At 58.5% G+C, this 42,753-nt stretch carries 44 protein-coding genes; 26 read left to right on the top strand and 18 right to left on the bottom strand.

Annotation, left to right across the window (positions count from 1 at the left end):
* Positions 1–39: 39 nt before the first annotated feature.
* Positions 40–474: a hotdog fold thioesterase gene (locus tag HMPREF3158_RS11010; protein ID WP_062036661.1), complete on the bottom strand. Its 435-nt coding sequence runs from the start codon at positions 472–474 to the stop codon at positions 40–42.
* Positions 475–573: 99 nt separating this feature from the next.
* Here HMPREF3158_RS11010 and HMPREF3158_RS11005 point away from each other — a divergent pair, with 99 nt between their 5' ends.
* From HMPREF3158_RS11005 to HMPREF3158_RS10995, 3 genes are all read left to right on the top strand, one after another.
* On the top strand, positions 574–1,182 hold the full coding sequence (locus HMPREF3158_RS11005) for a TetR/AcrR family transcriptional regulator (protein WP_062036663.1): 609 nt from the start codon (positions 574–576) through the stop codon (positions 1,180–1,182).
* A gap of 352 nt (positions 1,183–1,534) precedes the next feature.
* A complete protein-coding gene (locus HMPREF3158_RS11000) occupies positions 1,535–2,800 on the top strand; it encodes an AMP-binding protein (RefSeq protein ID WP_371326212.1) in 1,266 nt (421 codons plus the stop codon).
* Positions 2,801–2,845: 45 nt separating this feature from the next.
* The gene (locus tag HMPREF3158_RS10995) at positions 2,846–4,171 is read left to right on the top strand and encodes an MFS transporter (RefSeq protein WP_062036666.1); all 1,326 of its coding nucleotides are present in this window, start codon (positions 2,846–2,848) and stop codon (positions 4,169–4,171) included.
* Between the two features lie 18 nt (positions 4,172–4,189).
* Here HMPREF3158_RS10995 and HMPREF3158_RS12820 read toward each other — a convergent pair whose 3' ends face one another.
* Together HMPREF3158_RS12820 and HMPREF3158_RS10985 are read right to left on the bottom strand one after the other, a co-directional pair.
* Entirely contained in the window at positions 4,190–4,531 is a 342-nt protein-coding gene (locus HMPREF3158_RS12820; RefSeq protein WP_141741045.1) for a hypothetical protein, read from the bottom strand.
* A gap of 589 nt (positions 4,532–5,120) precedes the next feature.
* Positions 5,121–6,089 carry an acrylyl-CoA reductase family protein gene (locus HMPREF3158_RS10985; protein ID WP_062039284.1) on the bottom strand — a complete coding sequence of 323 codons (969 nt, stop codon included), beginning with the start codon at positions 6,087–6,089 and terminating at the stop codon, positions 5,121–5,123.
* Positions 6,090–6,176: 87 nt separating this feature from the next.
* Here HMPREF3158_RS10985 and HMPREF3158_RS10980 point away from each other — a divergent pair, with 87 nt between their 5' ends.
* On the top strand, positions 6,177–6,764 hold the full coding sequence (locus tag HMPREF3158_RS10980) for a VanZ family protein (RefSeq protein WP_049146716.1): 588 nt from the start codon (positions 6,177–6,179) through the stop codon (positions 6,762–6,764).
* 18 nt (positions 6,765–6,782) lie between these two features.
* On the opposite strand, the gene HMPREF3158_RS10975 is transcribed toward HMPREF3158_RS10980, so the two are convergent.
* The gene (locus HMPREF3158_RS10975) at positions 6,783–7,796 is read right to left on the bottom strand and encodes an ABC transporter permease (protein ID WP_070498534.1); all 1,014 of its coding nucleotides are present in this window, start codon (positions 7,794–7,796) and stop codon (positions 6,783–6,785) included.
* A gap of 110 nt (positions 7,797–7,906) precedes the next feature.
* Between HMPREF3158_RS10975 and HMPREF3158_RS10970 the strand changes: the two genes are divergently transcribed.
* Positions 7,907–8,563 (top strand): TetR/AcrR family transcriptional regulator, encoded by a 657-nt coding sequence (locus tag HMPREF3158_RS10970; protein ID WP_070498533.1) that lies wholly within the window; start codon positions 7,907–7,909, stop codon positions 8,561–8,563.
* On the opposite strand, the gene HMPREF3158_RS10965 is transcribed toward HMPREF3158_RS10970, so the two are convergent.
* The 3 genes from HMPREF3158_RS10965 to HMPREF3158_RS10955 are packed head-to-tail and all read right to left on the bottom strand — an operon-like array spanning position 8,560 to position 11,323.
* Positions 8,560–9,558 (bottom strand): FAD-dependent oxidoreductase, encoded by a 999-nt coding sequence (locus tag HMPREF3158_RS10965; protein ID WP_070498531.1) that lies wholly within the window; start codon positions 9,556–9,558, stop codon positions 8,560–8,562. The genes HMPREF3158_RS10970 and HMPREF3158_RS10965 overlap by 4 nt on opposite strands.
* On the bottom strand, positions 9,559–10,176 hold the full coding sequence (locus tag HMPREF3158_RS10960) for a response regulator (RefSeq protein ID WP_062036672.1): 618 nt from the start codon (positions 10,174–10,176) through the stop codon (positions 9,559–9,561).
* A complete protein-coding gene (locus HMPREF3158_RS10955) occupies positions 10,169–11,323 on the bottom strand; it encodes a sensor histidine kinase (RefSeq protein WP_235591347.1) in 1,155 nt (384 codons plus the stop codon). The genes HMPREF3158_RS10960 and HMPREF3158_RS10955 overlap by 8 nt, the downstream gene beginning before the upstream one ends.
* A 121-nt stretch (positions 11,324–11,444) precedes the next feature.
* On the opposite strand from HMPREF3158_RS10955, the gene HMPREF3158_RS10950 reads away from it, so the two are divergent.
* From HMPREF3158_RS10950 to HMPREF3158_RS10940, 3 genes are read left to right on the top strand one after another with little or no spacing between them, the layout of a single operon-like run.
* Positions 11,445–12,440: an ABC transporter permease gene (locus tag HMPREF3158_RS10950; RefSeq protein WP_062036674.1), complete on the top strand. Its 996-nt coding sequence runs from the start codon at positions 11,445–11,447 to the stop codon at positions 12,438–12,440.
* A complete protein-coding gene (locus tag HMPREF3158_RS10945; RefSeq protein ID WP_070498529.1) occupies positions 12,440–13,054 on the top strand; it encodes an ABC transporter ATP-binding protein in 615 nt (204 codons plus the stop codon). Before HMPREF3158_RS10950 ends, HMPREF3158_RS10945 begins: the two co-directional genes overlap by 1 nt.
* Positions 13,055–13,097: 43 nt before the next feature.
* Complete coding sequence (locus HMPREF3158_RS10940; RefSeq protein ID WP_246816210.1) at positions 13,098–13,796, top strand: YwaF family protein; 699 nt, start codon at positions 13,098–13,100, stop codon at positions 13,794–13,796.
* A 97-nt stretch (positions 13,797–13,893) separates the two neighbouring features.
* Here the strand turns inward: HMPREF3158_RS10940 and HMPREF3158_RS10935 are convergent, their stop codons facing one another.
* On the bottom strand, positions 13,894–15,534 hold the full coding sequence (locus HMPREF3158_RS10935) for a bifunctional ADP-dependent NAD(P)H-hydrate dehydratase/NAD(P)H-hydrate epimerase (protein ID WP_070498527.1): 1,641 nt from the start codon (positions 15,532–15,534) through the stop codon (positions 13,894–13,896).
* Positions 15,535–15,556: 22 nt separating this feature from the next.
* Entirely contained in the window at positions 15,557–16,375 is an 819-nt protein-coding gene (locus tag HMPREF3158_RS10930) for an Fpg/Nei family DNA glycosylase (protein ID WP_070432724.1), read from the bottom strand.
* 712 nt (positions 16,376–17,087) lie between these two features.
* Between HMPREF3158_RS10930 and HMPREF3158_RS10925 the strand changes: the two genes are divergently transcribed.
* Both HMPREF3158_RS10925 and HMPREF3158_RS10920 read left to right on the top strand, forming a co-directional pair.
* Positions 17,088–18,584: a DUF1846 domain-containing protein gene (locus tag HMPREF3158_RS10925; protein WP_062036680.1), complete on the top strand. Its 1,497-nt coding sequence runs from the start codon at positions 17,088–17,090 to the stop codon at positions 18,582–18,584.
* Between the two features lie 58 nt (positions 18,585–18,642).
* A complete protein-coding gene (locus tag HMPREF3158_RS10920) occupies positions 18,643–19,581 on the top strand; it encodes an oxygen-dependent tRNA uridine(34) hydroxylase TrhO (protein ID WP_062036682.1) in 939 nt (312 codons plus the stop codon).
* A gap of 49 nt (positions 19,582–19,630) precedes the next feature.
* Here HMPREF3158_RS10920 and HMPREF3158_RS10915 read toward each other — a convergent pair whose 3' ends face one another.
* The 3 genes from HMPREF3158_RS10915 to HMPREF3158_RS10905 all read right to left on the bottom strand — a co-directional run bounded on the left by HMPREF3158_RS10915 (position 19,631) and on the right by HMPREF3158_RS10905 (position 21,744).
* The gene (locus tag HMPREF3158_RS10915) at positions 19,631–20,107 is read right to left on the bottom strand and encodes a hypothetical protein (protein WP_061925241.1); all 477 of its coding nucleotides are present in this window, start codon (positions 20,105–20,107) and stop codon (positions 19,631–19,633) included.
* A gap of 24 nt (positions 20,108–20,131) precedes the next feature.
* Positions 20,132–21,115 (bottom strand): universal stress protein, encoded by a 984-nt coding sequence (locus HMPREF3158_RS10910; RefSeq protein WP_062036684.1) that lies wholly within the window; start codon positions 21,113–21,115, stop codon positions 20,132–20,134.
* Between the two features lie 155 nt (positions 21,116–21,270).
* Positions 21,271–21,744, bottom strand: coding sequence for a MarR family winged helix-turn-helix transcriptional regulator (locus tag HMPREF3158_RS10905; RefSeq protein ID WP_062036686.1), 474 nt, complete (start codon positions 21,742–21,744; stop codon positions 21,271–21,273).
* 183 nt (positions 21,745–21,927) lie between these two features.
* On the opposite strand from HMPREF3158_RS10905, the gene HMPREF3158_RS10900 reads away from it, so the two are divergent.
* The 9 genes from HMPREF3158_RS10900 to HMPREF3158_RS12620 all read left to right on the top strand — a co-directional run bounded on the left by HMPREF3158_RS10900 (position 21,928) and on the right by HMPREF3158_RS12620 (position 30,926).
* Positions 21,928–22,293, top strand: coding sequence for a DUF5318 family protein (locus tag HMPREF3158_RS10900; RefSeq protein ID WP_062036688.1), 366 nt, complete (start codon positions 21,928–21,930; stop codon positions 22,291–22,293).
* A gap of 78 nt (positions 22,294–22,371) precedes the next feature.
* Positions 22,372–24,618, top strand: a complete 2,247-nt coding sequence (locus HMPREF3158_RS10895; RefSeq protein ID WP_070498525.1) for a transglycosylase domain-containing protein — start codon at positions 22,372–22,374, stop codon at positions 24,616–24,618.
* Between the two features lie 9 nt (positions 24,619–24,627).
* Positions 24,628–26,118, top strand: coding sequence for a glycosyltransferase family 87 protein (locus HMPREF3158_RS10890; protein ID WP_062036692.1), 1,491 nt, complete (start codon positions 24,628–24,630; stop codon positions 26,116–26,118).
* Positions 26,119–26,307, top strand: a complete 189-nt coding sequence (locus HMPREF3158_RS10885) for a hypothetical protein (protein WP_062036693.1) — start codon at positions 26,119–26,121, stop codon at positions 26,305–26,307.
* A gap of 200 nt (positions 26,308–26,507) precedes the next feature.
* Positions 26,508–26,798 carry a 30S ribosomal protein S6 gene (rpsF, locus tag HMPREF3158_RS10880; RefSeq protein WP_179294269.1) on the top strand — a complete coding sequence of 97 codons (291 nt, stop codon included), beginning with the start codon at positions 26,508–26,510 and terminating at the stop codon, positions 26,796–26,798.
* A gap of 55 nt (positions 26,799–26,853) precedes the next feature.
* Positions 26,854–27,417, top strand: a complete 564-nt coding sequence (locus tag HMPREF3158_RS10875) for a single-stranded DNA-binding protein (protein WP_062036694.1) — start codon at positions 26,854–26,856, stop codon at positions 27,415–27,417.
* Between the two features lie 48 nt (positions 27,418–27,465).
* On the top strand, positions 27,466–27,918 hold the full coding sequence (gene rplI, locus HMPREF3158_RS10870; RefSeq protein ID WP_062036695.1) for a 50S ribosomal protein L9: 453 nt from the start codon (positions 27,466–27,468) through the stop codon (positions 27,916–27,918).
* A 568-nt stretch (positions 27,919–28,486) separates the two neighbouring features.
* Positions 28,487–29,926 (top strand): replicative DNA helicase, encoded by a 1,440-nt coding sequence (gene dnaB / locus HMPREF3158_RS10865; RefSeq protein WP_070498524.1) that lies wholly within the window; start codon positions 28,487–28,489, stop codon positions 29,924–29,926.
* Between the two features lie 31 nt (positions 29,927–29,957).
* The gene (locus HMPREF3158_RS12620; RefSeq protein ID WP_158510269.1) at positions 29,958–30,926 is read left to right on the top strand and encodes an alpha/beta hydrolase family protein; all 969 of its coding nucleotides are present in this window, start codon (positions 29,958–29,960) and stop codon (positions 30,924–30,926) included.
* Here the strand turns inward: HMPREF3158_RS12620 and HMPREF3158_RS10860 are convergent.
* Genes HMPREF3158_RS10860 through HMPREF3158_RS10845 form a run of 4 tightly spaced genes read right to left on the bottom strand, consistent with a single transcriptional unit; the run spans position 30,850 to position 35,324 of the window.
* Entirely contained in the window at positions 30,850–31,428 is a 579-nt protein-coding gene (locus HMPREF3158_RS10860) for a VanZ family protein (RefSeq protein ID WP_061925209.1), read from the bottom strand. The genes HMPREF3158_RS12620 and HMPREF3158_RS10860 overlap by 77 nt on opposite strands.
* Positions 31,429–31,430: 2 nt before the next feature.
* Positions 31,431–32,768 carry an MFS transporter gene (locus HMPREF3158_RS10855; protein WP_062036700.1) on the bottom strand — a complete coding sequence of 446 codons (1,338 nt, stop codon included), beginning with the start codon at positions 32,766–32,768 and terminating at the stop codon, positions 31,431–31,433.
* A gap of 45 nt (positions 32,769–32,813) precedes the next feature.
* Positions 32,814–35,078, bottom strand: a complete 2,265-nt coding sequence (locus HMPREF3158_RS10850) for a heavy metal translocating P-type ATPase (RefSeq protein ID WP_070498522.1) — start codon at positions 35,076–35,078, stop codon at positions 32,814–32,816.
* Positions 35,079–35,120: 42 nt separating this feature from the next.
* A complete protein-coding gene (locus HMPREF3158_RS10845) occupies positions 35,121–35,324 on the bottom strand; it encodes a heavy-metal-associated domain-containing protein (protein WP_061925201.1) in 204 nt (67 codons plus the stop codon).
* A gap of 129 nt (positions 35,325–35,453) precedes the next feature.
* Between HMPREF3158_RS10845 and trxA the strand changes: the two genes are divergently transcribed.
* Together trxA and HMPREF3158_RS10835 are read left to right on the top strand one after the other, a co-directional pair.
* Positions 35,454–35,828: a thioredoxin gene (gene trxA / locus HMPREF3158_RS10840; RefSeq protein ID WP_061925198.1), complete on the top strand. Its 375-nt coding sequence runs from the start codon at positions 35,454–35,456 to the stop codon at positions 35,826–35,828.
* Between the two features lie 147 nt (positions 35,829–35,975).
* Positions 35,976–36,719: a PspA/IM30 family protein gene (locus HMPREF3158_RS10835; RefSeq protein WP_070498520.1), complete on the top strand. Its 744-nt coding sequence runs from the start codon at positions 35,976–35,978 to the stop codon at positions 36,717–36,719.
* 105 nt (positions 36,720–36,824) lie between these two features.
* Here the strand turns inward: HMPREF3158_RS10835 and HMPREF3158_RS10830 are convergent, their stop codons facing one another.
* Complete coding sequence (locus tag HMPREF3158_RS10830) at positions 36,825–38,003, bottom strand: NYN domain-containing protein (protein ID WP_070498518.1); 1,179 nt, start codon at positions 38,001–38,003, stop codon at positions 36,825–36,827.
* Between the two features lie 214 nt (positions 38,004–38,217).
* Between HMPREF3158_RS10830 and HMPREF3158_RS10825 the strand changes: the two genes are divergently transcribed.
* Genes HMPREF3158_RS10825 through HMPREF3158_RS10805 form a run of 5 tightly spaced genes read left to right on the top strand, consistent with a single transcriptional unit; the run spans position 38,218 to position 42,220 of the window.
* Positions 38,218–38,592 (top strand): GntR family transcriptional regulator, encoded by a 375-nt coding sequence (locus tag HMPREF3158_RS10825; RefSeq protein WP_070498516.1) that lies wholly within the window; start codon positions 38,218–38,220, stop codon positions 38,590–38,592.
* Positions 38,589–39,470 carry an ATP-binding cassette domain-containing protein gene (locus tag HMPREF3158_RS10820; RefSeq protein WP_070498514.1) on the top strand — a complete coding sequence of 294 codons (882 nt, stop codon included), beginning with the start codon at positions 38,589–38,591 and terminating at the stop codon, positions 39,468–39,470. The genes HMPREF3158_RS10825 and HMPREF3158_RS10820 overlap by 4 nt, the downstream gene beginning before the upstream one ends.
* On the top strand, positions 39,451–40,389 hold the full coding sequence (locus tag HMPREF3158_RS10815; RefSeq protein WP_141741043.1) for a hypothetical protein: 939 nt from the start codon (positions 39,451–39,453) through the stop codon (positions 40,387–40,389). The genes HMPREF3158_RS10820 and HMPREF3158_RS10815 overlap by 20 nt, the downstream gene beginning before the upstream one ends.
* On the top strand, positions 40,386–41,222 hold the full coding sequence (locus tag HMPREF3158_RS10810; protein ID WP_210386651.1) for an AAA family ATPase: 837 nt from the start codon (positions 40,386–40,388) through the stop codon (positions 41,220–41,222). The genes HMPREF3158_RS10815 and HMPREF3158_RS10810 overlap by 4 nt, the downstream gene beginning before the upstream one ends.
* Complete coding sequence (locus tag HMPREF3158_RS10805; RefSeq protein ID WP_062036723.1) at positions 41,219–42,220, top strand: hypothetical protein; 1,002 nt, start codon at positions 41,219–41,221, stop codon at positions 42,218–42,220. The genes HMPREF3158_RS10810 and HMPREF3158_RS10805 overlap by 4 nt, the downstream gene beginning before the upstream one ends.
* A gap of 335 nt (positions 42,221–42,555) precedes the next feature.
* Here the strand turns inward: HMPREF3158_RS10805 and HMPREF3158_RS13055 are convergent.
* A partial coding sequence (locus HMPREF3158_RS13055; RefSeq protein WP_210386650.1) for a hypothetical protein occupies positions 42,556–42,753 on the bottom strand: 198 nt, incomplete at its 5' end.

Raw genomic sequence — 42,753 nt, 5'->3', positions numbered from 1 at the left:
GCCCTGGGGTGGAACTGCTAACAACGTAATGGGACTTCGTTACTTCTTGGCTGGCAGGACGCGGAAGGTTCCGCGGAACTCCGCGATGGGTTTGCCGTGGATGTTCAGCGAAACGTCGACGATTCCGTTGCGTCCCCAAGTCTCGCGCGTGATGGCTACGCCACTGACGACGTCGCCCTCGAAAGCGGGGGCGATGTAGTGAATGGAGTTGTGGGCAGCGACGGCGACTTCGCCGGGGGAGTTGCACGCGCCGGCAAAAAGTGAATCGGCAAAGGTGTAGAGAAAACCGCCCTGTGCTGTGCCGTGGCCGTTGCACATCTCTGGGCGGATGGTGAATTGGCCTTCGCAGTGTCCAAGTTCGAGCTTGGTAATCTCCGCGCCGATGTGCGCGGTGGCTTTATCGCTTTCAAACATGGCGCGGACGTGGGCGAATTCTTCAGATTCGGCCACGCCGGGGCGCAGGATCTGGCTCATGGATGCTCCTAGTTAGCTGGAGATCTAGAGCAAGCACTCGATGAGAAATGGGGGTGTGGTGATTGGAGAGTCTAACCATTTTTTGGCCGTTCTGCTTGAATGGGGACCGTGGTTGAAGCAAATGTTGGTGCCGGGCGGGGTCGCCCGGGCTATTCCCGTGATGATGTAATTAGCGCGGCTGTGCGCGCTTTTAATGCCCGTGGATATGACGCGACATCGATGGGGCATGTTGCGCACGAGCTGGGAATTACAAAGTCGGCGCTCTATCACCACATCTCTTCAAAAGAGGAGATTTTGGAGCTGACGGTTGCCCGCGCGCTCAGCGAGCTTGAGGCCGTGGTTGCCGAGGTTAAAGATTCGGACTTGGCTTCCGGGGAGCGTGTGCGCTGCCTGGTGGAGGGGTCCATTCATGTGCTGTGTGTAGACCCGCAGTCGGTGTCCTTGCTGCTGCGGCTGCGTGGCAACTCGGAGGTTGAGTCCCGCGCTTTGGAGCGACGTCGTAAGCTAACCCGCTCAGTTATCCCGCTCGTGCGCGATGCTCAGGAGGATGGCGCAATCAGGTCTGACCTGGACGCTGCGATCTTGACTCGCATGGTCTTTGGCATGGTCAACTCAGTGGCGGAGTGGTACAACCCGGGCGGCAAGCTGGAGGCGGAGGAAGTCGCCGATGTTGTGGTGGGCTTGTTGTTTGGTGGCCTGAGGGGCTAGAAGTTTTGGGGTGCTGCGGGGGTAGCTCGACTGGGGAGAATCTGTGAGAGAAAAATTCTAGGCCTTAGCTGCGTTTTCCCAACGGGAAATGTGCCCTGGGTCATGAAACTTTTTTAATTGTGTTGTAACTCACGTACAGGCCTTGTATTGTACCTCACATGATTTACCTGAACGAACGGTAGGTCATGAATTCGCCGAGGTTAATATTCCTCGGCTTAACCCAAGCAAGACAGTTAAATATCTCGAGCAGCGCTTTCGAGGGAATGCGGGTGTGGACCTCAATTCTCCCGAGTCGAAAGGCAACAACGTGACCGCAACGTTTGACATCTTTTCTGATCACCACGGCCCGCAGATGGGCATTGAGTATGCTTCCCGCGACGAAATCATCGCGTTACAGACGCAGCGCGCAAAGAACGAGCTGCGCCACGCGTACTACAACGTCCCTCACTACCGTCGTGCGTTTGATGAATTGGGCGTCCACCCCGATGACTTCAAGGAGCTGGCAGACTTTGCCAAGTTCCCGTTCACTGACAAAGAAACGCTGCGCTCCGAGTATCCGTTCGGAATGTTTGCTGTAAACCAGAGCCAGATCTCCCGTATCCACGCGTCCTCCGGCACTACCGGCCGCCCAACCGTGGTGGGGTATACCCAAAATGACGTGAAGATCTGGGCTGAACTCGTGGCTCGTTCCCTGCGTGCCGGTGGCCTGCGCCCAAGCGATAAGGTGCAGATCACCTTCGGCTACGGCCTATTCACCGGTGGTCTTGGCGCTCACTACGGCGTCGAGGAGCTGGGCGCGACCGCAATCCCAACCTCTGGTGGTCAAACCGAGCGCCAGATTCAGATCATGCAGGACTTCCAGCCGGATGCCATCCTTGGCACCCCGTCCTACATGCTTAACCTTTTGGATCGTATGCGTAAAGACGGCATCGACCCGCGTGAAACCTCGCTTCGAGCTGGCGTCTTCGGCGCCGAGCCGTGGACTGAGGGCATGCGTCGCGAGCTCGAAGAAGGCTTTGGCATCACGGCCACCGATATTTATGGCCTCTCTGAGGTCATGGGTCCTGGTGTTGCGCAAGAATGCGTGGAAACCAAGGACGGTCTGACCGTCTGGGAGGATCACTTCTACCCAGAGATCATTGACCCAGAAACCCTGCAGCCGGTGCCTGATGGAGAATACGGCGAGCTCGTGATTTCTTCCTTGACCAAGGAAGCATTCCCGATCATCCGTTACCGTACGCACGACATCACTCGCCTGCTGCCGGGAACAGCGCGTTCCATGCGCCGCATCGACCGAATTTCGGCTCGAAACGACGACATGATCATTCTGCGCGGCGTGAACTGTTTCCCATCCCAGTTTGAGGAAATCATCACTGAGGATTCCAACCTGCGCCCGCGCTACCAATGCATCCTGTCGAAGAAGGGGCGCATGGATCACCTGACGCTGGTTGTTGAACATGCGACAGACGTTGCCCAGTCTGATATCGAAGCATCGGGTGATTGGCTCAAGAAGCAGATCAAGAACCGCATCGGTATCTCCGTCGGCGTCGATGTGGTTGACCACGTTGACTGCGGTGAGGGCAAGGCAAAGCGCATCGTCGATAACCGCGATAAGTAATCGACCTTATCCATCTGCTTTTGCACCCATAGAGAGAGTCACCCTATGTCTGCACCTGTAATTGAACGTAGCCAACCGGCAACTGGAATCACTCGGGAGCACAAGCGCGTGCTCGCCGGCTCCATGGTCGGAACCACCATCGAATGGTTCGACTTCTTTATCTATGCCCAAGCTGCGGGTCTTATTTTCGCCACGCAGTACTTTGACCCAGTCTCGAATGAAAACGCCTCGCTCGCGCAGATCATTTCCTGGGCTTCATTGGGTATCTCATTCCTGTTCCGCCCGTTGGGTGCTATCATCGCAGGTCACTTGGGTGACCGGCTGGGCCGCAAGCCAGTTCTTGTCATCACTCTGATTGGCATGGGGCTAGCCACCATGCTCATGGGTGTCTTGCCCAACTATTCTGCAATCGGCATGGCCGCCCCAATCCTGTTGGTGGCGCTGCGCGTGCTGCAGGGGCTTTCTGCTGGCGGCGAGTGGGGCGGTGCGGCAATGCTCGCCGTGGAACACGCGCCACGCGGCCGCCGCGGCCTCTTCGGCGCCTTCCCACAGGTGGGAGTTCCGCTCGGAATGTTCCTGGCCACCATCTTCATGCTTTTGCTTTCCGCGGTCTTGACGCAGGAGCAGTTCTTGGCATGGGGCTGGCGTATCCCCTTCCTGTCCTCTGTTGTCCTGATTCTTCTGGGCTACTTTATCCGCCGCGCGGTGGAAGAGTCTCCAGCATTCGCTGAGCTGCAGGATCTTCAGAAGAAGGAATCTGCCCCCTTGGCGGTCCTGTTCAAGAGCCACACCGGCACCGTCATTAAGTGCGCGCTCATCTTCGCCGCTAACAACGCTGTAGGCTACTTTGTCATCGCCTACTTCACCTCTTATGGCACCAAGGTGGTGGGTTACTCGCGTACCGACGCCCTGCTAATCGCGCTCATTGCATCCATCGGCTGGTTCGCTGGCACCCTCTACTTCGGCCACCTGTCGGACAAGGTGGGCCGCAAGCGCACCTTCATCGTGGGCTACATTGCGTTGGCTGCGTGGTCCATTCCGTCCTGGATGGCTGTTGACTCCGGCAATCTTGCCCTCTTCGGTGGTGCGGTTCTCATCCTGGCGACCATGCTGGGTGCCACCTATGGTCCCCAGTCCGCGCTCTACGCGGAGATGTTCCCAGTGAAGGTGCGCCTCTCGGGTGTTTCAATCGGCTACGCGTTTGGCTCCATCATCGGTGGTGCTTTCGCCCCGATGATCGCGGAGATGCTCTTCACTGAGTTCAAGACCTCCATGGCTATCGCTACCTACGCGATTGTCATCTCCGCCATCTCCCTCATCGGCGTTCTCATGGTGCCAAAGGGCATTCAGGACCGCGACCTGCACGTTTAGAAGTATCTGACTTCTAAACTAGGCGCATAAGTGCGAAGAGCCTGCCTGGGCGGCCAAGGCGCAGAACTGTAGCTGGGCGTTGGTCACTGAATCTTCGGCACCGCGGATTGCCTGGCGGGCTGGGTCGTGGAACTGCACCGGCACGAAGTTGAGGATTTGCTGCTCCAGCGGGGAAGGCTGGCGGCCCGAATTGCGGATGCCGTCAGCGGTGATGCGAACAGCACCCAAGATGTCGCCGGTGAGCTGGGAGGCCGCGCCATAAGTATTCGCGGCGATGGTAAAGCCATTGCCAAAGGAGGCGGTGGCATGGACGTTGCGGTTATCGTCCCAGCCGAACTTCGTGCCCACAACACCCGGCACGCGTGAGGTGCCAAAGTCTTGCTTATAGCCGTCAGCGGCAACGGGGAAGCGGTGCGCATGCCATTGATAATTGGCGTGGCTAGTGGGTCGCCCACAATCGCGGAGGTAAAGCGCGCAAGGTCCTCAGTAGAGGTAGTGGTGTTGCCCCAGAATCCTGGGTAGTGGGTCTCATGCAGGCCAAACTGGCCGATGATCTCAGGGATTGCCTGCGGGTAGCGGCGGTCCAAGTCTGTGGCCGTGCCGTCCTCGCTGAAACGAATCATGTTCTCCACGCGGGCTTTATCCGCCGGAGCGCCGTGCTGCAGCACCCAATAGCCCAAGTAGAGCTTGACCAAGGAAAGCGCCGGGCGAGATTCGTGGGAATTAGCAGTAGAGACTACTGCGCCATTGCTGTAGCGCAGCGTGACCTGAGTACGCCCGGGCACAGCGTTAGGGTCGATGGTGATGCCAGCCTGGGCAACGGGCGTGACGAGGCCGGCGGCGAGGGTGCCAACCAGCGCGGCAGCAGAGATAGAGAGACGGGAACGCATAGGAAAATAGTAACAGCGCTGGGAAAACTAATCGTCCCCAGCGCTGTTAAATAGTTTGTCTAGATTTCTACGATGGTGCGGCCATGGCGGGTGCCGGCGAGTAGCTCCTTGGCGGCGTCTGCGACATCGTCGAGCGCAACGGTGCTGGAAATAGAGTGCAGCATCTCAAGATCGAGGTGCTCGTCCAGCAGCTTCCAGGCATCCTCGCGGACCTTGAGCGGTGCGTCAACGGAGTTGCCGCCTGCCAGGACGATGCCGCGCAGGATGAATGGCAGTACCGAAGCCGGGAGGTCAGGACCAGCGGCCATGCCGGTTGCTGCTACGACGCCGCCCCACTTGATCTGCGCCAAGACGTTGGCCAGGACGGTGGAGCCAGCGGTGTCTACCGCGCCGTCGTAAAGCGCCTTCTGCAGCGGACGGCCGGTCTCCGAGAGCTCGGAACGATCAATGATGTGGTCTGCGCCCAGGGCCTGCAAGTACTCGCTTTCGCTATCAACGCGGCCGGTAACGGCGGTGACCTCGAAGCCCAGGGACTTGAGCAATTGGACGGCGATGGAGCCCACGCCGCCCGTGGCGCCAGTGACCAGCACATGGCCCTCGCGCGTGCCGTGGGTGAGCAGCTGGTTGACGCAGATGGCGGCGGTGTAGCCCGCGGTGCCGATTGCGGCGGCGTCGGCAGCAGTGAAGCGCTCCGGAACCACGAGGGTGGCATTGGCATTCGCACGCTGCTTAGTGGTGTAGCCGCCGTGGCGGAATTCTCCCAGGCCGTCGCCGAAAGCGGCCACCAGGGCGCCCTCAGGTAGACGTTCATCGTTTGACTCCGCAACGGTGCCCACGACGTCGATGCCCGGCACCAGCGGGTTGATGCGCATGACGCCCTTGTTACCGTCGAGTGCCATTGCATCCTTGTAGTTCAACGAAGAATGGGAAACGTTAACCAGTACGTCGCCCTCGGCCAGAATCGGCTCATCCTCGAAAGCGTGAGAGATGGAACCGTCTTCGTTTCGCGTGACTTTGAGTGTGCTCATGCCCACGATGGTACGCCCATTATGAATCAGTGTTTTGCCAGCGAAGTACACGGCAAAAGTACAGCTTTTGTTGTTAGATTCTCGGACATGCTCGTTACCGAACAAACCACTCATTCGCGCAGCCGTATTCCGGCGGCCCCGCGCCGCCACCAAACGCTGCGCCGTGACTCACTTCTAGTCACGGCGCTCGTGCTGCTCGTTGTTGGTGTGGCGACGTTGGGTAAATCCTTCATTGAGATCCCCGGCGTGGTCAATGCCTCCGCGCATGCGGTGCGAAGCTTAGATCTGCAAATGTTCAACGGTTTTGATCATCCGACTATCTGGTACGGGCCTTGGACCAACACCATCGGCAATTTCTTGTTGTTTATGCCACTCGGCGCAAGCCTTATCGTGATGGGCCAGAATCTGCGCCGCGTGCGCTTTGGCCTCGGCGGAACCATCCTGGCCGGCTTGGCGCTGAGCTTGAGCATCGAAACCCTCCAGTACCTCTTCGCCCTCGGCTTCAGCGACGTTGATGACCTTGTGTTCAACACCTTGGGCACCGCCGTGGGCGCATTCTTTTTGGCCCGGATAAGCAAAGAGCTGCAGTCCAAAGTCCTACACCGTATGGGATTCATTGCAGCGACCGCGCTAACCGTTTTGGGCTGCGCGCTAGTCACGGGGTTTGTTGCTTAATCTTCTGCTCTGAGTTTTCTACGCGGCCTTCTTTGCGGAGCGCGACTCTCGCACAATTCCACTGCCGAGAAGGACTAGTCCGAAGGCTACCCATGCGAGCAGAGTCCATACCTGGGTGGCGATACTTGCTGCAGGGAAGTAGTTAACCAGGCGCAGCAGCGTAGCTGTGGCGCCGTTAGGCAGGAACTGGCCGAAGTATCCCCAGCTGCCGGACACGAATTCCTTGGGGGCCATGGTACCGGCCAGTGGGTTGCCCACCAGCATGATGGTCAGTGCGCCGAGACCAAAGCCGGGGGCGCCAAGCAGCGCCCTTAGGCCTAGGATGAAGCTGGAGACTGCGGCGATGCCTAGTGTGAATACGCCGGTCGATGCCCAGAAACTATCTGGCAGTAATCCGAATACTCCGCCGATTACTGCGGTGGTGAGCAGTCCGGCAATGGGGGCAAAGATTGCTAGGGCGAGGAGACGCTGCGAGTTTCGCTTCAGGAGGAAGGAAGGAATCGCTGCACCGAGCATGCCGCCGATGGCAACGGGGATAATAGCCATATTCATGGCGAGGCCCTGCGGGTCTTCGCTGCTGGTGGGCACAACGTCGGTGGTCTTGACGGTGACGTTAGGGAGTGCGTCAGCCGGGATGCCCTTCGCGGCAGCCATCGCCTGAGCTTGCTGGTTTGCCATTGCCTCTACTGGTTGCGCGAGGTTCTTCACGATGTTGCCTTGTGCGGCGCCGGCAGCGCTTGCGGTGAGGACCTCTGGTTCTTGGCCCAGCACGATGGCGCCGTAAGCCTCGTGTTCTTCGATGAGGGATACCGCGGCTGCGCGGTCTTCTACAGGTGTTATCTCGAAGAGTCTGGGTTGCTTCTGCTCAAAGGCTTCAGAAACCTTGCTCACTTGTTCTTGGGTTCCAACTACTGCGAGTGGGAGGTCTTTGGGGGTCATCGTGGCCATGGGCCACAAGAAGGCAAGTACGAAGAGGCACACTGCGAGAGGTGCCAAGAATCCAACGGCGATTGCCTTGGTCCAGTCTTTCATGTCGTTCCTTTGCTTGATTTTCAACGCTTGTTGAATAAGATATTTCAACAGTTGTTGAAAGTCAACACGTGATGAATTCTTCGAGGGTTCGAGGAAGTAAGGTTGAAGCCATGGCAGCTAAAGGCAAGGTCGAAGAACCCGGTGACGGTGCTCAGCCAGGGGCTGAGCATAAAAAGGCAGAGCGCAAGAAAGCTGGACGTCGTCCAGGCGCCCCAGAAGCGCGCGAGAAAATTCTGGAAGCCGCCTGCATGAGGTTTAGCGAGGTGGGCTTCGAAGCCACCACCATCCGCGCGGTCGCCAAAGAAGCCGACGTCGATCCCGCTCTCGTCATGCATTACTTCAAGAACAAGGACGGCTTGTTCGATGCGGTAATCGCGGACCTAAAAATGCTTCCGGCTCAGTTGGGGGCGTCTACTGACCTTCGAGGATTCATCGCGAACTATCTGCGCCTGTGGGAAAGCGAGGGCATGGGTCCGCGTTTGCGTGCTGTGGTTCGCGGCGGCATTGGCTCTTCACATGCATCAGCTATCCTCCGTGAATCGATCATGGACAGCTTCGTAACGGCCCTTTTAGAAACAGAGTTCGCCCAAAGTACGATTAGCGAAGGTAATCTCCTGGGCAAGATCGCGTATTTGGGTCCTATTCTCATTGGAACGGCGATTGCTCGCTACGTCGTGGAGGTTCCGCTGATGACGGAGAAGAGCATCGACGACATAGTGGAGGACATGTATCCCGCTATCGAGACGCTCCTATCTAACCAAGGCTAAGGCTTGAGGTTTTTCACGAACTCCGCGACATCGGTAGCCGCCTGCTTGGCAAAGGGGCTAACACCCGTGATGGTGGCTGAGCCCGGGCCAGTCCAGGTGCCGTATCCCACGAGGAAGAGCCCAGGGACGGTGGGCTGGCGGTCTACCAGTAGGCGGGAGATGGGGCGAAGTGCGGGCCGGAAGCCGGTGGCCCAAATCAGGTGATCCGCGTCGATGTCATCGAGGGAATCCGGCATCGGGGTGGCGCGCAGGAGCCCTTCATCACGCGCCTTGAGCACCGGCGGGACCATGACGATATCGCCCAGGTTCGTATCCGCGCCGGGGTCAGGCTCGCCGCGATTGATGGCGTTGAGACGCTCGCGGTTGCGCCGGAAGAGCACACGTCCGTCGACGTCGTCAGGCATCCAGCGCGGCTCGCCCCTCGTTAGCCAGGTCGTGGAAATGCCTACAAGCAACAGATCCGCTGCAATCTGTGCGCCGGAATTGGCCGCGCCCACCACTGCCACGCGGGAGCCGCTGAACTCCGCGACGCCGGGATAAATGGCCGAATGCCATTGTGTCCCCGCGAACTTACCGGGGTAGTACGGGATGAAGGGCGCGCGCCAGGTACCCGTGGCCGCCACCACGGTGCGGGCCATCAAGCGTTCCGTGCTCGAGTAGACGTGAAAGAACTCGCCATCGTGCTCCACGGACTCAACCATGAAGGGGCGTCGCACCGGCAGCTCATAGCGCTCCTCGTAGCGAGTTAGATAATCCACCACGTGGCTCGCTGGCGGGAAACCTTCATAAAAAGGCATGGGCCAGCCCGGTAGGTTGGAGGCGCTCGTGGTGCTAAACAATGTCAGCGAGGGCCAGGTGTGCAGCCACGCACCACCGGGGCGCGATTCCGCATCCAAGATGGCGAAGTTCAAGCCTTTTCTGCGCAGGTAGTAGGCCGTGGCCAGCCCTGCTTGGCCGCCGCCTAAAACGAGGCAATCATAAACCTGCGCGGACACTTAAATGAGCTTCCTTTCCCGGGCCACGGTGACAGCCGCTGTGCGGGTATCCACGCCCAGCTTCTGATAGATGTGAATCAAGTGCGTCTTCACTGTAGCTTCCGAGATGAACAGGCGCTGGGCAAGCTCCTTATTCGATTTGCCCGTGGCCAGGGCTTCTAGGATCTCCAGCTCGCGGCCGGAAAGTGCCACCTCGGGGCGGGTGATGCGCTCGACCAAAAGCGCTGCCACCTCGGGTGCCAGGGTGCGTTTGCCGGCGGCCGTGGCCAGGACGGCGTCGTGAAGCGCCTGCTCCGGCGCATCCTTTAGGAGATAGCCCAGGGCGCCTGCCTCCACGGCGGAAACAATGTCGGATTGGGTGTCATAGGTGGTGAGGATGAGCACCGGCGGGCCGCCAGCCTGGGCGAGCTGGGAAGTTGCCGCAATGCCATCGGTGCCGGGCATCTGGATATCGCAAATGACCACGTCAACATGCGGAGCATCGGGAGCCTCCAGCTTGGCGACGTCCGCCCCATCCGCGCCTTCTAGCACCACATCGATGTCAGGGAAAGCGTTCAAAATGGCTCGCAGGCCTGCGCGCACCACGGGATGATCATCGATGAGCATGACGTTAAGCATCCTGGTCCTCCACTTTTTGCGGCATACGGATAGCAAGGGCGGTTCCCTCGCCTGGGGAAGATTCCACCGTGAGCGTACCGCCGTGGCTTTCCACGCGCTGGCGCAGGCCCCGCAGCCCGAAGCCACCCTGCGAAGGTGAAGTAGGATCCATGCCTTCTCCGTCGTCGACGATGTCGAGCGTGGTCTCGCCTTCAAAACAGCCTAAAGTCACCACCGCGCGCCGGGCGCCAGAATGCTTGAGCATGTTGTTGAGCCCCTCTTGCGCAGCACGCAACAGGTCCTGGCGGTGGGCCTCGGGAACGGTGCTTTCGCCGGAAACAACTAGCTCGATGTCGGTGTCCTTCCCCAGCGCAGCGGCTTGCGCGGTAGCTGAATCCACCACCTGCTGGAGGGCCTCCTCCAAGGATGCGGCGGGAGATGCTAGCTCGCTGACGAAGCGGCGTGCCTCGCTTAAGTTCTCGCTAGCCACTTTTTCAATCAGCGCCAGTGTCTCTGGGGAAGGATCTTTTTGAGCCGCGCGCGAGAGCAGAACGATGGAGGAAAGGCCCTGGGCCACGGTGTCGTGGATTTCCCGGGAGAGCCGTTCGCGCTCTTCCAGGCGGCCTGCTTGGTGCTCGCTCGCGGCAAGTTCGGCCTGGGTGGCGCGCAGCTGCCGGGCAACCTCTGCATGGTGCGCCGCCTCAGCCTGCACCATGCGCCCGGCATGGAAGGTGCCGATGGCAAAGGCCGTGCCGATGAAGGGGCCGATGGCCGCCGCGATGGTCCATTCCGCCGGATGCTGCCAGGCGGGCAGGAAGGCGGCCAGCGCCCATAACAATCCGCTGCAGGCGATGCCCGGCCAGCGGGGAAGCGAGCTTAGAAAAGCAAAGACCAGCGGGAATTCCAGCCACATGAAGTCCTGGGCATGCACCATGAGCCCGCACCACAGCACGCACAAGCCCACCAGCCACAGGGCGCGGGGGAGTGCGCGCCGCAGTGCGTAGACCACGGCCAATGCGACTGCCAGACCAAGGGCGCGGGCATCGAGGCGCCCGTCGAGCCCGGCGCGCAGCAGGCCGAATAGCAACAAAAACGCGAACATCACGTGTAGCCCGGCGCGCCAGGGGCTAAGGCGCTTATGGAAGGTCTGCAGGGAGCGCTGTTTCACGTCATTCACAGCCTTTTACCCTAACCCGCAGGTGGGACACGGGGAATCAACCAGTTGGTTGACTCGAAGTTCAACTAGCGGCCCGATTACTAATCTGCGAGTGGGGGCGATGCTTGAAACTATGTTTCTTGCACTTAGAGAATTGCGCGCAGCCCGCGGGCGCTTTGCGCTAATTGGGACCGTGGTCGCGCTCATTACCTTGCTTTTGGTCATGCTCTCTGGGCTCACGGAGGGCCTTAGCAAACAAAACACCTCGGCTTTGGAGGCCTTGGGGCATGAGTATGAGCAGGCGAGCTTTAGCACGCAGAAGCCAACTTTTACGGAGTCAGAGATTTACGCGGACGACGTGGTGCCTGGCAGCGCGCCTTTGGGTACCTCGCAGACCAAGGTGGAGGGCTTCGGTGGCGTGGCCGTACTGGGCCTGCCGGCGGGCGAGCCTATTCCGGGTACCAAGCAGCAGGTGCCGGCCACGGGAGTGGTGGCCTCGCAAGCGATTACACAGGGAAATTCCGTGGTGATTGGGGATGAGACCTATGCCGTTCGCGCCACCGTGCCGGATCTGTACTATTCCCACTCGCCGGTGCTGTGGGTTTCCACGCAGACCTGGGCGCAGTTGAGCCACGCGCCTTCCGACGTCGTGGGCACCGCCCTGCTGCACGCGAACAGCGTTGCCACCGGGCTTCCCACGTCCGTCAGCATGCGCGAGGCCTTAAGCGGCCTGCCCTCCTACAACTCGGAGCGCGGCTCGCTTTTGACCATGCAGGGCTTCCTGTATGCAATTTCGGCGCTCGTGATGGTGGCTTTCTTGAGCATCTGGACCATGCAGCGCACCCGCGATCTTTCGATTCTGCGTGCGCTGGGGGCGCGGACGCGCTACCTGCTTGGCGACGCCCTGGCACAATCCGCGCTCATCCTCGCCCTCGGAGTTGGTGTGGGTGCCGCAGTGGGCTGGGGCCTGGGCGCGCTCGCGCAATCGACGGTGCCTTTTGTGCTCTCGGCGCGCACGATTGCTGCCCCGGCCGCTGGCATGTGGGTACTCGGCATGCTGGGCGCGGTGCTGGCCACCCGCCGAATCAGCAAAATCAACCCTTTGGATGCGTTGGGAGGACAAGGCTAATGCTAGAGATTGAAAACGTGACGGTTACCTTCCCCGATGGCCGCGATCGCGTGGTGGCGCTGGATGACGTCAGCCTGGCCATCAAGCCGGGCCAGCTCATGGCCGTCGTCGGCGAATCCGGCTCCGGTAAGTCCACCTTGCTCTCCGTGGCCGCGGGGCTAATCGAGCCCGATAGTGGTCGCGTGCGGGTAAGCGGTGAGCGCGGCATCATCTTCCAGCAATCCAACTTGGTCAGCTCGCTCAATGCCCTGGATCAACTGCTCATTGTGGACCACATGGCAGGCCGAAAACCTCGCCGTGAAAAGGCGCGGGAGCTGCTTGAGTATGTAGGCCTGCCTGGGATGGAGGCTCGCCGCATCACCCAGCTTTCTGGCGGTCAGCGCCAGCGCATCAATATCGCGCGCGCCTTGATGGCTGATCCCGAGGTGCTGCTCGCGGATGAGCCGACGGCGGCGCTGGATTCTGCGCTCTCGCGCGACGTCGCCAAGCTGCTGCGTGACATCACCGATGAACAACAGACCGCAACGATGTTTGTGACCCATGACCGCAGCCTGCTGGATTTTGCGGACAATGTGGTCACCGTCAAGGACGGAAAGTTGGCGGCCGGTACCTAAAGTCCTGCAAGCGGGCGCAAACGGAGTATTCTGTTTTCCCGTTATGCCGAAAAAGAATCCGCGAGTGCGCGTCACGCCCACCACCTATCCCCGCATGGCGCAATGGACCGGAGTGCATTACACGATGCTTTCTGTGACCATTGCCGCATGCGGTGTATTCATCGTGGCCGCCCGACGCATCCGGGGTACTACCAAGGAGACCTTCTACCGGCAGATGACTGGCTGGGTGATGCTGGTGCTCGGTACGGCATGGACCATCGTCTCCCTGGACCCTTCGCAATTCGACATCCGTGAATCTCTGCCGCTGCACCTGTGCGATATTCTGCGCCCAGTATTGGCGCTCGGTCTGATTACGGGCAATGAGCATGCGCTGACGCTGACCTATTACTGGGGCATCATCTTGAACCCGCAGGCGATTATCACCCCAGATGTTATTTATTACTTCGATCCGCGCTGGCTGCGTTTTGCCACCTACTGGTTCTTCCACATCACCGCACTGGCCATTCCGTTGGCGTTGACCTTCGGCTTGGGCTACCGCCCGACGTGGAAGGGTTACCGCTTTGCGGTGGGAGTAACCCCGGTGTGGATGGCCAGCGTCATGGCGGTCAATGCCCGGACAGATGGTAACTATGGTTTCTTAAACCACGCGCCGGGCAGCCCCTCCATCATCAACCTGCTGGGGCCGTGGCCGTGTACATCCTCGCCGAGATCGGCGCCGTGGCAAGTGCCTGGGCTGCGATGACGTGGCCGTGGGAGACCCGTAGGCTGCGCCGCGGCACGGTGGCTGCCGGTGCCAAAGGGCTGTTGCGCCGCTCCGTGCGCGCCGTGGCAAATAGGCTTTAGCGAGCCATACGCAAAAGCTTGGCGACGGCCCGCGGGATCGCCGCGGCAATCTGCGAAGCCGAGCAGATGGCATAGCCCTCCGGCGTTTGCGCCGCGATGGCTGCCGCATGGGCATGGATGGCCCCGGCATGCAGGACCTCGGTGATTAGCGCTTCCTGCAGATCGAAGTCAGCCTTCTTCTCCTCCTGCATCCGCTCATCGAGATGCATCTGTGCGAGGACTGCGCCGAGGATGCCGGATAACACGTCTCCGGAACCAGGCGTTGCGGAATAAGAGTGGCCGGCGTTGAAGGCATAGATCGGCTGGCCCGGCGCAGTAACGCGAGTGAGTCTGCCCTTGAGCAAGAGGATGCAGCCTAGCTCGCGGGAAAGAGCCTCCATGGCTACCGCGTAGCCATGAGCCGGGTCTAGGGCTTTGCCGAAGGTTGCTTCATAAAGGCGCGCGAATTCTCCCTCGTGGGGCGTGAGTACGGCAAGGGGATGGCCGCGCAGGAGCTCGCGAAGATGTTCATGGGTGGCGAGCAACGTGATGGCATCGGCGTCTATCACCAAAGGCAGCGGCTGGCGCAGCAGTGCTTCCAGCTCTGCCTGCGCTGCGGCATCGGTGCCACGGCCGGGGCCTACGACGTAGCACTGGGTGCGTCCTGCCGATTCGAGGTCGCGGTGGAGCACTACTTCTGGCAGGCAAGCAATGATGTGGCCTGCGATGGCAGGGTCAGCGATGCAGCGCACCATCGCCGGGGTAGCGCGCAACGCCGCCGTGGTGGCAAGGATGCCAGCGCCGGGATAGGTGTCGCTGCCTGCGGCAATAGTGACCACGCCACCGGAATATTTATCGGAGGAAATTCCTGGGGTGGGATCAACGATTGGTCCGGTACAGCCAACCGGGCGCGGGTGCGTGGCGATGCCGTGGGCGGTCTCGATGTTGCCGGGGCGCCACGCATATGCGGATTCCAGTGTGGGCTCGTTGGCGATGTGCCCGGCCGGTTGCGCGAGCGATTCGAGCATCGCGCTAAACGACGTCGCGCCGGGCAGCGTTAAGTCCGCCAGCACTACTTGGCCGCATTCGGCCGCAAGCACATGACCCATGCGTGCCCAACCGAAAGTTACGGTGACGTCAGCATGCACTGCGCCTTTGCGGGCGGCTACGCCGGTGTCCGCATTAATGCCAGTGGGCATATCGACCGCGAGCACCGGAATTCCTGCTGCCTGCTCGTAGACCTCCAGCGCCTGGCCGCTGAGCCCGCGTCCGGAACCGAGGCCAGCCACGGCGTCGATAAGCAAGCCCGTGTCATCGGGCAGGGAAGCGGTGGAATTAGGAGTGGACCCACTTTTTAGAACCTCGCCGCCGGCTTCCTCGAACGCAGCAAGAGCGGTTGTGTGGCAGGTCTCGGGTACGAGGGCTGTGACGGCGTGTCCCTGCTGGGCGAGGAGTGCACCGGCGAAAAGGCCGTCGCCGCCGTTGCCACCGCTGCCTGCCAGAATCATCATGCGGCCTGGGTGCGCGGCGAGCATCACCGCGGCGGCATCGGCCACCGCGTGGGCGGCCAATTGCATGAGCTGGTCTGGATAGCTCTGCTGGGCAAGTAGGCGCTCCTCGGCAGCGCGGACGGCGTCGACGTGAAAGGCATATCGCATGCCGCCCAAAATACCCGCCTGCTTAGGCTGGAGCGTTCTGGCAGGTAGGGCACCAGAACAGGTTCCTGCCTTCGAGCTTCTTTTCTGCGATGGGCTCGCCGCAGATATAACAAGGCATGCCGGCGCGGCGATAGACATAAACCTCGCCGCCATGGTCATCCTTGCGTGGCGTGCGACCCATGGCCTCAGGCGTGTGCTCCGGGCGGACTGTGTCGATACGGGCGGTGGGCACGCCGGCGCGCATGAGTTCTACTAAGTCTTCCCAGATGACATCGAATTCATGGCGGTCCAGTTCATTGCCGGCAATAAAAGGCGAGATGTTCTGGCGGAATAAAACCTCGGCGCGATAGATGTTGCCGACTCCGGCAAAGAGATGCTGATCCATCAGCAAGGAGCCGATGCTGCGGCTCGACCTGTGCACCCGCGGCCAAAGGTCGGCCGGTGATGCGTCCTCGCGGATGGGGTCCTGGCCAATCTTGGCGAGCGCGACGTCATACTCAGCATCCGTAATGAGCCGGCACCACTGCGGCCCGCGGAGGTTGGCAGCTAGGTCATCGCTTTCGACGCGCAGGCGAATCTGGCCCCAGACATCGTCCAAAGGCTCAAAGCGCAAGCTGCCGATCAACCCGAGGTGAATATAGATGATGTGCTCTGGCGCATCGGCGGAAAAGTGCATAAAGAGGTGCTTGCCGCGCGCTTCGGCGAAATCGAGCTGCGTCCCATCGAGCATGGCTGCTTCCGCCGCAAAGCGGCCCTGCGGACTCGTGACGCGCAGCGGCCCACCCCGGAAATCAAGGTTGAGGCGCTGTGCAAGGTGATGAATGATGTGGCCTTCGGGCATGCGGACAAGTTTATTGCATGTGTCGCGGGGACAACGTGAGGATAAATTGGACATCTTTCCCGTTTGGAATGTGGGATTGAAGTGCGAAGACGAGACTTAAACGTTCATTTTCTGCTTTAAAGGTCTAGGTTAAATAGACGAAAGTTAACATAATAAACATTTATCTAATTTGTTGCTTAGACTATATCGTGACCATATTTGATAAAGATTGACCCGAATGTATAGCGATCCGTTTCACATTTATTTTTCTTCCGGGTTAATTGGACTAGAAAGTGCCAGCACATGGCGCTAAATTTTTATAAAGTTAGGATTGGTTGATGAATTTCTTTATCAGATTTTTGTCCGATTGGCTTTGAAAACGTTGACTTTGAAACCGCCGTTGATATGCTTCGCATGGATGTATCTACTGGTGAGTGATAGATCCAACCGCTGCGCATGTAGGGGTGCGCGGCGGCTATAGTCAGGTGGGTGGGACTGCCTGGCTATAGAGGGTGAGGGCTTGTTCCACACCCTTAGAGAGACAGGTAACGCCTGGGCCCATCCTTTCCAGGGCCCAGGCGTTACTCGTATGTTTTAGCCGGCGTCGTCAGTGCGGTTTCTTGCGGTGTGATGCCGTGGCAGGGCGTATGAGTAAACACAGTTCTTTCGAGTAAAATCCAATCCAAAAGATCCAGCCCGGTTGCGGGGATTGTCTATGGCGGAAGGCCTTTAAATGACGCGTTTGCTTGGTTTTGACCGTGAGAAGTACATCGAGATGCAGTCGGAGCACATTCATGCACGGCGCGGAGAAATCGGTGGCAAACTCTACTTGGAGATGGGCGGCAAGCTCTTTGATGACATGCACGCCTCCCGCGTGCTGCCGGGCTTTACTCCAGACAACAAGATCGCCATGCTTGAGCGCATCAAAGACGATGTCGAGATTCTCATCTGCATCAACGCCAAGGACATTGAGCGCCAGAAGATGCGCGCTGACCTCGGAATCCTCTACGAAGATGACGTCTTGCGCTTGGTCGACGTCTTCCGTGGACGTGGCTTCCTAGTAAACAACATCGTTATGACCCAGCTGGAAGATGGCAACAGCCAAGCTGAGGCCTTCATTGACCGCCTGGAGCGCCTTGGCCTGAGCGTTGCACGTCACCGCGTTATCCCGGGATACCCTTCGAATACAGATCTCATCGTTTCTGAGGAAGGCCTTGGCCGGAACGAGTACGCGGAAACCACGCGTGACCTGGTTGTCGTCACTGCGCCGGGTCCAGGCTCAGGCAAGCTGGCGACCGCCCTATCGCAGGTCTACCACGAGCACCAGCGCGGTGTGCAGGCTGGATACGCCAAGTTTGAGACCTTCCCTATCTGGAACCTGCCGCTCGATCACCCAGTGAACCTGGCTTACGAGGCCGCAACCGTTGACCTCAACGACGCAAACGTCATCGACCACTTCCACTTAAGCGCCTACGGCGAGTCCACGGTGAACTACAACCGCGATGTCGAGGCCTTCCCGCTGCTTAAGACCCTCCTGGAGAAGCTGACCGGCAACACCCCGTACCAGTCCCCAACGGATATGGGCGTCAACATGGCTGGCTTCTGCATCACCGATGACGAAGTCTGCCGTGAGGCCTCCAAACAGGAGATTATTCGTCGCTACTTCAAGGCTTTGGTGGAAGAGGCGCGCCTCGGCTTGGATTCCACGCAGTCCGAGCGCGCGGCCGTCGTCATGGCGAAGGCAGGCATTAAGTCTGATGACCGCCCGGTAGTAGTGCCGGCGCGCAAGCGTGCCGCGGAAACTGACGAGCCGGCCTCTGCGCTGCAGCTTGCCGACGGCACCATCATCACCGGCCGCACTTCTGAGCTGCTGGGCTGCTCCGCTGCGATGCTGCTCAATGCACTTAAGCATCTAGCCGGCATCGATGATGAGATCCACCTGCTGAGTCCAGAGGCCATCGAACCGATCCAGAAGCTCAAGACCGAGTATCTGGGTTCGCGTAACCCGCGCCTGCACACCGACGAGGTGCTCATCGCTCTTTCCGCCTCCGCTGCGAAGGACGAGAACGCTCGCCGCGCAATGGCGGAACTAAAGCAGCTGGCAGGTTGTGACGTTCACACCACCACCATCTTGGGCTCGGTGGATGAGGGAATCTTCCGCAATTTGGGCGTGCTCGTGACCTCCGATCCGGTCTTTGCACGTAAGCAGGCGCTTTACCAGAAGCGCTAAACCCAAAGATTTTCGGGAAATTTAGGAAGAGCAACAGCTCACGCCTACAATCGATGGCGTGAGCCTCAGCAAGATTCTCCTTTATTACTGCTTTACCCCAATCAGCGATCCCACTGCCATCATGTTGTGGCAGCGTAACCTGTGCGAAAAGCTCGGGCTGAAGGGCCGCATCCTCATCTCCGAGCACGGAATTAACGGCACCGTCGGTGGTGACATGGATGCTTGTAAGCGCTATGTCCGTGAGACCCGCGAGTACCCGGGCTTTAAAAAGATGGAATTCAAGTGGTCCGAGGGTAGTGCCGATGATTTCCCACGCCTGTCCGTGAAGGTTCGCGACGAAATCGTGGCATTCGGCGCGCCCGGTGAGCTGAAGGTGGATGAGAACGGCGTCGTCGGTGGCGGCGTGCACCTGAAGCCAGAGCAGGTCAACGAGCTGGTTAAGGAGCGCGGCGACGAAGTCGTCTTCTTCGATGGCCGCAACGCCATGGAAGCTGAGATCGGCAAGTTCAAAAACGCTGTCGTCCCAGATGTTAAGACCACCCATGATTTCATCGAGGAAATCGAGTCCGGCAAGTATGACTGGATGAAGGATAAGCCAGTCGTTTCCTATTGCACTGGCGGCATTCGTTGCGAGATTCTTTCTTCCCTGATGAAGAATCGTGGTTTCAAAGAGGTCTATCAGATAGACGGCGGCATCGTCCGCTATGGCGAGAAATTCGGCAACGACGGTCTCTGGGAAGGCTCCCTCTACGTCTTTGACAAGCGCATGCATCACGAATTTGGGCAGGGCCTGCAAGATCCAGGTTTTATCCAGCTTGGTCACTGCGTGCATTGCGGCAATGCCACCAACACCTTCCATAACTGTATCAACGAGGACACCTGCCGCAAGCAGGTGCTTATCTGTGATGACTGCATCCAGAAGGTAGAAACCCAGCACTGTGGGCGTCCAGATTGCGCGGAAGTAGCCGTAGCCGCGGCGCAAGGCGCAGCTCAGTAACCAGCTGGAACCTGCAAGGTTCCAGCCTCTCCTTTCCCTCGGGGAACGGTTAGCCCAGCGGAACCAACAAGATTTGAATGTCGGTGATGCACCACAGCATGAAGTTGCAGGCCATTACCCAGAAAATTGCCATCCAGGAGCGCCAGCGCAGATAGCGTTTGAGCTTGCGCACCATGATGACGGCGGTGCCCACCATTCCCAGGAACGGGATGATGACGGTGGTCAGTGCAAAGAAGCGGCGCTGGCCTTCGGTGCACAGCCAGGTGGCAAGCTGGGCGTCGCAAAGCGCCCCGCCCTGGGAGCGGGTAATTAGTGCCACCACAAATGCGTAGAGGCCGGAAAGCAGCAGCACAGCGACCATGAACCAGATAGCCTGCCGGGAAGAGCGGCGGTTGGCTGCAGCTACCGCTAGGGGATCTGGCTCATCCGCGAGCTCATCGAAAGAGCTTGGCTCCGGGCGCCGCAGGTTGGCGTAGTCGGCATCAGTTGTCAGATCGTTTTCCGGATGCTCAGGCTGGAGATTCATAGGCCAAAGTCTAGTCGCCGTGGATTAGTCCGCAGTTTCGACTGAAGGCGCAGAGTCCGAAGGGCGCACCAGAACCGGGACGCGCACATGCGGAAGCAGCTCGGTGGCCGTGGAGCCAATGAATACGCGTTCGAAGGGGCCCATCGGGGAAGAACCTAGGCACATCAAGTCGCCTTTCTTCCACTTCAGCGAGTCCACCGCGCCAGACCAGCCATGGCCGGTGCCGATTTCGGTAGTAATCGGTAGCTCTGGGAAGCGCTCTGCCACCACATCGTGTGCGCGGTCCAGCATGGACAAAGAATGCTCGTGCCAGCCTTTGGCTAGCTTGGAGGCGACGTCGACGTTGCCGCTGACCTGGGCGTCGAGAAGCCCGTCGGCGGAAAAGGCCACGATACGCAGCGGAACGTTCCATGTATTCGCCAGGCGGGCGGCGCACAGCAAGGCGGGGTCCTCGGAGTCGCTGCGCTCGGTGAAAGCGAAGTTGATGCGGGTCACGCCATGCTTGGAAAGCTTGATATCGCGCGGGGAAAGGCCCAACGGAATAGGGGAGAAGTGCAGCAGGGCGTCGGCAGTCGAGCCTGCGAAGAAACGGCCCTTTGGCGCGGATTGGTTAGCGCCAAGCAGGATTGCATCCGCGCCGAATTCTTCTGCCATCTCGGTCAGCAGCTGCGGGCGGGAGGGGCCGGCCAAAAGAACGGAAGGCTCTTCGTCCAGCTGGGAATCGGAGATACCCGCCGCCTCGAGTGCTTCCAGAACTCGTTCTTTGCACTTGGCCTGTTCCTTGGTGAACCACTTTTTAAATTTATTGCCGTGCTTGTTCAGCGCGGTGGTGGCCAGCGGAACGGAGATCGTGGAAACGACCCTGATGCGAACGTTGGTGGAGCGGGCGAGCCACGCTGCAAAATCGATCGCTTCAGTGCCAGTGGAGGAAGGACTCCACGAAATTAGGATTCGCACAGGGTCTTTAGCGAGAGAAGCAAAAGACTTGTGTTGATGATTTTTATCCATTCAGCAATACATCCCGTGAACTGTCCGGGGGCGTAATTCTTAGCCCATTATTAGTCACGGGAGGGGCGAAAAAGAAATCCGGGCCTGCTCCGCATTACCCCTGGTTGCTTTGGTCTACATGCGGTTTCATGCCCAGTTTCTTTGCTAAGTGGGTTTTAGTTCATTGTCGGGCGATAGACGTCTGCCAATTTGGCAATCAGGGAACTCATCTGACGAGCCGCTTGCAAGTCTTTAGGTTCCATCCACTGCAGGATCTCCGCCAGGGCGGCGGCACGCTGACGGGAGACGATGTTCAGCTCAGATTCACCTAGTTGGGTCAGTGCCACGAGGACGCCGCGGCGGTCTTTGTCATCTCGGTGGCGCTCCACAAAGCCGTGGCGCTCCAATTGGTATAGGGCATTGGACGCGGTGGGCATGCGGATGAGTTCTGCCTGTGCGATGGTGCTCACGCGGGATGGGCCGCGCAGGCGCAGCTGGTTCATGATAGAGACCTGGGAGGTGGTCAGGGAGGAACCTTCGGTGGTGCGCTGGAAGATGAGCATCAGCTTGTTTAGCGCGGGCTGGATGCTGCGGGCTACGTCAAGGGCGTCTTCGTAGGCGGAGGGGGACTCAGCAGCTTGTTCACTCATGGAAAGTAATAGTAGCGCCCGTACACTCACAACGGTAGTTAGGCCACGAAAAATTTAGCTTTTGAGTTAAAAAATACTCTCCGCTCATTCGCACGCGGGAACAGGTGGCGTGGTTAAGCTGTTGTCTAATTAGGTGTCTGGTCAACTTGAGGCCCGGATCTAGGGAAGGAGGATAGGGCTACTGTGGCGGTTTCTTTCAAACACGTGATCTCCCACGAGTGGGAGCGTGCGCAGCACCTGCGCAAATATCGAGCGGGCCTTATAGAAAAGGATGCGCTTTGCGACGCCGACTTTCTCCTCCGCGCTGCAGCCAAGCATCATGGCACCGACATGGAGCGCAAATGTCCTCTCTGCGGGGAGGCGATGCGCCTTACCAAATGGGTTTATGGCGAGGCGCTAGGGCGGCGTGCCGGCAGCGCGCGCAGCGATGAAGAAATCGCAGAATTCGTCGCCGAAGGCCTCGAATTTACGGTTCATAAAGTCGAAGTTTGTACGGCGTGCCGGTGGAATCACCTATTGGCGGCGGCGACGGCTTATGATGAAGGTTAGTTTTTGGCTCGGCCGTTGTGGCCGGTAAGCTGCACTTATTTAAGAAAATCTGCCCATGATTGACGAGGACACGAAGCAGTGACCGAAAAGGAATCCGCCCAAAAGAGAGCTGGGCGTCATAGTAAAAAATCTACGAACCAGCGCAAACGTCGTCGCTGGCCCTGGATTGTTTTGATCGTCGCCTTGGTGCTCGTGGCTGTGCCCGCAGCTCTCTTCGGCTACGCCTACTCTCAGTACACGGTCCCGGAACCAAAGGACCTTCAAGCCAGCCAGGTTTCGACCATCGTTGCTGGTGACGGAAACACCCAGCTAGCTAAGTTGGTGCCGCCGGAAGGCAACCGCACGCAGGTCAAGCTGGAAGAAGTCCCAGATTACGTAGAAGATTCCGTGCTTTCGGCCGAGGACCGCGAGTTCTGGACCAACTCGGGCTTTTCCTTTACCGGCTTAGGCCGCGCAGTCTTGGGAAAGCTCACCGGTGACTCCACCGCGGGTGGTGGCTCCACCATTACCCAGCAGTATGTGAAAAACACTCTGGTGGGTGACGAGTACTCCTATGTCCGTAAGATTCGTGAGCTCATCTACTCCATCAAGATGACCAACGAATGGTCTAAGGAAGACATCCTGCAGGCCTACCTGAATACGGTCTACTTCGGACGTAATGCTTATGGCATCCAGGCTGCTTCGAACGCCTACTTCAACAAGGACGCAAAGGATCTCACCGTGGAAGAGGGCGCCATGTTGGCCGGCCTTATCCAGTCTCCTTCCGTTCTTGATCCGCGCGTTGATGAGGAAAGCTCCAAGGCACGTTGGAACTATGTTCTCGATGGTTTGGTAGAGATGGGCGATCTCAACGCCACCGAGCGTAAGGGAATGCAGTTCCCGCAGACTCGTGATCCTTCCGAGTACTCCGCATACACCGAGGCGCCGGGCGCTTTTGGCCACATCAAGAATCAGGTCATCGCCGAACTCGAGCGCGTCGGCATCACTGAGGATCAGGTGGCAACCGGTGGTCTGAAGATCACCACCACCATCGATATGAACGTGCAGAACGCCTCCACCGATGCGGTGGATGGTCAGCTGGCTTCCCTGCAGGAAGACGCACGTGCTGCTGCCGTCACCATTGACCCGGCAACCGGCGGTATCCGCGGCTACTTCGGCGGCAACGAGGCAACTGGTTGGGACTACGCAAATGCGGGTCTGCAGACCGGCTCCACCTTCAAGATCTTCACTCTTGCGGCAGCACTGCAGCAGGGCATTGGCTTGGATACCTATTACTCCTCGGCTCCTTATCAGCTGCCTGGTTCCCAGGTGGTTACCAATGTTGATGGTGGCTGCGGCAGCTGCTCCATCGCTGAGGCGTTGAAGAAATCCTACAATACCTCCTTCCTCCGTCTGCAGGACGATCTGGAAAACCGTACGCAGGACACCGCAGACATGGCGCATGCTCTGGGTATTGCAAAGTCGCTGCCGGGCATCGATAAGACCCTGAGCGAGAAGGGCGGGACTCCGTTCGAGGGCGTTGTGCTGGGCCAGTACCAGTCCCGTCCGCTGGATATGGCTAGCGCTATGGCCACTTTGACCAACGGTGGCGTTTGGCACCAGCCTCACTTCGTTCAGAAGGTGGAGACCACCGGCGGCGAGGTTCTCTACGAGTTCGATGACAAGGGTGGCGAGCGCCGTGTTTCCGCGAACGTTGCCAACAATGTCTTGAAGGCAATGCTCCCGGTCGCAGGTTGGTCCAACGGTGCTCTGGCCGGCGGCCGTGAGTCCGCTTCCAAGACCGGTACCACGCAGCTGGGCGATACCGGCAACAACAAGGACGCTTGGATGGTTGGCTCCACCCCGCAGCTAGCAACCGCCGTGTGGGTTGGTACCGCTGACAACACCTCTGCCATCTTCAACTCCTATGGCGGAATCATGTACGGCTCCAACTCCCCGACTCAGATTTGGAAGCAGATTCTGGATACCTCGCTGGCTAACGCTGAGTACAAGTCCTTCCCGCAGGCTTACCCTGTCCGTTACGGTAACGGTAACTGGGGTTCGGGTTACACCGGCTCCTACGACTCTTCCTATAACTCCGGTACCGCTGGCAGCGACAGCAACACCGCTCCGGAACAGGACGCTCAGGCACCTACTCCGGCACCAGAGGAACAGGCCCAGCAGCCGGCGCCTTCGCCGGAACAGCAACAGGGCCAGCCGGGCCAGGGACCTGGCCAGGGGCAACCGGGTCGACCGGCACAGCCTAATCAGCCGGCGCAGGATGTCCCGTCGATTGAGGACATCATTAGCGGCCAAGGCGATTTGGCCGATCTGCTTAATCAATAGGAGATCAGCGTGACTGATAGGGCCCTTCGTAAGGTGAAGTCGGTGGCGCAAGCTCGCCCCGCTTCACCTGTTGCCCCCGCATCACCCGCCGCCACGGATAAGGCAGCGGCGGAAAATACTGGACTCGTTCCGCTTTCGTCGGAGCCTTTTGCGCACGATGTCGTCGAGTTCTTCGGAGGGCCGAAGGGTCGTTTCGCATATTCGGGCAAGAAGCAATGGTTTAGCCCCCTGCGCGCCCTCATCGCGGTGGCTTGGATGTTTCTGGTATTCGGCTTTCTCAGCAAGGCCACTTGCGCGGGCAGCCGCACTTCTGCAGAAGGGCTCATTTCGCTGAACTGGGATGGCAACCGTCAGTACACCTCGTTCTGCTACAACGACATCATCCCGCTCTACGGTGGCCGTGGCCTCGACCAGGGCGGCTTCCCTTATGCCTTTTCGTGGCAGGAGGGTGATCTCACCCGCTACATGGAATACCCAGTCTTGGCCGGTATGTTTCAGGGAATCATGGGTTGGCTCTCGCGCACTACCTACCCGGTGGGCCACTGGTTTGGCATCGCCGAATCCGGTTGGTACTTCGGGCTCACCGCACTGGTGATGTCGTGCATCTGGGTCGTTACCGTCTACATGGTCTTCCGCCTGACCGGAAACCGGGCGTGGGACACCGTACTGATGGCGGCCAGCCCACTGGTAGTCATCCATGGATTTACCAACTGGGACATCCCCTCCATCGCTTTCATGGTGGGCGCACTTCTCGCCGTAACCCGTGGCAAGAATTGGCTCGCCGGAATCCTGATTGGTTGCGGTACTGCGTTCAAGCTGTGGCCGCTATTCATCCTGGGCGCGTTCTTGGTGCTGGCAGTGCGAAACAAGAAGTGGGCACCGTTAGGCGCAATGCTCGGCGGCACGGTGATTTCCTGGCTCGTGGTCAACGTCCCTGTGGCAGAAAAGTACCCGGAGGCTTGGCACGAGTTTTTCCGCTTGAACGAGGAACGTGGCGCGGAGTGGACCACCATCTATGCTGTGCTTAACCGCGTGACGGGAATCGAGTTCAGCCCGGAATTCCTCAACGCCTTCACCCTGCCCGCCTTCCTCATCGCATGCGCGGTCATTGGAGTCTTCGGACTGCGGGTGGCACGTACGCCGCGCGTGGCCGAGCTAATCTACCTAATTTTGATGGCTTTCTTGTTGGTGAACAAGGTTTGGTCCCCGCAGTATTCGCTGTGGTTGGTGGTTCCGGCTCTGTTGGCCCTGCCGCGTTGGCGTTTGCTGATGAGCTGGATGCTTGTCGACGCCCTGGTGTGGCCGGTTCTCATGTGGCACATGCTGGGGGAGGAGAACAAGGGCATCGGGCATGAGCTGCTCGACATCATGGTCATCGCCCGCGACGGCTTCATCATCGTCATTGGTGTGCTCGTCGTGCGCCAGATGCTGGGCAAGAGCGTTGATAAAGTCCGCGCGGCACACGCAGGCCGCGATCCGCTAGTAGGGGAGTTTGCCTAAATGGGAATCACAATCGTGGGAATCGTTTCGATCGTCCTCGGGTTCTTCTGCGTCATGGCTGCTTACTATCTCTATCAGCGCAGCGAAGATCGCCGTTGGCCCATCTTGCTTGGCCTACTGGCGCTTTTGTTTCTGACGGTGATTCCAGCCGGCAGTGCGATCTTCTTCGCCACCACCATGCGGAGCTAGGTGCGAGCCACGCGCACGGTCGTTCGTGTGCTTGGTTACAGACTGTAAGTCCTCAGCGGAAATATCCCGTTGGGGATTTCTTTTTGGCCGGTCAATGCGCTATTGTGATGGGGTTGCTTGACGCAACGTACCCTCCTGCCATATCCGCAAAGGTGATATGGCCGAAAACAATTACTAGACCATAGGAGGTGATGAGGTCCGTGCGTCACTACGAAGTCATGATTATTCTGGATCCTAACCAGGATGAGCGCACCGTATCCCCGTCCCTAGACAAGTTCCTGGAAGTTGTCCGTAAGGACGGCGGCAAGGTTGAAAACGTTGATGTATGGGGCAAGCGTCGTCTTGCTTACGCCATCAACAAGAAGGAAGAGGGCATCTACGCCGTCGTTACCCTTGAGTGCGAGTCCGCATCGGTACTCGAGCTTGACCGCCGCCTGAACCTGAACGACACCATCCTGCGTACCAAGGTTCTGCGCACCGACAGCAAATAGTGGATACTGGTTTCAGAGTTTTAAGAATCCACGTAACCGATAAGGAGAACAGACCATGGCACAGGGAGAAACCCCAATCACCGTTGTTGGCAACGTAGTTGCTGACCCGGAGCTTCGCTTCACCCCAGCGGGTGCAGCTGTAGCAAACTTCCGCGTTGCTTCCACCCCTCGTCGCTTCAATTCGCAGACGAATCAGTGGGAGGATGGCGAAGCCATGTTCCTGACTTGCAACGTGTGGCGCCAAGCCGCAGAAAACGTTGCAGAGACTTTGACCAAGGGCATGCGTGTCATTGTTAATGGCCGCCTCCGCCAGCGTTCTTACCAGAACCGCGAGGGCGAAAACCGCACTGTCTTTGAGGTTGAGGTCGATGAAGTTGGCCCATCCCTGCGCTACGCTTCCGCTCAGGTCACCCGCAAGTCCGCCAATGGTGGCAATGGTGGTGGCAACTACGGCGGCCAGCAGCAGAACCAGGGTGGCAACAACTTTGGCGGCGGCAACCAGGGCGGCTTTGGTGGAAACCAGAGCGCTCCGCAGCAGTCAGCTCCTTCTAATGATCCGTGGAATTCTGCACCACAAGCCGGCAGCTTCGGCGGTGCAGACGCTGAACCCCCGTTCTAAACACTGTCAAACGCAATTATTAACTAACTCAATTGAAAGGCAGGGATCATGAAGCTGATCCTCACCGCTGCCGTTGAGAACCTCGGCGCCCCAGGCGAAATTGTTGAGGTTAAGAACGGCTACGGACGTAACTACCTGCTTCCTCGCGGCCTGGCAATCGTTGCCACCCGCGGTGCTGAGAAGCAGATCGAGGGCATCAAGCGCGCCCAGGAAGCTCGCGCAATCCGCGACCTGGATCACGCACGCGAGGTCCGCAACCAGCTCGAACAGCTCTCCGGCGTTCAGGTTGCAATGAAGACTTCTGAGAACGGCAAGCTTTTCGGCTCCGTTTCTGCAGATGACATCGTTTCCGCTATTGAGGCCGCTGGCGGCCCGAAGCTGGACAAGCGCATCGTCGTTCTGCCAAAGGGCCTGGTCAAGAAGACCGGCAACTACCAGGTCGAGCTCAAGCTGCACGCTGATGTTCTCGGCAAGGTGAACTTCTCGGTCGTCGCTGCCTAAAACTGATTTAAGGCGCACGACGGTTTCCATGCCCGAAGCATGGAAACCACAATGACAACAGCAACGCAGTTGGTCCTTGGGGCCTGCCATGTGAGGTGGCAAACCCCAGGGGCCTTTTGCGCGTTTTAGGCACGATTTCCCCCGCCTGTGGACAACTGTGGATAACTTTCCAAATCTGTGGATAACTTTTGTCAAGTGGAGGCTGTTTTTACCGCTCGTTAACCCGCGGGTAAAAGCGTTAATGCGCAGGTAGATGCGGTTGTCCACTGGTTTTGTGTACATTTTCACATTGGCAAAAACATCACCTGACCTGCGCTTATAGTAATCGCAGGTCAGTGGCTTGAAGGAGTTATCCACAGGTCCTAACAGCAGTCTTAGGGCAAAAGTACGCACTCACCTGGGAATTGCACAAGTGCCTGTGGAAAACTTTCGTTTTATACCCAAGCGAAGCGTGTATCGGGGCGAAAATTGTATGTCTATCCGCTGCATTAGACTTAAAGCTCGAAAGAGTAGCCGAGGGGAGATATGCCGCCTAGCGGCCGCAAAAATATCGTGGGATGGATTGTCTATGACTAATGCAAGCTTTGATGACTCTGACTTCGTACCACCAGAGGCACCCGATGTGCCGGAAGTAGGAGAGCGCCCCTACCGCGGCAAGCGCAAGGATGACGTTAAGCGCTATGGCGAGTTCCGCCAGCCGCCTTCAGATAGGGAAGCGGAGCAAGGCGTCTTGGGCGCTATGCTCCTTAGCCCGAATACAGTTATGGAAGTCATTGAGGAGCTCGAACCAGATGACTTTTATTACCCAGCGCATGCGTTGATTTATCAGGCTATGGTCGATCTTTATGCCGCCGGCACTGACATTGATGCGGTCATCGTGGCCTCCCGTCTAGACCGCTATAACAATCTGGAGCGCGTGGGTGGTGCGCCCTACTTGCACACCCTTTTGGCCACCGTTCCTACTGCAGCGAATGCTCGCTACTATGCGGAAATCGTTGCGGAAAAGGCAGTTCTGCGCAAGCTTGTTGACGCAGGTACGCGCGTTGTTCAGCTGGGTTTTGAAGGCGCCGAAGATGCAGAAATCGAGTCTGTCTTGGATCGTGCCCAGCAAGAAGTGTTTGCGGTGGCGCAGAAGAAGACAACCGAGGATTATCAAGTTCTTGGAAAGCTTATCGATCCAACCATTGACGAGCTCGCGATGCTGCAGCAAAACGGTGGCTTGGAGGCCGGCGTACCAACTGGCTTCATTGACTTGGACAAGCTCACCAATGGTCTGCGTGCAGGGCAGATGATCATTGTCGCGGCGCGTCCTGGTGTTGGTAAGTCGACGCTGGCCATGGACTTCATGCGTTCGGCTTCGTTGCAGCATGGCAAGACTTCCGTAATCTTCTCCCTCGAGATGTCTGCCTCTGAGATCGTGATGCGTTTGCTCTCGGCTGAGGCGGAGGTAAAGCTAACCGATATGCGCGGTGGCCGCGTTTCCACTGAAGACTGGGCCAAGATCGACCAGACGCTCAACCGCATCCAAGACGCGGCACTGTTCATCGATGATTCTCCGAACCTCACCATGATGGAGATTCGCTCCAAGGCCCGCCGCCTCAAGCAACAACATGGTTTGGACCTCATCGTGCTTGACTATATGCAGCTGATGTCTTCCGGCAAGAAGGTTGAATCCCGTCAGCAAGAGGTCTCGGAATTCTCCCGACAGCTTAAGCTTTTGGCCAAGGAGCTCGAGGTGCCGCTGATTGCTATTTCCCAGCTGAACCGTGGCCCGGAGTCCCGCACTGACAAGAAGCCGCAGCTTGCTGACCTTCGTGAGTCGGGCTCGCTGGAGCAGGACGCCGATATGGTTATGCTGCTTTACCGCCCAGACTCCCAGGACCGGGATGACCCACGAGCCGGCGAGGCTGACATCATTCTGGCTAAGCACCGTGGTGGTCCTATCGATACAATCCAGGTTGCGCACCAGCTGCACTACTCCAAGTTCGTCAACATGGCACATGGCTAATAGCCTGCCGCACCCTCAGAATAGGCAACCGGTGTCGCATATCCGCGGCTTAGCGATTTCCGGCGCCTTTGCCGCGGCCGTTATGGCATTGAGCCTCAGTGGCGTTGGTTGTTCCGGCACCCCAGCGCCTGAAGGAGGCACGGGGCAGCCCACGTCGGCGCCCGTGATGCCCACTAAACCCTCTCCGCAGGTAAATGCCCAGAAGTTTGTTTATGGCCATCAACACCCGCGACAACATGGATACTTGGTGACGCCCAAGAAGCTTTCACCTGCGAAAAAGATCCCTTTAGTGGTTTTCTTCCATGGTGGTGGATGGCAAGAAAAGTCTACTGCGCGCTCTGCGGCACCCGTGGTCAACGACCTAGCCCAACACGGAGTTGCAGTGTGGAACGTGGAATACCGTGGCGTGACTTTGAACGCGAAGGATGCGCCTGGTGGGTGGCCAATGACGTACAACGACGTTGCGGCGGCTATTGACTTCATTCCGCAGCTCGCGCATGAATCACGCATCCCCCTCGACATCAGCAATGTCGTTGTTGCTGGTTATTCAGCGGGCGGCAACCTTTCGACGTGGGCTTGTTCGCGTCCGGCGCTGCCGGCAAAGGCACCTGGTGCCGCACCAAAGTTCCGCGTAGATAAATGCGTGGGTATTGCCGGTGTTTATGACATGCACCTGGCCTTTAGACAGCACGATAAGTTTGTGCGCACGCTTCTAGGTGGTACGCCGCGCCAGGTGCCGCAGCGTTATTTCGAAGCTTCACCTGCGGACAATGTCAACGACAAAGCCCGCATCGTGGTGCTCCACGGTAAAAATGACAAGACCGTCAACGCCGACGAGGTCAAATACTTCATGGCTCGAGCACGTGCGCATGGACTCAGCATTGAGACGGTGCTCCTCGATGACGCGGAGCATTATTCGTGGTCTAAGCCGGAAGGGCCGCAGTGGAAAGCTGCGCGGAAAGCGATTCTTCAGCAGATCCATACAGAGACAAATCCTTGACCTTTGCAGGATCACCTAGGCGCGGGCCGAGTACTACGAGCACGATAAATACTGCGGTCGTGGCGATGGCCAACCATTGCCAGAAGGCGTGCAATCTTTTTCCGAGCTGTTGCGCGAACCAGGCGCCGAAGAATGCACCCAGGGTGTTGAAGAAGAGATCATCGATGTCGGTGCGCCCTAGCGAAAAGACGTATTGGATGGTCTCGACTAGGGCAGAGAAGACAAGACCCCAGATCGTTGCCTTGAGTTTCGAGCCCACCTGCACGTAGAGCAGTATTCCAAGTGGGACGAAGAATGCGAAGTTACCGCCGTATTCAAACGCGGGCTTGAACCAGCTGCCGGAGAACAGATCATCCAGCGGCATCAGACGCAGCTCCCTGGCGCGTTGATTGTCCGGATTCCAGAGATAGCCGATCTGGAAGAAGGCTTTCAGGGTGGTCAGTGACAAAATGACCGTGCAATATCCACCCAGAGCAACGGCAGCGCGCAAGCGTGCTTTCATCTCTATACCAGGGCCTTTCCCCGTTGTTCCGGAAGTAAGAATGCGGCAATTGTTGCCACGGCGAATGCGGCGGCGAAGATGGCAAAAAGCCAGGGCTTACCGCCGTGCGAGACTACCACTGGCACCATCAATGGAGCGAGAATGGAAGCAAGCCGGCCGAAGCTCGCGGCGGCACCCGTTCCCGCGCCGCGGAGGTGGGTGGGATAGAGCTCTGGGCCGATGGCGTAAAGCGCACCCCAGGCTCCCAAGTTGAAGAAGGACAACAGGCAACCTGCCACGAGAATCAAGGTCGTGGTGGATGCAAAACCATACATTCCTGCTGCACAGGCGGAACCGATTAGGAACGCGGCGAGCGTTGGGCGTCGGCCCCAGGATTCAATAAGCCAGGCTGCAGCGGCGTAGCCGGGCAGCTGGGCAAGCGTGATGATTAACGTGAAGCTGAAGGATTTAACCAGGCTGAACCCATCGGCTACGAGGAGTGAAGGAATCCAGATGAACGCGCCGTAGTAGCTCAAGTTCACACAAAACCAGATGCTCCAGAACGCGGCGGTCCGCCGGCGCAGTGATGCCGACCAAATGCTAGTCGAGGTGATGTCTTCCTCCCCGTAGGTCGGTGGGGTAACGGCAGAAGATTGAGGTTTGCCCTCGGATCTGGCCGCTGCTTCGAAGGAGGCCACCGCCTCTTCTGCCTCCGCGTGCCGGCCTTTGGATTCCAAGAAACGCACCGATTCGGGCAGACGGAGGCGCACGAACAGGGCGTAGATGGCAGGTGCCATTCCCAGCGCCAAGGCCCAGCGCCAGCCGCTAGGCGACGCCCCGACTACAAAGGTGCCAATGAGCGCTGCGAGCACCCAGCCCACTGCCCAGAAAGCCTCAAGTATGACCACCATGCGTCCACGCACTTTAAGCGGGGAGAACTCGGAAATGAGCGTTGATGCCACCGGCAGTTCTGCGCCTAAACCGAGGCCGACGATAAAGCGCAGGATAAGGAGCATCGTCAATCCGGTCGAGAGGGCTGATGCGCCGGTGGCCAAACCGTAGACCAGCAGGGTTAGCGCGAATACTTGGCGGCGCCCAATCTTATCGGCGAGCAATCCTCCAAAGGTCGCGCCGAGTGCCATGCCCACGAAGCCGATTGAAGCCAGCCAAGAGGATTCGGTAGGGCTAATGCCCCAGTGGGTTGCCAAAGCTGCCATGACGAAAGAGATGAGTCCAACATCCATGGCATCGAGTGCCCAGCCGATCCCTGAGCCGGCTAACAGCTTCTTGTGTTTCTTAGTAACAGGCAGGCGGTCGAGACGCTCTGCGCGTGAAATGTAGCCTTGGTTGATTGTCTGCATACCAGGGCACTATAGCCGGGTATAGCTCTGTGTGCTGGGAAAATGCTAGGAAGTTTGGAAGTTGCGCAGACGCAGTGAGTTGCTGACAACGAACACGGAGCTAAAGGCCATAGCGATGCCGGCGAAAAGCGGGTTGAGTAGGCCCAAGGCGGCTACTGGGATGAGCAGTACGTTGTAGGCAAAGGCCCAGAAGAGGTTGCCCTTGATGATGCGCAGCGTGCGCCGCGAGAGCCGGATGGCGTCGGCTGCGGAGCGCAGATCGCTGTTCATCAAGGTGATATCGGATGCTTCAATCGCCACGTCGGTGCCAGCCCCCATGGCTAGGCCGAGGTCTGCCTGGGCAAGGGCTGCTGCGTCGTTGACGCCGTCACCCACCATGGCAACGGTCTTTCCCTCCTCCTGCAAGTGCCTAATTACCGCCACCTTGTCGGACGGCAGCACGCCTGCGGTCACGTCCGCGTCGGCGATGCCCACGGCCTTGGCGACGGCGCGCGCTGCTCCTTCGTTGTCACCGGTCAGAAGATGTGGGTTAAGGCCGAGTTCGCGGAGCTTGGCGACGGCCGTGGCAGACGTCGGCTTCACCGTATCGCGAACATCGATGATTCCAGCGAGCGTATCGTCCACGTAGACGGCGACCGGGGTTGCACCCTCGGCCTCCGCGGCCTGGAAGGTGGCGGCGAGCTCGCCGCGTGCTGCTTGCTCACCCTTTATGCGTCCTACGCGCACGCGGTGTCCGTCTACTGTGCCCTTGACGCCTTGGCCTGCCACGGAATGGAAATCGCTTGCGGGCTCAATGCGGCCTGCCTGCGGCAGATCTTGGGCTGCTGAAACGATGGCCTTGGCAATCGGATGCTCAGAACCTACTTCCACCGCCGCGGCGAGCAGGAGAAGCCTGCCTTCTGCTGTAGAGCCTCCCATTTGCTGTGCGAGATGCACACGTGCGACGGTCATTTTGCCCTCGGTGACGGTGCCGGTCTTGTCCATGACGATGGTGTCTACCTTCTTGGTGGACTCGAGGACCTCAGGGCCTTTGATGAGAAGCCCCAGCTGCGCGCCGCGGCCAGTGCCCACCAAAATGGCAGTCGGAGTTGCAAGGCCCATTGCACAGGGGCAGGCGATGATGAGTACAGCGACCGCAGCGATGAAGGCTGGTGCGACGCCGTCCCCAAAGATCAAGTGCGCGAGCAGCGTTAGGGCGGCAATGATGATGACCACGGGCACGAAGACCTGTGCAATCTTGTCTACCAGGCGCTGGACTGGGGCCTTGGAAGCCTGGGCGTCGGTGACCAGCTTGGCCATTTGCGCGAGCGTGGTATCCGCGCCGACCTTGGTGGCGCGGACTTCTAAGCGGCCGGCGGAGTTTAACGTGGCGCCGGTAACGTGGTCACCCGCCTTGACTTCCACGGGCATTGACTCGCCTGTCAGCATGGACTCGTCTACGGCGGAGACGCCGGCTTCCACGACGCCGTCGGTGGCGATCTTCTCGCCAGGACGAACGACGAATACGTCTCCTACCTGGAGCTGTGTGATGGGCACGCGTTTTTCCGCGCCGTCGACAAGCAGCGTAGCGTCCTTGGCGCCCATCCCCAGAAGCGTGCGCAGCGCCTCCGAGGATTGGCCCTTGGCTTTGACCTCAAACCAACGGCCCAACAGCAAGAATGTGATGACCATGCCCACCGATTCCAGATAGATGTGATCCATCTGTGCGTGGTTGGACATCAGCTCCATGTGCATCTTCATCCCAGGCTGGCCAGCGGTGCCGAAGAACATGGCATACAGCGACCAAAAATAGGCCGCGGTGGTTCCTATGGAAATCAGCGTGTCCATGGTGAAGGAGCCGTGACGAAGGTTTGCCCACGTCGCCTTGTGGAAAGGTGCGCCGCCGAAGATATAGACGATGGTCGCCAGAATTGCGGCCGCCCATTGCCAGTTGTTGAACTGCAGGCTGGGCAGCATGGAAACCAGCATTACCGGCGTGGAAAGCGCGGCTGAGATGAGGGTGCGGCGCAGTAGATCACGGGACTCCTGGGCGCGCGCGACCGCGGCAGGATCTGCGTCATCCGCGGGGCCTTCCGTATTGGAAGAATCATCGCCCATAGTGAAAGCGTCGTAGCCGGCGCCGCGAACTACCTCAATGAGGGATTCGGGGTTTGCAGTGGCCGGGTCGTACTCAATGGCGGCGGTCTCGGTGGCGAAGTTGACATTGGCCGTTACTCCGTCGACCTTGTTGAGCTTGCGCTGCACGCGCGACGAGCACGAGGTGCACGTCATGCCGGAAACGCCAAGATCCAGGTGGGCGAGATTAGTCATGGTTCTAAGAGGGAAGAGTGAATTAGGAAGGGGAAGAGTGAATTAGGCCTTGACCTTGTAGCCTGCCTCTGCAACGGCGGCGACAACCTGCTCGTCGGTGAAGCCCTCGCCCTCGACGGTGACGGCGCCGGTGGTGTGGTCTGCGCTAACGGAGCTGACGCCGGCGATTTCGCCGACCTCTTCACGTACCGACATTTCGCAGTGTCCGCAGGTCATGCCCTCTACGGTGTAGTTCTTTACGCTCATTGTTTTTCCTTTCTTTGGGTACAACCCGACCGTATACCCCCAGGGGGTATATTGCAATAGTGCGCTAAGGAATAACACATAGTCATGTACCGTTGATAGGAAAGACCCCGAAAAACAGGAGAGATTTATATGGCAACTATCGACGTAACCGAAGAGACCTTTGAGCAGACCGTGTCCGGTGAGGGCATTACTCTCGTAGATGCTTGGGCTGATTGGTGCGGCCCGTGCAAGCGCTTCGCGCCGGTATTTGAGAAGGCTTCCGAGGAGCACCCAGACGCGACCTTCGCCAAGCTCGACACCGAGGCAAACCAGGGCCTTTCCGCAGCGCTGCAGATCCAGTCCATTCCTACCCTGATGATCTTCCGTGACGGGATCCTGGTCTTCCGCGAGGCGGGTGCATTGCCACCAGCAGCCCTCGAGGATGTGATCAAGCAGGTTAAGGAGCTCGACATGGAGGACGTTCGCCGTCAGGTTGAAGAGCAGAACGCGCAAAGCGAGAGCTAGGAAGGCAGCGGGTTCGGCGCATAGCGCTTTATCCCCCACCCTCAAGCTCTTTTCTCGGACGCTTTCTAGCTAGTCCGGCTAAACTCGCTAGAAAGCGTCCTTTTTATTGGGACCTTCCCTTATTTCCACACGCAAGGAGTTAGTTCAATGGCGAATCCATTCAGCAAAGGCTGGAAGTACGTAATGGCCTCTTTCGATCAGAAGATCGATGAGAACGCCGACCCTAAGGTGCAAATTCAGCAGGCTGTGGACGGTGCCAAGGAACAACACCGCAAGATCTCCGAGCATGCGGCGGAAATCATCGGTCACAAGAACCAGCTCGAGCTGCAGATCAACCGCCTGCTCAAGCAGCAGGAGGATTACCAAAACCAGACGCGCCGCGCCCTCGAGCTAGCAGATAAGGCGGATGACCCGCAGTCTGCTTCCGAGTACAACCAGGCTGCCGAGGTCGTAGCCTCTCAGTTGGTTGCTGTGGAACATGAGCTGGAGAACGTAAAGACTCAACACGCCGCTGCCGCTCAGGCTGCAGAGCAGGCTAAGGCTCAGCAGCAGCAGTCCGAGGCGCGCCTGAAGGAGCAGCTAGCACAGGTCGACGAGCTCATGGCGCAGGCTGATCAGGCTGCGATGCAGGAGCAAAACGCAAAGGTCGTGCAGTCCATGGACGAACTGCAGCCGGATGACTCCGTGCCTACGCTAGATTCTGTGCGCGCAAAGATTGAAAAGCGCTATACCGATGCACTGGGTGCGCAAGAGCTGCACCAGGCTTCCGGCGGCAGCCGTATTCAGGAAATCACCGCGGCCGGCAATGACATGAAGGCAACCTCCCGTCTGGAGGAGATCCGCGCCGAGATGGCCAAGCAGAAAGAGCTGGGCTCCGGTGAGCAGAAGTAGTCACTAAGGCTTTTAAGGCAGAAATAGAAAAAGAGGCGGCCACCTCCTTCTTTCCTCAACGCTGAGGGAGCTGAAGGGGTGGCCGCCTCCTTTTAGGCGAGGAGGTTAGCTTTCCTCGCGGCGGATGGCGATGAGGACGCCACGAATGCCGGAGTGGAAGCCATCGCGCAGATTGACGCGTTGGGATTCGCTCAGCGTGTACTCGTGCAGAGTTTCACAGGCAAACTGCAGCAGCGGGCGGTCGACCTCCGGCGGCAGGCCGCCGCCCGAGAGTAGGTGTGCTTGGTCGCGTTGCTCGGCGTTGGCGGCATTCTCGAACCACCAGGAGGCGTATTGCTGGCCGACGTCGAATGGCGACTGGAAGCCTGCAGAGGTCCAGACCTCCTCGGGTAGTGGCACGTACTTGGAGCGCAGCTTGCGGCGCGGAGCCATCATGGACGGCTTCGGTGCAGCTGGCTTCGGAGTCTCGGCTGCGCTTTGCGTTTCGTCGGTGGAATCCGTAGCTGGGGGCTGCGGTGCCTGCGTGTTCTCGGCCGCAGGCTTGGCCTCGGCAGTTTCACCCGAGCCCGTTGTGGTGGCCGTCTGTGGCGCGAGGTCGGCAGGGGAGGGGCTGGGCTTCGGTGCTGAGGTAAACGCTGCTTCTGCCTCGGAAGGCTCGCACTCGTCCTCTACTTGAGGCACCTGCGGCAGCTCTTCGTCGCTGTTGTGAGGCTCGCGGATGGTGGGCGGCAGTGGGCCTTCCAGGACCTGGAGCTCCATTGCGTCGGCGAAGTCTTCGCGCGGATCGAGGATGGTCGTGGTGTCACAAGCGTGGCGCAGGGCGGAGGACATGGAGTCCCAGCCAAAGCCATAGAGGTGCACGCGCACGCCCGCGTTTACGGCTTCTTGTACGCCTGGGATCATGTCGGCGTCACCGGAAACCAACACAAAGTCGGTGACTTGCTGCTTCATTGCAGCGAGGATCATGTCGGCAACGAGGCGGGTATCGACTGCCTTTTGGGTGCGGCGCTCGCCCCACTCGATGAGCTGGCCGGTGCGAAGTTGCACGCCATCACAGGTGCGCAGTGCGCGCTGGTAGCGGTGTGGGCCAGTGTCTGGGATTCCGTCGTACCAGTACTGGCGGTGAATGCGGTTTCCGAGCTGATTCTCCACCATGGAACCGAGATTATTTACGACCTCTGGGAGGTCTATTTCTAGTTGCGCGCGAGCTCCGGTTTCCCATGAGTTATAAAAGCTCGCAAGCAGGTAAGACGTGTCAACGAAGACAAGTGTTCGTTCAAGCATGGCTCCTAAGTTCCGTTCCTAATAGTTCTAAATAAATTTTCTTTGGGATCCAGTGTGCCCCATTAGTCACTAAACGTCGATGCCTTGGGGAAAATTGGCAGGTCAGGCGGCCTAGAAAAGTTTTGCTCTTGCGTCAATCTAAAATCCGAGGTACTTGTTTAGTTAGTTAGTTGAGTAACTAACCAGTTGAGCAAGCGAGGAGGTGCAGGCGTACATGGATAACTCAACGCAGCCGTTGTTCAGACAGATCGCCGCGCTAATTGAGGACTCCATCGTGGAAGGTGGCCTGGAAGAAGGAGCGCAGGCGCCTTCGACGAATGAGCTAGCCGCCTTCCACAACATCAACCCCGCCACGGCACGAAAGGGGATTACTTTGTTGACCGAACTCGGAATTCTAGAAAAACGCCGCGGCATCGGCATGTTCGTGGCGGTCGGCGCTACCGAAAGAATCCGCCAGCGGCGACGCAATGACTTCGCCGCCGAATACGTCGCCCCCCTCGTCGATGAGGCCGTCCGCCTTGGGTATACGCGCGAGCAATTACAAGAACTTGTCCACCGTGTCGCAGAAAGCAGAGGACTCTACTCATGACCGCACACACCGCGAACCCCGCAAACGCTGCAATTACTGCAAACACCGTTGCAACCGCGCAGGGTGTTTCCAAGTCTTTCTCCCGCAAGACCGTCCTGGACGGCGTCAATATTCAGCTAGCGGAAGGCCGCATCTACGGGCTCGTTGGCCGCAACGGCACAGGCAAGTCCACGCTGCTTTCGCTGCTAGCCGGGCAGGCGCGTTACAAGGGAAAAATTGAGGTCTTCGGACAAGCGCCTTTCGATAACGCCGAGGTGATGGATCAGGTGGTCTTCGCTGGCGTGGACACCGCCTACCCGAGTTCCTGGAAGTTTGGCGCGATTGTGAAGGTTGCAGCCCAGCGCTACCCCCACTGGCAGCAGGAGGTGGCGGAGCATCTCATCGAGGTCTTCAGCCTCGATCTGAGCACGCGACATGGTTCGGCTTCCCGCGGCCAGCGTTCCATGCTGGCTATTGTCATTGCTCTCGCGGCGCGTGCACCGCTAACTCTGTTGGATGAGCCTTACCTGGGTCTCGATGCCTATAACCATGAGGCCTTCTATCGTGAGCTCCTCGCTGAGCTGGAGGCCCATCCGCGCACGGTGGTGTTGGCGACCCACGATCTGCACGCGACTTCGCAAGTGGTCGACAGCTACCTAGTGCTGCGCGACGGCGTTGTCCGCACTTTTGATGCCGCTCTGCTTGACGACGCCCTCGTTGAAGTCGCAGTTACCGGGTCCCTACCCGCAGAGCTGGAAGAGGCGGCGCTCGTTAAGGAGACCGTAGGTGGCAATACCCGCGTCATCGTGGAGCGCGGCGTCGCCCAAGGCAAGCCGGTCAACTTGGAAGATGCAGTGAAGCTCGCGATGGGAGGGCTCGATGTTAAAACCCATGTTTAGCCTGTTTTGGCACCACATCACCGACTATTGGTGGCGCTGTCTCGCCGCGGTGGTACTGATTGTAGTTTTTTCCTCGGCGCGGTTCTGGACAGACTTCCCCCTATTTTCGCAGGTTATGTACTCGTGCTTGGGTCTCAATTTGGCCGTTGCACTCTTGGTCCCTTTTCCGGCATTCAAGGCCTTTGGCTACCGGCGCGCGGATTTCCTTCGTTTGAATATTCCCCTCGCGGTGCTCGTGGTCGGAGTCATTGCCGTGTTCAATATTGGTGTTATCCCACTGCCGCAAGCGCTGGGAATCACCGGGCTAGTCGCACTTTTCGTCGTTTGGTATTTATACAAGCAAATCCGTGATAAAGATCGTGAGCGCAAGCGCACCGCCGTTAAAGATTCGAAGGGCTCGCGGTGGAAAGTCATACTATCCACTGCCGTCATCGTTGGCGGCCTGCTCTTCGCTTGGCAGAAGTTGCTCCCCGGCGTATTCCCTTCAGTGAGGGATCCATTTATTTGGGCAATTCCCGTCCTCTTTGGCGCCCTTGGTAGCAGCTGGCTCTTTGGCGACGACCTTTACATGTGGCAGGCATTCGGGCGCACGCGCCGCTCCTGGCGCCGCCACAACCTAGGCACGGGCTTGCTCGGTTTGGTGTGCGTGCTTGCACTAAGTGGGCTGCTTGCGCCCGCGGATCTCTTCGTGAATGTAGGACTTTATGTCCTGTTCTTTGTGTTGTGCAATGCGAGTTTGTGGTTGGGCCTCGTTGGAGTGATAGGAGGAATGAGCCTTCTCGGGTTTATTCGGGGCGTGGAAATGTCGCAGCCTACCGGCGCGATCGTATGCGTAGTCTGCATCGTCCTTGTTTTGCCCGTTCATTACTTTTACCCGCTGTACGCAAATACCCAACGTATCCCGGAGTGGTCGAAATGATTAAAGCCGAAAACCTAGCTATGCAAAATGCTCCGGCGCTGTCTTTCGCGCTCGAAGATAACCTGACCCACGGCCTGGTGGGTCCCAATGGAGTGGGCAAGACGACGCTGCTGCGCATGATCGCAGGCCAGCTCAAGTCGGAGGGGTTGAAAGTCTTTGGGGAGCGTCCCTTTGACAACCAGAAGATCATGGATCGCATCATCCTGATGGGCATTGATAACCCCCTTTTCGATGGCTGGAACGTAGACAAGCTCTTCCGCATTGGCAAGGCGCGGTGGAAGACCTGGAACCAGGAGCGGGCTGAAGAGCTTGCCGCGCAATTTGCGCTCCCGAAGAAGAACTACTCCGGCTTGTCCCGCGGCCAGAAGTCCGCGATGGGTTTTATCTTCGCCGTAGCTTCCGGCTGCGAGTTGATGCTGCTGGATGAGCCCTACCTGGGCCTCGACGTCGATAAGCGTCAGCGCTTTCTTGAGGTCCTCCGGGAGGAACAGGGCAAACGCACGATTGTGGTGTCCACCCATCATCTCTATGAGATTGAGGGCTACCTCGACACGGTGCTTTTGCTTGGCGAAGCCCCCTTGTCTGGCCCCATTGAAAGCCTCGTCGACTGCATCGTGGCGGTGACGGGCCCTGCGGAACAAGTAGATAGGGCACTGGGGCGCCTACAGTTGCCGGTATTGGCCCGCCATTCCTCGGTCCACGCAGAGCGTGTGCTTATCGACGCCCGCCCCAACTTCGCCGAGTGCGTCTTCGATCAGGCGGCAGAATTCGGGCTACGCGCGCAGGAAGTCACCCTGGAAGAGGCGGTGTTGGCGCTAGGAGGTGCACAATGAAACTCTTCTTCGGCACGCTGAATTGGGGAAACTCGCTGCTGTCGATTTTCTTGCTTTGTGGGTTCTTCCTGGCGGGAGGCGCCGACAATGCGTTTATTGCGAGTTTCGTGTTCGTCGGTCTGTGGGCCGGTATTTTTACTGCCGGCCCGCAAGGAATCAAAGCGCAGCCATTAGGGCTTAACACAGCCACTAAAACTCGATACGGGCGCATCGCAGCGCTCTTGCCAGCTGTGATTGCTGGCATTTTGGCCATCTATCTGCGTTGGTGGATTGCTCTCGCTATCACGGTGCTAATCCTCGCGTGGAAGCTGATCTGTTGGAAGGCCAAAGCCAAAACCATGACGGTCGAAGACCTTCTAGCGGATACTCCAGGCAATGATAGCTTTGGACGCTTCCCGGCAAGCCTTGAAGGTCAGCTGGTCTACCGCCCGTTGGTTCGCGGTTGGTTCATCGGCTGGGTGGTCCTGTGTATCGCAGCGGTGGCGAACGCCTTCATCAGCAACACATGGCCTGAGAACGGACCGAATATCGGAAACATGCTGATGACAATAGCCGTCTTGGCCATGACGACAACTTTTGTGCAACACCTAGATTCTTTGGCCAACTTCGTCACGCTTGGTGGCAGCCAAAGTACATGGGCGCGACATGTCATCATCGCAAGCTTGGTCAGTCCGGCGGCGAGCCTCCTTGGCGTTGGGCTTAGCTGGCTAATTGTGGGTAAACCTATTTGGCTCATTGCAGTATTCGGCTTCCTGGTGCCCGCACTCGTTGTCTCACTTGAATTGTGTTCGTGGAAGACCGTCTACATGCCGGTGCTGATTGCCGCTGCAACGGCAGCCATCTTCGTGTTGCGAATGAAGGAGATGCTCGACGGGTTGCCAATGATGCTCGCGGCGGCCGTTACGTACGTGCTGTGGGCGTTGCTGCTGCCCGCCAACGTGCGACGGGTGAATCCATACGCCTCAGGCCTTAAAAAATGGCTAGGTATTAAGGCCTAAAAAGTTGGATTTACCAGCAGATTTGTAAAGTTTCAAAGTGATGTGTAACTTTATGTGAGTCAGCGCGACCGACAGCGCCCCACAGTGACACAGTGACTGGCTGAAGCGGCGATAGGAAAACAGGCCCTGACAAAAACAAATTTTTTGCTCATGATGAGCCGCCACCATTCAAATGGTGTCCGTTCGTTGTGTGGCGATGATGTCTGAGAACTCAATAGTGTGCCAATGTACTTTTTTCTGCATTGTGTGGTTGATTGTGATTGTGCTGGTCATTCTGGATGTTTGGCTGGTGTGGTGTGTGCCGGATCGGGCCTTGTGGGCGCGATTGTAAATAATTAAGTTTGTTTGGTATGCATTTTTAAGTCATGTTGGCTGCATTTTTGTGGTTTGACTGCCCCCTTTATTTTTGCCCCGTCGGGTTGGGGGTGGTTGTGATTTTTCTTTGTATAGTAATTTTTTGGATTTGCCAGCCTTATTGAGCATTCATTGTGATGGGTGTTTGGTTGGTTTGTCTTTTTGTTAGGTTTGGGCTT

It is taken from the genome of Corynebacterium sp. HMSC06G04 (assembly GCF_001807365.1).
In the GTDB taxonomy this organism is placed as follows: domain Bacteria; phylum Actinomycetota; class Actinomycetes; order Mycobacteriales; family Mycobacteriaceae; genus Corynebacterium; species Corynebacterium simulans.
Note: the sequence above shows the minus strand (reverse complement) of the source record. Positions and strands in the feature narration are given on the sequence as shown.

Excerpts from the sequence above, each read along its gene's own strand:
- HMPREF3158_RS10995 (WP_062036666.1), top strand. The coding sequence starts at position 2,846 with ATGTCTGCACCTGTAATTGAACGTAGCCAACCGGCAACTGGAATCACT.
- rplI (WP_062036695.1), top strand. The coding sequence starts at position 27,466 with ATGAAGCTGATCCTCACCGCTGCCGTTGAGAACCTCGGCGCCCCAGGC.
- HMPREF3158_RS11000 (WP_371326212.1), top strand. The coding sequence starts at position 1,535 with ATGGGCATTGAGTATGCTTCCCGCGACGAAATCATCGCGTTACAGACG.
- HMPREF3158_RS10855 (WP_062036700.1), bottom strand. The coding sequence starts at position 32,768 with ATGCAGACAATCAACCAAGGCTACATTTCACGCGCAGAGCGTCTCGAC.
- HMPREF3158_RS10830 (WP_070498518.1), bottom strand. The coding sequence starts at position 38,003 with ATGCTTGAACGAACACTTGTCTTCGTTGACACGTCTTACCTGCTTGCG.
- HMPREF3158_RS10805 (WP_062036723.1), top strand. The coding sequence starts at position 41,219 with ATGAAACTCTTCTTCGGCACGCTGAATTGGGGAAACTCGCTGCTGTCG.
- HMPREF3158_RS10815 (WP_141741043.1), top strand. The coding sequence starts at position 39,451 with ATGTTAAAACCCATGTTTAGCCTGTTTTGGCACCACATCACCGACTAT.
- HMPREF3158_RS10935 (WP_070498527.1), bottom strand. The coding sequence starts at position 15,534 with ATGCGATATGCCTTTCACGTCGACGCCGTCCGCGCTGCCGAGGAGCGC.
- HMPREF3158_RS10820 (WP_070498514.1), top strand. The coding sequence starts at position 38,589 with ATGACCGCACACACCGCGAACCCCGCAAACGCTGCAATTACTGCAAAC.
- HMPREF3158_RS10825 (WP_070498516.1), top strand. The coding sequence starts at position 38,218 with ATGGATAACTCAACGCAGCCGTTGTTCAGACAGATCGCCGCGCTAATT.
- dnaB (WP_070498524.1), top strand. The coding sequence starts at position 28,487 with ATGACTAATGCAAGCTTTGATGACTCTGACTTCGTACCACCAGAGGCA.
- HMPREF3158_RS10905 (WP_062036686.1), bottom strand. The coding sequence starts at position 21,744 with ATGAGTGAACAAGCTGCTGAGTCCCCCTCCGCCTACGAAGACGCCCTT.
- HMPREF3158_RS10915 (WP_061925241.1), bottom strand. The coding sequence starts at position 20,107 with ATGAATCTCCAGCCTGAGCATCCGGAAAACGATCTGACAACTGATGCC.
- HMPREF3158_RS10885 (WP_062036693.1), top strand. The coding sequence starts at position 26,119 with ATGGGAATCACAATCGTGGGAATCGTTTCGATCGTCCTCGGGTTCTTC.
- HMPREF3158_RS10985 (WP_062039284.1), bottom strand. The coding sequence starts at position 6,089 with ATGAGCACACTCAAAGTCACGCGAAACGAAGACGGTTCCATCTCTCAC.
- HMPREF3158_RS10835 (WP_070498520.1), top strand. The coding sequence starts at position 35,976 with ATGGCGAATCCATTCAGCAAAGGCTGGAAGTACGTAATGGCCTCTTTC.
- HMPREF3158_RS10980 (WP_049146716.1), top strand. The coding sequence starts at position 6,177 with ATGCTCGTTACCGAACAAACCACTCATTCGCGCAGCCGTATTCCGGCG.
- HMPREF3158_RS10845 (WP_061925201.1), bottom strand. The coding sequence starts at position 35,324 with ATGAGCGTAAAGAACTACACCGTAGAGGGCATGACCTGCGGACACTGC.
- HMPREF3158_RS10850 (WP_070498522.1), bottom strand. The coding sequence starts at position 35,078 with ATGACTAATCTCGCCCACCTGGATCTTGGCGTTTCCGGCATGACGTGC.
- HMPREF3158_RS10910 (WP_062036684.1), bottom strand. The coding sequence starts at position 21,115 with ATGGATAAAAATCATCAACACAAGTCTTTTGCTTCTCTCGCTAAAGAC.
- trxA (WP_061925198.1), top strand. The coding sequence starts at position 35,454 with ATGGCAACTATCGACGTAACCGAAGAGACCTTTGAGCAGACCGTGTCC.
- HMPREF3158_RS11005 (WP_062036663.1), top strand. The coding sequence starts at position 574 with ATGGGGACCGTGGTTGAAGCAAATGTTGGTGCCGGGCGGGGTCGCCCG.
- HMPREF3158_RS10875 (WP_062036694.1), top strand. The coding sequence starts at position 26,854 with ATGGCACAGGGAGAAACCCCAATCACCGTTGTTGGCAACGTAGTTGCT.
- HMPREF3158_RS10860 (WP_061925209.1), bottom strand. The coding sequence starts at position 31,428 with ATGAAAGCACGCTTGCGCGCTGCCGTTGCTCTGGGTGGATATTGCACG.
- HMPREF3158_RS11010 (WP_062036661.1), bottom strand. The coding sequence starts at position 474 with ATGAGCCAGATCCTGCGCCCCGGCGTGGCCGAATCTGAAGAATTCGCC.
- HMPREF3158_RS10945 (WP_070498529.1), top strand. The coding sequence starts at position 12,440 with ATGCTAGAGATTGAAAACGTGACGGTTACCTTCCCCGATGGCCGCGAT.
- HMPREF3158_RS10970 (WP_070498533.1), top strand. The coding sequence starts at position 7,907 with ATGGCAGCTAAAGGCAAGGTCGAAGAACCCGGTGACGGTGCTCAGCCA.
- HMPREF3158_RS10810 (WP_210386651.1), top strand. The coding sequence starts at position 40,386 with ATGATTAAAGCCGAAAACCTAGCTATGCAAAATGCTCCGGCGCTGTCT.
- HMPREF3158_RS10925 (WP_062036680.1), top strand. The coding sequence starts at position 17,088 with ATGACGCGTTTGCTTGGTTTTGACCGTGAGAAGTACATCGAGATGCAG.
- HMPREF3158_RS10975 (WP_070498534.1), bottom strand. The coding sequence starts at position 7,796 with ATGAAAGACTGGACCAAGGCAATCGCCGTTGGATTCTTGGCACCTCTC.
- HMPREF3158_RS10930 (WP_070432724.1), bottom strand. The coding sequence starts at position 16,375 with ATGCCCGAAGGCCACATCATTCATCACCTTGCACAGCGCCTCAACCTT.
- HMPREF3158_RS10950 (WP_062036674.1), top strand. The coding sequence starts at position 11,445 with ATGTTTCTTGCACTTAGAGAATTGCGCGCAGCCCGCGGGCGCTTTGCG.
- HMPREF3158_RS10960 (WP_062036672.1), bottom strand. The coding sequence starts at position 10,176 with ATGCTTAACGTCATGCTCATCGATGATCATCCCGTGGTGCGCGCAGGC.
- HMPREF3158_RS10940 (WP_246816210.1), top strand. The coding sequence starts at position 13,098 with ATGCCGAAAAAGAATCCGCGAGTGCGCGTCACGCCCACCACCTATCCC.